The sequence below is a fragment of the Ruegeria sp. BG7 genome, from assembly GCF_056535685.1.
Window position 1 is genome coordinate 1 of record NZ_JBQFIU010000002.1, and the last position, 57,671, is coordinate 57,671.

General features: G+C 54.3%; 48 protein-coding genes and 1 pseudogene (1 of these 49 running past the window's edge). 22 read left to right on the plus strand and 27 right to left on the minus strand.

Annotated features, from left to right (window positions below; all coding sequences use genetic code 11):
• Positions 1 to 423: 423 nt before the first annotated feature.
• From ACR3EH_RS18030 to rfbA, 5 genes are all read left to right on the plus strand, one after another.
• Positions 424 to 2,625 (plus strand): M10 family metallopeptidase C-terminal domain-containing protein, encoded by a 2,202-nt coding sequence (locus tag ACR3EH_RS18030; RefSeq protein ID WP_480634867.1) that lies wholly within the window; start codon positions 424 to 426, stop codon positions 2,623 to 2,625.
• Positions 2,626 to 3,044: 419 nt separating this feature from the next.
• Entirely contained in the window at positions 3,045 to 3,614 is a 570-nt protein-coding gene (gene rfbC, locus ACR3EH_RS18035) for a dTDP-4-dehydrorhamnose 3,5-epimerase (RefSeq protein ID WP_171187862.1), read from the plus strand.
• Positions 3,611 to 4,651: a dTDP-glucose 4,6-dehydratase gene (gene rfbB / locus ACR3EH_RS18040; RefSeq protein ID WP_171187860.1), complete on the plus strand. Its 1,041-nt coding sequence runs from the start codon at positions 3,611 to 3,613 to the stop codon at positions 4,649 to 4,651. Before rfbC ends, rfbB begins: the two co-directional genes overlap by 4 nt.
• On the plus strand, positions 4,648 to 5,511 hold the full coding sequence (gene rfbD / locus ACR3EH_RS18045; protein ID WP_171187858.1) for a dTDP-4-dehydrorhamnose reductase: 864 nt from the start codon (positions 4,648 to 4,650) through the stop codon (positions 5,509 to 5,511). The genes rfbB and rfbD overlap by 4 nt, the downstream gene beginning before the upstream one ends.
• An 18-nt stretch (positions 5,512 to 5,529) precedes the next feature.
• Positions 5,530 to 6,396 (plus strand): glucose-1-phosphate thymidylyltransferase RfbA, encoded by an 867-nt coding sequence (gene rfbA, locus ACR3EH_RS18050; RefSeq protein WP_171187856.1) that lies wholly within the window; start codon positions 5,530 to 5,532, stop codon positions 6,394 to 6,396.
• Between the two features lie 142 nt (positions 6,397 to 6,538).
• Here rfbA and ACR3EH_RS18055 read toward each other — a convergent pair whose 3' ends face one another.
• Positions 6,539 to 7,402 carry a glycosyltransferase family 2 protein gene (locus ACR3EH_RS18055; RefSeq protein ID WP_174839936.1) on the minus strand — a complete coding sequence of 288 codons (864 nt, stop codon included), beginning with the start codon at positions 7,400 to 7,402 and terminating at the stop codon, positions 6,539 to 6,541.
• A 563-nt stretch (positions 7,403 to 7,965) separates the two neighbouring features.
• On the opposite strand from ACR3EH_RS18055, the gene ACR3EH_RS18060 reads away from it, so the two are divergent.
• From ACR3EH_RS18060 to ACR3EH_RS18070, 3 genes are all read left to right on the plus strand, one after another.
• Positions 7,966 to 8,874, plus strand: coding sequence for a class I SAM-dependent methyltransferase (locus ACR3EH_RS18060; RefSeq protein WP_171187854.1), 909 nt, complete (start codon positions 7,966 to 7,968; stop codon positions 8,872 to 8,874).
• Positions 8,874 to 10,139, plus strand: a complete 1,266-nt coding sequence (locus tag ACR3EH_RS18065) for a glycosyltransferase WbsX family protein (protein WP_480634847.1) — start codon at positions 8,874 to 8,876, stop codon at positions 10,137 to 10,139. The genes ACR3EH_RS18060 and ACR3EH_RS18065 overlap by 1 nt, the downstream gene beginning before the upstream one ends.
• Positions 10,140 to 10,267: 128 nt before the next feature.
• Positions 10,268 to 11,545 carry a glycosyltransferase WbsX family protein gene (locus tag ACR3EH_RS18070; RefSeq protein WP_216601668.1) on the plus strand — a complete coding sequence of 426 codons (1,278 nt, stop codon included), beginning with the start codon at positions 10,268 to 10,270 and terminating at the stop codon, positions 11,543 to 11,545.
• A gap of 54 nt (positions 11,546 to 11,599) precedes the next feature.
• Here ACR3EH_RS18070 and ACR3EH_RS18075 read toward each other — a convergent pair whose 3' ends face one another.
• From ACR3EH_RS18075 to ACR3EH_RS18090, 4 genes are all read right to left on the minus strand, one after another.
• A complete protein-coding gene (locus ACR3EH_RS18075) occupies positions 11,600 to 12,355 on the minus strand; it encodes a TylF/MycF/NovP-related O-methyltransferase (protein WP_171187848.1) in 756 nt (251 codons plus the stop codon).
• 488 nt (positions 12,356 to 12,843) lie between these two features.
• Positions 12,844 to 13,134, minus strand: a complete 291-nt coding sequence (locus ACR3EH_RS18080) for a dockerin type I domain-containing protein (RefSeq protein ID WP_171648131.1) — start codon at positions 13,132 to 13,134, stop codon at positions 12,844 to 12,846.
• A 418-nt stretch (positions 13,135 to 13,552) separates the two neighbouring features.
• Positions 13,553 to 13,771, minus strand: a complete 219-nt coding sequence (locus tag ACR3EH_RS18085; RefSeq protein ID WP_217352363.1) for a calcium-binding protein — start codon at positions 13,769 to 13,771, stop codon at positions 13,553 to 13,555.
• A gap of 159 nt (positions 13,772 to 13,930) precedes the next feature.
• Positions 13,931 to 14,158, minus strand: coding sequence for a hypothetical protein (locus tag ACR3EH_RS18090; RefSeq protein ID WP_480634848.1), 228 nt, complete (start codon positions 14,156 to 14,158; stop codon positions 13,931 to 13,933).
• 113 nt (positions 14,159 to 14,271) lie between these two features.
• Between ACR3EH_RS18090 and ACR3EH_RS18095 the strand changes: the two genes are divergently transcribed.
• Entirely contained in the window at positions 14,272 to 14,751 is a 480-nt protein-coding gene (locus ACR3EH_RS18095) for a hypothetical protein (RefSeq protein ID WP_480634849.1), read from the plus strand.
• A gap of 35 nt (positions 14,752 to 14,786) precedes the next feature.
• Positions 14,787 to 15,500 carry an HlyD family type I secretion periplasmic adaptor subunit gene (locus ACR3EH_RS18100; protein ID WP_480634850.1) on the plus strand — a complete coding sequence of 238 codons (714 nt, stop codon included), beginning with the start codon at positions 14,787 to 14,789 and terminating at the stop codon, positions 15,498 to 15,500.
• 96 nt (positions 15,501 to 15,596) lie between these two features.
• Here the strand turns inward: ACR3EH_RS18100 and ACR3EH_RS18105 are convergent, their stop codons facing one another.
• The 5 genes from ACR3EH_RS18105 to ACR3EH_RS18125 form a co-directional block, all read right to left on the minus strand.
• Positions 15,597 to 16,298 carry a response regulator transcription factor gene (locus ACR3EH_RS18105; RefSeq protein WP_171187842.1) on the minus strand — a complete coding sequence of 234 codons (702 nt, stop codon included), beginning with the start codon at positions 16,296 to 16,298 and terminating at the stop codon, positions 15,597 to 15,599.
• A complete protein-coding gene (locus ACR3EH_RS18110; protein WP_171187840.1) occupies positions 16,298 to 18,193 on the minus strand; it encodes a PAS-domain containing protein in 1,896 nt (631 codons plus the stop codon). Before ACR3EH_RS18110 ends, ACR3EH_RS18105 begins: the two co-directional genes overlap by 1 nt.
• An 82-nt stretch (positions 18,194 to 18,275) precedes the next feature.
• Positions 18,276 to 19,898 carry a bifunctional aspartate transaminase/aspartate 4-decarboxylase gene (locus ACR3EH_RS18115; protein ID WP_171676311.1) on the minus strand — a complete coding sequence of 541 codons (1,623 nt, stop codon included), beginning with the start codon at positions 19,896 to 19,898 and terminating at the stop codon, positions 18,276 to 18,278.
• Positions 19,899 to 19,916: 18 nt separating this feature from the next.
• Positions 19,917 to 21,602, minus strand: coding sequence for an aspartate-alanine antiporter (aspT, locus tag ACR3EH_RS18120; protein ID WP_171187837.1), 1,686 nt, complete (start codon positions 21,600 to 21,602; stop codon positions 19,917 to 19,919).
• Between the two features lie 221 nt (positions 21,603 to 21,823).
• Entirely contained in the window at positions 21,824 to 23,356 is a 1,533-nt protein-coding gene (locus tag ACR3EH_RS18125) for an alkaline phosphatase family protein (protein WP_171187835.1), read from the minus strand.
• A 230-nt stretch (positions 23,357 to 23,586) separates the two neighbouring features.
• Here ACR3EH_RS18125 and ACR3EH_RS18130 point away from each other — a divergent pair, with 230 nt between their 5' ends.
• The 4 genes and pseudogenes from ACR3EH_RS18130 (at position 23,587) to ACR3EH_RS18145 (ending at position 27,500) form a co-directional block, all read left to right on the plus strand.
• Positions 23,587 to 24,711, plus strand: a complete 1,125-nt coding sequence (locus ACR3EH_RS18130; protein ID WP_171187834.1) for an ABC transporter permease — start codon at positions 23,587 to 23,589, stop codon at positions 24,709 to 24,711.
• A 30-nt stretch (positions 24,712 to 24,741) separates the two neighbouring features.
• Positions 24,742 to 25,526 (plus strand): annotated as a pseudogene (locus tag ACR3EH_RS18135) (ABC transporter ATP-binding protein).
• A 79-nt stretch (positions 25,527 to 25,605) separates the two neighbouring features.
• Positions 25,606 to 26,847, plus strand: coding sequence for an MlaD family protein (locus tag ACR3EH_RS18140; protein ID WP_480634868.1), 1,242 nt, complete (start codon positions 25,606 to 25,608; stop codon positions 26,845 to 26,847).
• Positions 26,844 to 27,500 carry an ABC-type transport auxiliary lipoprotein family protein gene (locus tag ACR3EH_RS18145; protein WP_171187829.1) on the plus strand — a complete coding sequence of 219 codons (657 nt, stop codon included), beginning with the start codon at positions 26,844 to 26,846 and terminating at the stop codon, positions 27,498 to 27,500. The genes ACR3EH_RS18140 and ACR3EH_RS18145 overlap by 4 nt, the downstream gene beginning before the upstream one ends.
• A 119-nt stretch (positions 27,501 to 27,619) precedes the next feature.
• Here the strand turns inward: ACR3EH_RS18145 and ACR3EH_RS18150 are convergent, their stop codons facing one another.
• The 6 genes from ACR3EH_RS18150 to ACR3EH_RS18175 are packed head-to-tail and all read right to left on the minus strand — an operon-like array spanning position 27,620 to position 34,150.
• Entirely contained in the window at positions 27,620 to 29,143 is a 1,524-nt protein-coding gene (locus ACR3EH_RS18150) for a DHA2 family efflux MFS transporter permease subunit (RefSeq protein ID WP_171187827.1), read from the minus strand.
• The gene (locus ACR3EH_RS18155; protein WP_171187826.1) at positions 29,140 to 30,123 is read right to left on the minus strand and encodes an HlyD family secretion protein; all 984 of its coding nucleotides are present in this window, start codon (positions 30,121 to 30,123) and stop codon (positions 29,140 to 29,142) included. Before ACR3EH_RS18155 ends, ACR3EH_RS18150 begins: the two co-directional genes overlap by 4 nt.
• Before the next feature lie 32 nt (positions 30,124 to 30,155).
• Positions 30,156 to 30,482, minus strand: coding sequence for a cytochrome o ubiquinol oxidase subunit IV (locus ACR3EH_RS18160; RefSeq protein ID WP_253746687.1), 327 nt, complete (start codon positions 30,480 to 30,482; stop codon positions 30,156 to 30,158).
• The gene (locus tag ACR3EH_RS18165) at positions 30,475 to 31,107 is read right to left on the minus strand and encodes a cytochrome c oxidase subunit 3 (protein WP_171187824.1); all 633 of its coding nucleotides are present in this window, start codon (positions 31,105 to 31,107) and stop codon (positions 30,475 to 30,477) included. Before ACR3EH_RS18165 ends, ACR3EH_RS18160 begins: the two co-directional genes overlap by 8 nt.
• Complete coding sequence (locus tag ACR3EH_RS18170; protein WP_171187822.1) at positions 31,104 to 33,194, minus strand: cbb3-type cytochrome c oxidase subunit I; 2,091 nt, start codon at positions 33,192 to 33,194, stop codon at positions 31,104 to 31,106. The genes ACR3EH_RS18165 and ACR3EH_RS18170 overlap by 4 nt, the downstream gene beginning before the upstream one ends.
• A complete protein-coding gene (locus ACR3EH_RS18175; protein WP_171187820.1) occupies positions 33,191 to 34,150 on the minus strand; it encodes a cytochrome ubiquinol oxidase subunit II family protein in 960 nt (319 codons plus the stop codon). Before ACR3EH_RS18175 ends, ACR3EH_RS18170 begins: the two co-directional genes overlap by 4 nt.
• A gap of 159 nt (positions 34,151 to 34,309) precedes the next feature.
• On the opposite strand from ACR3EH_RS18175, the gene ACR3EH_RS18180 reads away from it, so the two are divergent.
• From ACR3EH_RS18180 to ACR3EH_RS18200, 5 genes are all read left to right on the plus strand, one after another.
• On the plus strand, positions 34,310 to 35,557 hold the full coding sequence (locus tag ACR3EH_RS18180; protein ID WP_253746685.1) for a lytic murein transglycosylase: 1,248 nt from the start codon (positions 34,310 to 34,312) through the stop codon (positions 35,555 to 35,557).
• Between the two features lie 685 nt (positions 35,558 to 36,242).
• Positions 36,243 to 37,136, plus strand: a complete 894-nt coding sequence (galU, locus tag ACR3EH_RS18185) for a UTP--glucose-1-phosphate uridylyltransferase GalU (RefSeq protein ID WP_171187818.1) — start codon at positions 36,243 to 36,245, stop codon at positions 37,134 to 37,136.
• Between the two features lie 68 nt (positions 37,137 to 37,204).
• Entirely contained in the window at positions 37,205 to 38,644 is a 1,440-nt protein-coding gene (locus tag ACR3EH_RS18190) for a mannose-1-phosphate guanylyltransferase/mannose-6-phosphate isomerase (RefSeq protein WP_171187816.1), read from the plus strand.
• A 165-nt stretch (positions 38,645 to 38,809) separates the two neighbouring features.
• Positions 38,810 to 39,880 (plus strand): DUF2793 domain-containing protein, encoded by a 1,071-nt coding sequence (locus ACR3EH_RS18195; RefSeq protein WP_171187814.1) that lies wholly within the window; start codon positions 38,810 to 38,812, stop codon positions 39,878 to 39,880.
• A gap of 565 nt (positions 39,881 to 40,445) precedes the next feature.
• A complete protein-coding gene (locus ACR3EH_RS18200; protein ID WP_171187812.1) occupies positions 40,446 to 41,750 on the plus strand; it encodes a UDP-glucose dehydrogenase family protein in 1,305 nt (434 codons plus the stop codon).
• A 152-nt stretch (positions 41,751 to 41,902) separates the two neighbouring features.
• On the opposite strand, the gene ACR3EH_RS18205 is transcribed toward ACR3EH_RS18200, so the two are convergent.
• The gene (locus tag ACR3EH_RS18205; RefSeq protein WP_171187810.1) at positions 41,903 to 42,904 is read right to left on the minus strand and encodes a sterol desaturase family protein; all 1,002 of its coding nucleotides are present in this window, start codon (positions 42,902 to 42,904) and stop codon (positions 41,903 to 41,905) included.
• 107 nt (positions 42,905 to 43,011) lie between these two features.
• Between ACR3EH_RS18205 and ACR3EH_RS18210 the strand changes: the two genes are divergently transcribed.
• Positions 43,012 to 43,902 carry a LysR family transcriptional regulator gene (locus ACR3EH_RS18210; RefSeq protein ID WP_171676309.1) on the plus strand — a complete coding sequence of 297 codons (891 nt, stop codon included), beginning with the start codon at positions 43,012 to 43,014 and terminating at the stop codon, positions 43,900 to 43,902.
• Here ACR3EH_RS18210 and ACR3EH_RS18215 read toward each other — a convergent pair.
• From ACR3EH_RS18215 to ACR3EH_RS18225, 3 genes are read right to left on the minus strand one after another with little or no spacing between them, the layout of a single operon-like run.
• On the minus strand, positions 43,875 to 44,951 hold the full coding sequence (locus ACR3EH_RS18215; RefSeq protein WP_171676307.1) for a helix-turn-helix domain-containing protein: 1,077 nt from the start codon (positions 44,949 to 44,951) through the stop codon (positions 43,875 to 43,877). The two genes, ACR3EH_RS18210 and ACR3EH_RS18215, sit on opposite strands and share 28 nt — an antisense overlap.
• Before the next feature lie 57 nt (positions 44,952 to 45,008).
• Entirely contained in the window at positions 45,009 to 45,746 is a 738-nt protein-coding gene (locus tag ACR3EH_RS18220; RefSeq protein WP_171676305.1) for an anti-sigma factor, read from the minus strand.
• Entirely contained in the window at positions 45,743 to 46,267 is a 525-nt protein-coding gene (locus tag ACR3EH_RS18225; protein ID WP_253284777.1) for an RNA polymerase sigma factor, read from the minus strand. Before ACR3EH_RS18225 ends, ACR3EH_RS18220 begins: the two co-directional genes overlap by 4 nt.
• A gap of 96 nt (positions 46,268 to 46,363) precedes the next feature.
• Here ACR3EH_RS18225 and ACR3EH_RS18230 point away from each other — a divergent pair, with 96 nt between their 5' ends.
• The gene (locus ACR3EH_RS18230) at positions 46,364 to 47,302 is read left to right on the plus strand and encodes a c-type cytochrome (RefSeq protein WP_171648113.1); all 939 of its coding nucleotides are present in this window, start codon (positions 46,364 to 46,366) and stop codon (positions 47,300 to 47,302) included.
• Between the two features lie 289 nt (positions 47,303 to 47,591).
• Positions 47,592 to 49,376, plus strand: a complete 1,785-nt coding sequence (locus tag ACR3EH_RS18235; RefSeq protein WP_171187803.1) for an ABC transporter ATP-binding protein — start codon at positions 47,592 to 47,594, stop codon at positions 49,374 to 49,376.
• Between the two features lie 54 nt (positions 49,377 to 49,430).
• Here the strand turns inward: ACR3EH_RS18235 and ACR3EH_RS18240 are convergent, their stop codons facing one another.
• The 7 genes in view from ACR3EH_RS18240 to ACR3EH_RS18270 are tightly spaced (at most 17 nt apart) and all read right to left on the minus strand, a layout consistent with a single transcriptional unit that may run on beyond the window.
• Positions 49,431 to 51,371: a vWA domain-containing protein gene (locus tag ACR3EH_RS18240; RefSeq protein ID WP_171187801.1), complete on the minus strand. Its 1,941-nt coding sequence runs from the start codon at positions 51,369 to 51,371 to the stop codon at positions 49,431 to 49,433.
• A gap of 13 nt (positions 51,372 to 51,384) precedes the next feature.
• Positions 51,385 to 52,716, minus strand: coding sequence for a serine/threonine-protein kinase (locus ACR3EH_RS18245; RefSeq protein ID WP_171187799.1), 1,332 nt, complete (start codon positions 52,714 to 52,716; stop codon positions 51,385 to 51,387).
• A gap of 8 nt (positions 52,717 to 52,724) precedes the next feature.
• On the minus strand, positions 52,725 to 52,985 hold the full coding sequence (locus ACR3EH_RS18250; protein WP_171187797.1) for a hypothetical protein: 261 nt from the start codon (positions 52,983 to 52,985) through the stop codon (positions 52,725 to 52,727).
• A gap of 17 nt (positions 52,986 to 53,002) precedes the next feature.
• The gene (locus tag ACR3EH_RS18255) at positions 53,003 to 54,634 is read right to left on the minus strand and encodes a formylglycine-generating enzyme family protein (RefSeq protein WP_171187795.1); all 1,632 of its coding nucleotides are present in this window, start codon (positions 54,632 to 54,634) and stop codon (positions 53,003 to 53,005) included.
• A complete protein-coding gene (locus tag ACR3EH_RS18260) occupies positions 54,627 to 55,817 on the minus strand; it encodes an ABC transporter permease (protein ID WP_253746684.1) in 1,191 nt (396 codons plus the stop codon). Before ACR3EH_RS18260 ends, ACR3EH_RS18255 begins: the two co-directional genes overlap by 8 nt.
• Positions 55,817 to 56,548: an ATP-binding cassette domain-containing protein gene (locus ACR3EH_RS18265; RefSeq protein ID WP_171187787.1), complete on the minus strand. Its 732-nt coding sequence runs from the start codon at positions 56,546 to 56,548 to the stop codon at positions 55,817 to 55,819. Before ACR3EH_RS18265 ends, ACR3EH_RS18260 begins: the two co-directional genes overlap by 1 nt.
• Positions 56,529 to 57,671, minus strand: the 3' portion of a protein-coding gene (locus ACR3EH_RS18270) for a trypsin-like peptidase domain-containing protein (RefSeq protein ID WP_171648111.1). It continues 114 nt past the right edge of the window; only the last 1,143 of its 1,257 coding nucleotides appear in the window; its start codon lies off the right edge, out of view; the stop codon is at positions 56,529 to 56,531. Before ACR3EH_RS18270 ends, ACR3EH_RS18265 begins: the two co-directional genes overlap by 20 nt.

The following is a 57,671-nucleotide window of genomic DNA, read 5'->3' on the forward strand; positions in this document are numbered from 1 at the left end:
GGCCCATCGCTGGGCGCTTACAACACCGCATTTTGGCAAGCCAATTCTGGCCTTGGCGGTAACGGTGATCCAGGTGGCTTCTTCTTTACTACCCTTATTCATGAATTGGGCCACGCACTGGGGTTAGGCCACCCATGATACCGGCCTGGGTACAACGATAATGAGCGGCGTGACCTCAGCGTTTAACTCTTTTGGGGTCGGAAACCTCAATCAGGGTGTCTACACCGTAATGTCATATAATGACGGCTGGACCTCTCAGAACGGTGGCCTGCGTTTAACGGCCACTTATGGAGGTTCTACCGGACTTGGAGCGTTTGATATTGCAGCGTTACAGGCGATGTATGGAGCGAACACAACGTACAACAGCGGGACAATACCTTTGTCCTGCCTTACGCCAACTTTGCGGGCACCGGGTACCAGGCAATTTGGGACACCGGTGGGAATGACACCATTCAGCATGTTGGCAGCTCGGATTCTTGGATCGACTTAAGGCCCGCCACGCTGGACTACAGCGACACCGGCGGCGGAGTCGTCTCTCACGCGACGGGAGTAAGGGGTGGTTTTACAATTGCGCACGGCGTTGTCATCGAGAATGCGTCGGGCGGATCAGGCGCAGATGTTATCGTAGGGAATACCGCTCAGAATACTCTGTGGGGGAATGCTGGACACGACAGAATATACTCGGTGTCAGATGGAACCAACAACAACACGATCTACGGTGGCTTAGGCAACGACACGATTTATCTTGCCATGGGGTCCGGGGCCGATCAGGTCTTTGGAAACGAAGGTAACGACACGGCCGTCGTGACTCGTAACGGCGGCACATTCACCGGAGGGACCGGAACGGATACCGTCAGGTTCGTCAGCGCCATCAGCACATATCTGTTTATCGACAACGGAAGCACTTATGAATTTCTCGATGTCGTATCGCGAGTTTCGTTCACAATCGCCAACGACGTAGAGTTAGTCCAGTTTTTGGATGGGGTACAGCAATACACCCGGGCGGGCATCCAAACCGCAATGCAGCTCACAGATATCGACAACCAGGGCACCACGCTAAAGCACGCAGCACAGGGCCTTTACGTTGTGGATTCGGGTGGTTCCAATCTGGGGCTGATTTATAATGGCCAAGCAGTAGGCGCGGCTTCGTTCGCTGGCTGGCAAGCTATTCAGGCCGAAGCATCCGGCGGAGATTACCGTGTGTTGTGGAAGAATAGTGACGGAACATATCTTGAATGGGTCGTCGACAGCAGCGGTCAATTCAAAGGCAGCAACTCTGTCGGCAATGTTGTAAGCTTGGAAACGTTCTACAACGCTGATCTGAATAATGACGGTACGATCGGGCACACATCGACCAATATCGAATCCAATGGATCTACCACCCTCGGGTCCACAACGCAAAACGTGTATCTCATAAATGGCACCATCGAGCTTGCTCTGGGTGATGGCACCACAGTTGGACCCAACAGCATTGCCGGGTGGCAAGCCATTCAGGCCGAAGCCGCATCGGGCGGAGGTTACACAGTTCTCTGGCAAAGCACCGGTGGTGTCTATGGTGAATGGATCGTCGATGCTTCTGGTCGACTGCAAAGCAGCAGTGTCATCGATGATGTCAGGGACGTAGAAGCAAATTATGGTGTCGACCTGAACTCCGACGGTCAAATCGGCCATTTCACGACCAACATTGAATCCAATGGCTCCACCACAATTGGGTATTCCACACGTGGTGTCTATGTGATCGGTGGAAGCATCGATTTGACCGATGCTGACGACGCTTTGGTCGGACCCAGCAGCATTGCCGGGTGGCAAGCCATTCAGGCCGAAGCAGCATCGGGCGGAGGCTACAGAGTTCTCTGGCAAAGCGCCGGTGGTGTCTATGGTGAATGGACCGTCGATGCTTCTGGTCGACTGCAAAGCAGCAGTGTCATCGATGATGTCAGGGACGTTGAAGCAAATTATGGTGTCGACCTGAACTCCGATGGTCAAATCGGCCATTTCACGACAAATATCGAATCCAATGGCTCCACCACACTTGGGTATTCCACACGTGGTGTCTATGTGATCGGTGGAAGCATCGATTTGACCGATGCTGACGACGCTTTGGTCGGACCCAACAGCATCGCCGGCTGGCAAGCCATTCAGGCCGAAGCAGCATCGGGCGGAGGCTACAGAGTTCTCTGGCAAAGTGCCGGTGGTGTCTATGGTGAATGGACCGTCGATGCTTCTGGCAAATTTCAGACAAGCGTTATTATCCCCGACGTCTCAAGTGTCGAAACCTTCTATGGCGCCGATATCGATGGCAGCGGTACAATCGGAAAGGCGCTGCCTAAGCTGGCAACGACAGCGTCCGTCGAGCCGAAACTGGCGTCTGTAGCTCAGGCTTTGGACCTGACGGATTGGGACGAGACCACCGAACTTTTGAAGTTTGCACCCGAAATGACTGCTGATGCAGACGCTGAGGATATTTATACACTGGTGGAAGCGCTCAGTGCTGGGGGCTCGATGCTGCCCGGCGTCGACGGTCAAGTCGACTTTAAATGGTTCAGTATTCCAGAGAACGCAGGAGATAGAGACGTCGAACCGTTGATTGCAACTTTGTTCGAGGAAGATGGTTTCCTTCTCTAGGGGCCTCACGGCCCCGGAAGTGACTGAACAAACACACGGTAATAGCGCGAAGTGTGGATATCCCTTAATGCGCGATAGCATCAGATGTGGGAATCGCTGAGTCAAAACGTCTTGGCGATCCTCACACCCGAATGCGCATCTCTTTGCTATGGCAAAATGCGCCGGATCAGATTGACGTCTCTAACTTGAAATGGCGGCATCGCATGCCACCACCAACACTCGCGCAATCGCGTTTTTGACCCCGCATTGGCCTAAGCAAACAACCGCGCCAACAAGGCAGACATAAACATAAGCCTTCTGGAACATGACTCTACAGCCAAATATTGCCTATTCTGGAACATGGGATGTGGTGAATCCAAACCATATATGACATAGCTTCTTGGAACTAAAAACCGCTTAAAGAGAAGAAATTAGCAACGATGGAAATAGTCGCGCTTTCCATTCCGGACGTGAAGTTGATTACCCCGAGGCGTTTTGGCGATCATCGCGGGTTCTTTGAAGAAACTTACAATGCAGACAGTTTTGCCGCTGCTGGCATAGTCACACCGTATGTTCAGGACAATCACTCGCTCTCCAGCGCAGTAAACACTGTACGAGGGCTGCATTTCCAGGCCCCACCCCGGGCGCAGGCCAAGCTGGTACGCTGCGGACGCGGCAGGCTGTTCGACGTTGCCGTGGACATACGAAAAGGGTCTCCAACCTATGGCAAATGGGTTGGCGAGGAGTTGAGCTTTGAGAACGGACGCATGCTGTTGGTGCCTGCGGGTTTTGCACATGGTTTCGTGACCCTGGAGCCGGATACCGAGATCGTTTACAAGTGTTCCGACACCTACGCGCCGGAAACGGAAGGTGCTCTTCTGTGGAATGATCCCGATGTCGGAATAGATTGGCCGAGCAGTAGCTCAGCTCCCCAACTCTCCGAAAAAGACAAGGTTGCCCCTTGCCTTCGTGATTTGGACTCCCCTTTTGTGTTTGAGGCCGGGCAATGAAAATACTTGTTACAGGTGGCGCCGGTTTTATTGGCTCTGCCGTTATTCGACGCGCTGTTTCAGATGGTCATTCCGTCATTAATGTCGATGCTCTGACATATGCTGCATGCCTGGATAATGTTGCCTCAGTTGCCGATTCTCCGGCCTATGCATTTGAGCACGCTGACATTCGGGACGCCGAGGCGATGTCTGCCATTATGGACAAGCACCGTCCCGATGCGATCATGCATTTGGCTGCAGAAAGCCATGTGGACCGTTCGATTGATGGTCCTGCGGCTTTTATCGACACAAATCTTACCGGCACATATGTTTTGCTGGAGGCCGCGCGCGCCTATTGGCAGAGCGCAGGGCGACCAGAAAGTTTCAGGTTCCACCACATTTCAACGGATGAAGTGTTCGGGTCATTGGGGGCGACCGGTTTTTTCACTGAGGACAGCCCATACCAGCCAAATTCGCCTTATTCTGCTTCGAAAGCAGGGTCAGATCATCTGGTCCGCGCTTGGCTGGAAACTTATGGGCTGCCGGTGGTTCTGACCAATTGCTCAAACAATTATGGGCCATTCCAGTTCCCGGAAAAGCTGATACCCGTGGTCATCCTGAACGCTTTGTCCGGGCAGCCGATCCCGATTTACGGGAAAGGTGACAACATTCGTGACTGGCTGCATGTCGAGGATCATGCCGAAGCGTTGTTGCTGGTGCTGGAAAAAGGCGAACTTGGTCGCAGCTATAATATCGGCGGCGAAAACGAGATGACCAATCTCGACCTTGTCAGGATGCTGTGCAAAATCCTGGATCGGCTGAAACCGGGCTCTGCGCCCTACAGCGATCTGATCACGTTTGTTACGGATCGCCCGGGTCATGATCGTCGTTATGCCATCGACCCGGCCCGTATCCGCGAGGAACTGAACTGGCGCCCGTCATACACCCCTGAAACCGGGCTTGAGCAAACCGTGCAATGGTATCTGGACAACACAGACTGGCTGAACGCTTTGCAAGCACGCAGCGGTGTAGGAAAACGCTTGGGGACTGGCAAATGAAAGCGCTGATATTCGGCCATAGTGGCCAAGTGGCGACCGAACTACGCCGCCGCGCAGACAGCCATGGTATAGAGGTTGAGGCGCTGGATCGCACCAAGGCGGACTTGTCGAACCCTCCGCAATGTGCGGAAGCTATCCAAGGCACTGATGCCGACGTCATTATCAATGCTGCGGCATACACAGCAGTGGACAAGGCCGAAGAAGACCTCGATCTTGCGCAACTTGTTAACGCAGACTCGCCCGGAGCAATGGCGCGCGCAGCCACGGAACGGGGCCTGCCCTTTCTGCATATCTCAACGGATTACGTATTCGAAGGATCTGGCACATCCCCTTGGACAACTGATCACCCAACAGCACCTTTAGGCGCTTACGGCAAAACTAAGTTGGACGGAGAACGCCAGATCGCTCAAGCGGGAGGATGGCACGCCATTCTGCGAACCAGTTGGGTTTTTTCGGCCCATGGGAATAATTTTGTCAAAACCATTCTCAGACTTGCTGAGACCCGCGACAGATTGACAATTGTTGCCGACCAGATCGGCGGACCAACACCCGCAGCTGATATTGCCGATGCTCTTCTTGTTATGGCGAAAAGCAACGCGGGTACTGAAGGCGGGCTATTTCATTTTTCCGGCGCTCCTGATGCCAGCTGGGCGGACTTCGCACGCGAAATCACTGTGCAGTCGGGCTTGACAACTCAGATCGAAGACATCCCCTCGACGGACTACCCTACCCCGGCCCCAAGACCACTGAATTCGCGTTTGAACTGTGATCGCCTGAACGCTGTGTTTGGAATTGGTAGACCGGAGTGGAAAACCGGTCTGAGCGACGTTTTGCGCGAGCTGAATTCAGCGACTGGCTGATCCCTGAAAGGAAAGAGCATGCAACGTAAAGGCATTATTCTTGCCGGAGGGTCCGGCACCCGGCTTTATCCGATCACCATGGCGGTTTCCAAGCAACTGCTGCCGATCTATGACAAGCCAATGATTTTCTACCCTCTGAGTGTTCTGATGCTCGCGCAAATCCGCGAGATTGCGATCATCACTACACCTCAGGATCAGGATCAGTTCCAACGCATGTTGGGCGACGGCAGTCAGTACGGGCTTTCGATCACCTGGATTGTTCAGCCGTCCCCTGACGGCCTTGCACAAGCTTACACTCTGACCGAAGACTTTCTGGCTGGCGCTCCATCCGCTCTGATTTTGGGCGACAATATTTTCTTTGGGCACGGACTGTCCGACCTTCTTCTGGAAGCGGACCAATTGAAACGCGGGGGGACTGTCTTTGCCTATCGCGTGGCCGATCCCGAACGTTATGGGGTCGTGGATTTCGAAGGTTCGAAAGCACGTGCGATCATCGAGAAACCCGAAGTTCCGCCATCGAACTATGCAGTAACTGGTCTTTATTTCTTGGACGGAGACGCTCCGGCGCGAGCACATGAAGTGCAACCTTCAGAGCGCGGAGAATTGGAAATTACATCGCTTCTAGAGATGTATTTGCAAGAAGGTTTGCTGGACGTACAGACCATGGGGCGTGGATTTGCGTGGCTGGATACCGGCACGCATGGCTCATTGTTGGACGCGGGCAATTTCGTACGGACCATCGAAGCGCGTCAAGGTATGCAGACCGGAAGCCTGGACGAGATCGCATGGGCAAACGGCTGGATTGACAATGAAGCGCTTGAAGAACGCGCGCGACTGTTTGCCAAGTCCACTTATGGTGTCTATCTGAAACAATTGATGGACTAGAAGCGAAATCCCCGACGTGACATCGGAGTGTTAACGCAGAAAGCCTCGGCATTCGCCAGTCGGACTGCGTTTGCGGTCCACAGCATTCTTTTGGGCTTCTTGAATTATCTTCAACAGACGAATGCGTTATTGGTGCCCGGTTTCACGCTGAGTGGGACTTGAAAGGAACCGGGCGAACGCTTCGGCTCTGCCAGACTCCGCGCAAAAATGAACGTTGTTTTGAACGCTTTCGGGCTGAAAACAACACGACCGGCGACAGCATCTGCAAAAGTGCGGTTGCAAGCGCTCGGGGGAAAGCAAATGGAACGTTGTGTTTCCGAGCCACGTACACTCGCGATTGCCCCATAAAGAACCCCTTCAATCCGGCAACTGCGGCGTTGCTGGGCGAAGAAGTGCCTTGAACATGCGTAACTTGCGCATCATGAAGATAGTACAACGGACCACAAACGGCCTTGAGCCTAAGGCTTATGTCATCGTCTTCGTGGTACAAAAAGATTTCCGGATCAAACCCCCCAACAGTTTCAAAAGCGGAACGACGAACCAACAGAGCCGCACCGAGAAGAACCGGGAGTTCCAGATCACCGTCAACCTTTTTAGTGCGCAGCGCTTCACTGCGTGGCGTAATAACACTGGAACGACGAAAACTCGGTTTTCCGGATTTGTTTAGGATCCTCGGATTAAACGCAGATGCGGTGGGGTAACGATCCGCACCTGCCTGCATGGCGTCCAATGCCCCTGCCAAGAGTATGGAATCAGGGTTCAAAAACAGAATCAGATCAGATTGCGCACGTTCAGCACCCAGGTTGCAGGCAATACCAAACCCCTTGTTTTCTTTGTTTCTAAGCAATGTAGCCCCGTGCGCATCGGCCAGCTCCTGTACTGCTTCGACATCGTCTGAGGCGTTGTCTACCAATATCGTGCTCACGCCGTCCGGGATGGAACCCAGCATGTCATGCAAAACACTGCTGCTGTTAAAGCAAACACTTATGATGGTGATCTGTGACAAATGCGCCTGCTAACTATTATCAAAACTGTGCGGTACGTGATCTTAAACACCAGTCGGGTCAACCCCATTTCTGAAACTTCACTTTTTTGTACGCGCTATTCTGAACACAAAATAACCGTGTTGATACAATAACGCCTTATACAAATTGTACTAAAGCGTCGTTCCAATTTGGTTTTTGTGGCGAAAAAGGACGCATCCATAAGCTAAACGCGAGCGCCAGTGTGAAGCGGTAAATGGCATCAAAAATGTGCGCCGAACCCGGTTTGAGCAATGTTGAGCACTACGACTGCTGCTACCGTTGCGGAAAGGTTGCGTGTGTCATACCATCTTGAGGTAATTGTTGGCAAAAATGCGCGCAGATCACCCCCGTGGCATTGGAATGCTGTAGCGCAGACATTGTCGTTCCTGAATATCTGTGCGAAGGTGTCGGAGGTTCTACAAAGACAATCTGGAGGTGCCACATCGAGACTGACACTTACTTGTAGAGTCTGGGATTGCCGAATAAACCCAAACGATATAGCAGCCATATTGTAAATCGATATCAGCGTCACGGAAGTAATATTGTGAGCGAAAAACACACCTACGAATACGACATTGACATGAACAGTGATGTGGCGCCGGCTCGTGTGCTACGAATGGTGAAACCAGGATCAAAGGTTCTCGAGATTGGCGCTGGACCGGGCTCGATCACACGGCATCTTTCCGGAACATTGGACTGTGACGTTGTAGCGCTTGAAATCGATCCCACTGCAATCGAAAAACTGAAGCCTTTTGCGCGTTCAGTGTACCCGATGGACTTAAACGATGCCGCATGGAGCGACGTGGTGCGTGAAAAAGACGGGTTGTTTGATTATGTTATAGCGGCAGATGTCTTGGAGCACGTTTACGATCCCTGGTCTGTCCTGTCAGGCATGAAATCTCTGTTGAACGACAGCGGATCTGTAATCCTTTCTTTGCCGCATGTTGGCCACGCCGCTGTCGCTGGATGTTTAGTTGACGAAGACTTTGAGTACCGCGATTGGGGCCTGCTGGACCGAACGCATATTCGGTTCTTCGGCATAAAAAACGTACAGCAACTGCTTGCTTCGCAAGGAATGAGCATCGAACAGGCCGAGTTTGTTGTGCGAAGCCCGGAAATGACGGAGTTTTGCCACCGTTGGAGCCGTCTGCCAAATGACGTGCAAAGCGCCTTGCAGCGGAACCGCTTTTCCCACGTTTTTCAGGTGATCAGCCGATCCGTTCCGAAAGAGCGCGCCGAGAACGACCTCTACTTGATGAATCTCCCCGTTGAGCGACCCGATCAAGAGACAGTAGACTTGTGGACGAACATGATGGCGGGTCTGCCTGTGTCTGAAGACTCAGACCTTCAGTCTACAATCGGTGCAGCAAACTCTAACGAGATCATCAAACCCGGCCCTTTGGCCAAAAAGAAAAAGAAGTCACTTGCACGGCGTTTGGGGTTGAAGAAGTAATGGCCTCTAAAAATGCCAATCGTGAATTCGAAAATATCCGTACGATTGCTTACTACCTACCTCAGTTTCATCCAATTCCGGAGAACGACGAATGGTGGGGTAAAGGCTTTACCGAGTGGACAAATGTAACCAAGGCAAAGCCGCTTTTTACCGGACATTACCAGCCGCACTTCCCGAGCGATCTTGGCTATTATGATCTGCGGGTTCGAGAAACCCGGCTTGAACAAATCGAAATGGCCAAGGCAAGCGGTATTGATGGGTTCTGCTACCATTACTATTGGTTTTCAGGCAAACGCCTGCTTGAACGCCCAGTCGATGAAATGCTTGCGGACCCAGACAGCGACATGCCCTTTTGCCTGTGCTGGGCAAACGAAAACTGGACGCGCCGCTGGGATGCTGCTGAACATGAGATATTGATCGCACAAAAGTATGCGCCCGAGGATGATCTGGAGTTCATCAAATCGATCGAACCGTTCTTTCGCGACCCACGCTACATCACCATAGACGGTGCGCCCATTCTGATCGTGTACCGCCCTCAGCATCTGAAAAATGCTCTCAAGTCCGTGCAAGTTTGGCGTGACTATTGCGCGTCTGTCGGGATTCCAAAAATTCACCTCACCTGTGCGCTGACACATCGAAACTGGGATTACGCCTCGTTCGGGTTTGATTCCGGTGTTGAGTTCCCACCGCATGGGATCAACGTGCCGAATTTATCAGCAGAGGTGGACCTGCACGGAGACTTCGAAGGGTTGTGCGTCGGCTTCTCAACGATCGCGGAACAGTATCTTGGCCACAAGTATGGGCCGGAAAACAACGTTTACCGCTCGGTTTTTCCGTCATGGGATAATACAGCCCGGCGCAAGGAAAACGCGATGGTTGTGTTGAACGGAACCCCTGAAAATTACGAATACTGGTTGTCGAGCGCATTGCGGCAAACAGCTCAGGACTTTCCGGGTCAAGAGAGATTGGTCTTCGTAAACGCCTGGAACGAGTGGGCAGAAGGATGCCATCTGGAGCCTGATCGAGAGTTTGGGCACGCGTTCTTGGACGCGACTCAATCCGCTCTTCTGGGGTCCAAGCTGACGGGTTGGACACATGTTGGTGTTCCAAAAGAATCGCAGCGGAGTGACAGCACCAAAGGTGCTGCAAAACCAGTACCGTATGGTGCGAACAAGTCGCTGCCCAAACGAGCATTTCGACTTTTACGTGATACGGTCAGCGGTCGGCTGCTTAAAGAATGGCTGGCAAAGTCTCACACAAAATAAATACAGAGAGTGGGTCGTTTGCATGTTAAGTGTTGATGCATCTAAGTGAGCTTAAGTTGGTTTAGTCCAAAGCTTAGAAAGACATCTGTTGACCGGAAGCACCGAAGCGCTTGAGTATGAGAATATCTATGCCTATCAAAGATACCCTGCTTTTCTATGTGCTTTCGGCAGCTTCGAAACTCAGCCCCCCTCTTTCATCACGTACCGCTCGGAGGTTTCGAAACTCTGCCAAAAAAAGAGACCCCAGACGAGCAACCACACACAATCAGCATCTGGGTCGGCAAGGCTTTGAGAGTGCCGTTCGAGGTGATGAGTTTGTCCCATTCGATCCGCAACCAAAAGCTGAACCAGCGGTGCGGGCAATTGCACATTACTTGCCGCAGTTTCACCCGTTCAAGGAAAATGATGAATGGTGGGGCAAGGGTTTCACGGAATGGACCAATGTTGGCAAGGCGATCCCGAACTTTCCGGGCCACTACCAACCGCATTGCCCTATCCACTTGGGCTATTACGACTTGCGAGTGCCTGAAATCATGGTCGAACAAGCCCGGATAGCAAAAGCATACGGGATCGGCGGCTTTTCCTATTACTATTACTGGTTTGCTGGAAAAACTCTGATGGAGGATCCGTTAGAGAAAATGCTGAACACCCCTGATGTTGACATACCCTTCTGCCTGACTTGGGCAAACGAAAACTGGACACGCCGCTGGGACGGGCGCGAGCACGATGTACTGATTTCGCAGAACCACTCAATAGAAGATTCATTAAACCTTCTGCGTCACATCCGTAAGTATTTTGACGACCCGCGATACATCCGGATAGACGGTAGACCTGTGTTCATCGTTTATCGAGCGAATATTATTCCTGACATTCAGGAGACAACAAAGGCTTGGCGTCAAGAGGCGCAACGCTGGGGCGAGACTGATCTTTATCTCGTAGCAGCCCAGACCTTTGACATCGGGGACCCTCAGGAACTTGGCTTTGATGCCGCGATGGAGTTTCCGCCCCATCAGGTGAAGCGCACCGACATCACCGATGAGATGGGCGTTTACAACCCCGAGTTCACCGGGGCTATTTTGGACTATGACGCCGTGGTTGACGCAGAACTTGGCAAGAGTGAACCGGATTATAAGCTGTTCCGGTCATCAACGCTTTCCTGGGACAATACAGCCCGCAATCAGGATGCGCCGCGCATTATGGGCAGGTTTTCGATTGAAGCTTACAAACGCTGGACAGCTCATTTGGGCAATCAGGTCCTAACGCAGGAAAAATACAGCGCTGACGAAAAAATCGTCTTCATCAACGCATGGAATGAATGGGCAGAAGGAACACATCTTGAACCGGATCAACGGTATGGGTTTGCCTATCTTCAGGCAACCTACGATGCGTTACCCAAGAAACAGTAAGTTCGTTGGGTTCTTTGCGTTTTACCAAAGAACCCATCACATTTTGTTTTTGTACTATCGAGTTTTTTGGAAAAACACGCCAACGCCGTCGATTTCATGAATTGCTGGGGGTGTGTATCCGATTTCGTCGAAATAGTCATGCACGGCCGCCTTGGCGGCGGGAACGACGTGATAATCATCCACAATGATCCAACCACCTTTCGAGATTTTTCCAAAAAGGTGCTTTAAGGGATCTATCGTCGATTCATACATGTCACCATCAAGTCTAAGAACCGCGATTTGCTTGCTTGGGACCAAAGGCATCGTGTCTTTGAAAAAGCCTTCGATGAAAACAACTTGATCGTCCAGAAGATCAAATTTTTCAAAATTGGAACGGACCGCATCTGCAGAAACTGCCAAAGCATCGTATTTGTGAAAATCCGACCCCTTGTCGTGGGGATACAAATCTTCATTCGGCTCAGGAAGACCCTGGAAGGAGTCGCACAAAACTACGCGACGATCATTTATGCCGTATGCGAAGAGTACAGCTTTGGCAAAAATGCTCGCACCGCCGCGCCAAACCCCGGTTTCCACAAAATCTCCCGGAACTTTGTTTCCAATAACCGACTCGACCAAAGTGCGTACGTTAGCCAGACGCTTGCTGCCAACCATTGTGAACGCCACAGATGGCCAATCCCATCCATGTTCACGGTTCACCGGGTTGTAGTCCGGTTTGGTATCACCAATCAAAATTGGCGGGTCCTCGTAGATCGTACCGTCCAGAGTACGAGCGACCGTGGTCAAGTATTTTTCGCGGAGATCGTGGAACATTTTAGGGACTACCTTGATTTGATGGCCCTGGGGCCCGAGCTTGTTTTTCTGAGGGTACTATGAATATTTCCAGCGCTGAACCACGCTTGACGTTCTTTCGAACGCTACACCTCCTGCTCGTAGTTGGTTTCGACTTTGCCGAATTGTTCAAAACATAGCCAGTCGATACGAATCACAGATACCAACTCGGCTTTTCTTGATCAAGGCGCGGAATTACAACCGGCAAAGTGCGGACAATAACGCCAGACAATTCTACCCTTTTGCTTTGTTGCAACAGTGATCGTCCGACGACGTACTTGCAATACCAGCCTCCCATCAAGAGTATTAGAACTTATCTTCTGGGGTGTTTCATGACGCGGTAACTTGCGCACCTGAAACCGGTTGCTGTTGCCAAAGCCTGCTTGTCTGACACCAGCGCAGCAGGCTTGAGCATGGGACAAAGCCAGGAGATGCCAGGATCAAGACGTTATCAACGACCGTTGCACAGTTCATGCGGCTTCCAAATAGCCCAGCAAAATAGATGTCATATCCGCATCAATTACCCCATTTACAGCAACCACGTGAGCACCCGCCTCATAGTCGACATTGTCTGTACTGACCCCCGACAAGTCTGAATTTTCATCCAGGAAAACCCATTGCAGATCGGGTGCCGAGGGTTCTCCGACTACAACCTGAAGGATCGCAAGCGCATCTAATGCGTTGACGGACCCGTCCTGGTTAACGTCGGCGGCAATCAGGTTTTCAGTCGTTGCTGAACCCCATGTTGGGTCCAGACCCACGGAAATGCGCAGGACCTTCTATGCGTCCAGAGCATCGGTTTCGTTGCTGGCCGTGGAGTAATATTGATGACGTCCAACCTACCAGGGTATGTTCCGTCTGGGAGGTCCACATGGAACATACCTTGCTCATCAGCCGTGGGAGAGACTGTACCACCACCGTCAGGCGTAAACCTGATCTCTGCATCTGAAAGACCTGAATTAGCTGTTTCGCTGTTTACAGAAACGGGCCCAGCTAAACCATCGGAGCTATCAGGTGTCAAACCACCGAAATTCCCGAAATCGACTGGAATGTGATCGGGCCCTTCAAACCCAGTGCCAAAAACATCGCTAGCCGACAGCGGCCCACCAGTGGCCGAGTGGACGTCAACCACTTCATCACGGTATTCGATCCGAGCACCTTGCGCGGTGCTAGTTACAGTCAATTGTTGAGGTGACCGTAAAAGCAGATAGTCGAACATGTCCAACCGATCCACACCTGGTTGAAATCTGAGATCGTGGTCAGCCCACTTCCCGACTGTATCACAAAAATGTCGGAACCTGCACCTCCTGACATTGTTGTTGCACCTGCCCCAGCGATCAAAATGTCGTCCCCTTGCCCTCCAATCAGAGTTGTATCCAGAATACTATCGCTGAGCATGCCGCCTGATGCCGTCCCGGACACGGTAGCAAAATCTGTCTTCACTGAGCCCAGATCGTCTTTTGGAACTGTATGAACCGTGACGCCGGCTTCTTGTTGCGATGAGACCAGAATTTGCAGCTCATTCCCAAAATGCGCAGCGCTGAGTGATTCGACGTTCTACAGACCGCTTGCCAATGTGTCCTCAGAACTGTCGAGGTGAACCAACTGGCCGTGAGTTGTCAGCGTAAAGAGGCTCACCCCGTCATCACCCCCTCCAGCAACAACAAATACGCGTCCGTTGACTTCCACCACCGCCAGGTCCTGAACCGCTGCAAAACGAGTATCGAGCGTATCCAGCACATGGTTCGTGGCAGTCAGGCCCCCGTCCTGGTCCAATTGCAACACGCTAACAGAGTTGCTACCTGCACCTGCGACTACCACCCAGGATTTTCCATAAGCCTCTATCGATTCAACAGCGTTTGGCGTCGAAATTCCAAGCGTTTCCAAGGTGTCACTGTGTGATCCTGTCTTGCCTAATCTCTGCCGCGGTTTGGGCACATCTGACCGAGCTTGACGATGTAACGCGCGTAGACGGTCGAATTGTCCCGTCCGGTGATATCCAAGTAATCGATGCAAGCGAACCCGGAATTCTGCGCGCGCTCCATGTGCGCGAAGGTCAACTGGTGGACAAAAACACAATGCTTATGGAGCTTGATGCCACGCAAATCGATAGCAAGCTCAGTCAGGAACAACAACGCGCATTCGGGTTGATGGCACGCGCGAGGCGGCTTCAGGCGGAGATAGACGGAACACAGCTGAATTTCGACGCGAAACTGATTTCTGGAGCACCAAGCGTCGTACGCTCGGAAACAGCGCTGTATCAGGGCCGGCAAGCCGAGTTGGCGGCAGAAATTGCAATTTTGGAACGTCAGCGGCAACAGAAACACCGTGAGTACGAAGAAGGCTTGGTTGATCAGTCACAGCCGTTGAGACGCTAACGGTTCTTGAGGAAGAACGTGCGATTATAGCCCCCTTGGTCGAAAGCCAGATGGAGCCGGCGACAACCTTACTGGCCTTGCGCCGAAGCGAGGCAGAGTGGCAGGGGCGCAAGGTGCGAGCCGAAGCAGTGACCAACAGGCTAAAGACGGGCCTGGAAGAAATCGATCATCGCATCCAGGCGGCCCGTAGCCGGTTTCGAAGTGCCGCGCTGACCGACCTTGCGATTGCCACGGCTGAATTGGCGGCCTTGCAGCCGGCACTGCCTGCTTTGCGCGACAGGGCTATGCGAGCGCAAGTCCGCTCTCCGGTGCGGGGCATCGTTAACCGCATTCACCAGACAACCATCGGAGGGCATACAAGAAGTGGCGAAGAGCTTGTCGAAATCGTGCCTCTGGACGACACGTTGCTTGTTGAGGCATACGTGAAACCCGAGGACATCGCATTTATGCGCGCCGGGCAGCCTGTGAAAGTCAAGATCACAGCCTATGACTTTGCCCGATATGGCGCCTTAGATGGTGAAATCATACGCTTTGGTGCCGATACAATCACGCGATCGGAACGCAATGAAGAAGAAGTATTCGTCGTAGAAATCCGAACGAATAACACCATGTTGGACGGGAATGGCATTGCGGTCGAGATTATTCCAGGCATGATCGCAGAAGTGGACATTCTGTCCGGTCGCAAATCTGTTCTGGACTACATTCTGCAGCCTGTCGTGAAGATCAAGGATCAGGCGCTAAGAGAGTAAACCGATCAAGCAAGGCGGCTATATGCCTGATTTTGGCATGAAAGTATGACCGGCGTAGGGGCTGAGTGCCTCAACCTCAGTTGATCAATACTGCTTTTACTTCCAATTAACATCGCCCAGAAAGATGTATCCAGCACCATAAATCGTTTTGATAAGGCGCGGGTTCTTGGGGTCTTCACCAAGTTTGGTTCGCAGCCTGGAAATCCGAACATCCATGGCCCGGTCAAAGCTGTCACCTGCTGCACCGCCCAGCGATTCCTGCATTTGCCCCCGACTGATCAGGCGCTTGGGGCTCTCCAGAAACAACCTCAGAACTTCGCCTTCCGCATGGCTGAACGGGGTTTCTGTACCCGCCCCGTCCTCAAGTACATAGCGGTCAAAATGCGCTGTCCAACCATTGAACACAGCCGTATCCGAGTTTGACGTTGGGCCGCGTGGGGTACGCAACCTGGCCCTTATCCGAGCCACAACTTCTGCCGGATCAAACGGTTTCGTTATGTAGTCATCAGCACCAAGCTCTAAACCCGTCACGCGATCTTGCACTTGTGCACGACCGGATATGATAATCACCGCCGCGCCTTGTTCCAAGGCAAGGCGGTGAACCAGAGCCAACCCATCTGTGTCCGGCAAGGAAAGATCGACCAGACAAACATCTGGCGTCACGCGGTTCAGCGCCGCCTCAAATTCCCGCGCGCGAGAGAAACTTTGCGTTCGGAACCCTGCGTCTTCCAACGCATCCGTCAGGATGCGGCGTATCTCGGGCTCATCATCGAGAATAGTCACCAGCGGTTGCGTCATCAGACTGCCTCGGTTTGGATCAATGCAGACAATTGCGCTTGCGAAAACGGTTTTTGCAACACCGGTGCTAAAGCGAGTGCCTGTTGGTGCAATTGATCTGAATTGGGTAGGGACGTCATTAGGATGCACGGAAACCCTGGCTTAATCTTTTCCATTAGCTCCAGCCCCGTTGCCCCTCCTTCAAGGCGGATATCGGACAGGACCATCGAGATGTCTTCGACGCTGGAAAGCAGCGCCACCGCTTCATCGACAGAGTTGGCTTCAATTACGGACAAACCCAGCTCCACCAACATATCGCGAAACTGACCACGCAAATCATCACTATCTTCCACCAACAGTACAAGGCCGCCTCGGGCCGGTGGAGCCGGTCGGTAGGGTAACCGCAGGACGACGGATGCTCCGGACGGGGTATTCTTTAGGTTCAGATCGCCCCCTGTCAGTTTTACGGTGTCATAAACCATAGGCAGGCCCAGCCCGGACCCATCACTGCCCTTGGTTGTAAAGAAAGGATTTAGCGCTTTCTCCAACGCCTCCGCTGAAAATCCCGGACCGGTGTCAGACACGGTAATCTCGACCCAAATGTTACCGATGGCGTGTGCGCTTATGGTAATCTGTCCCGAGCTTCCACATGCATCCCGTGCATTCAAAATCAAGTTCAGCAGCGCGTCCTGCACCATTCCCGGATCAAGCATCAAAGCCTGATCCGGTAGTGTGTTGACAACAGAAAGCCCCATGCCACGCGGCAGGGACGGGGTGGCCAGTATCCGCAGATCTTCCAGCAAACCGCGCATATCCGTGGCCTGAGGCTGAGGCGTTCTGTTCCCGGTCATGTCCGCAATCCGGTTCAGCAATTGCCCACCCCTGCGCGCCGTTTGTTGAGTGGCAACGACAAGTTCTTGCGCTTCATCTGGCAAGTGCATCTTGTCTAGCCGGGACTGCATACCAAGGATAATCGTGAGCAAGTTGGAAAAGTCATGCGCAAGGCCACTTGTCATTTGCGCCGCCATCGCTCTGCGACGTGTCTGCTGCAAGGCAACCCGCGCTTGTGTTTCTTCGGTAATGTCCACAGACATGACATAGACACCCCCTGCCCCATCCGGTGTGAATGAAACACGGATGCGGCGAGAATCCTGATCTTCGGTGAACTCAAAAACAGATTGCTCACCGTCGTAAGCCTTTTGCAGATGGCTTTCGACACGTGCAAAAGCCACAGCACCAAGGGCCTCGGAGATATGGAGCCCCAGAATATCAGAAGGACGGCCAGGCATAACCGCGCTCAGACGTCGGTTGGAATAGTCGTAGAGCCCGTCACTGTCCAAATGCGCGATATGGGCCGGCATCATCTCGGTCACCAGGCGTGTTCGAGCCTCAATTTCGGTCAGTTCCCGTTTGGCTTCTTCTAACGCGGCGATCGTGGCCGCAAGCTTGCGGTTGGTGGCCGACAGTTCTTCGGCATGACCCAGCAACTGTTCCGACAGTTCCTCGGACCGCGCCCGTAGCAGGTTCTCGGCCCGCCGCGTACCCGTGATGTCAGTATAGACTGCAACCCACCCCCCTTGCGGCAAGGGCGCACCTTCGATTGAAACAACTTGCCCGTTCGGACGCACCCGTTCCATGTAATGCGGCTCAAATGCCAAAGCCTGCTCGACGCGCAAGTTGACCATGTCCTCCACACTCTCGTCGTGGCCATATTCTCCTCGACTGGCAAGAAAGTGTATGGTGTCTCGAAACAAGGCCCCACGCTGGACCAGTTCGTCCGGTAACCCGAACATTTCCTGAAAACGGCGATTGCTGAGCACCAACTGCAACTTGCTGTCATAGATGGAAAGAGCCTGACCAATCAGGTTCAGCCCTGCGGTGGTCATAGCTTTGATGCGCTTTTCTGTTATGTTCAAGCTTGCCGTCTCCACAGCCTCTGCCTAGCACCAGTTACCAGGCGCGGATAGTGGAATCATGTTTGATGCCTCGCGCGTTGGGTCAGGACCCGCCGTGTAAGGGCATAGCATTTGCAGCGCGGTATGCCTCGACATATCCTCTGGCGACAGACCTTACAGCGCGACCTATCTGGGCATAGGCTTCGTCCGGCAGGTTGGCAAAGGACACGCGCGCAGACCAACCCGGCGCATCGAACCCGCTGCCATTCAACAGAACAATCCCGTGATCCTCGGCAAGTTTGAAGGCAATATCGAGTGGATGCACGTTCTTCTTGATCCAAGCCACAACGTCGTCGCCAACATATTTGCGCAACCAATATTCGAAGTCGATGATCCCATAATAGGCGTCGTAGTTTTCGCCTGCATTGACCTCGATCCCCATCGCTTCGGTCAATAGTTTGAACCGCCGATGTACAAGTTCCATACAGGCGGTTTGATAGTCTTTCTTGGTGTCAACCAGCTCAACAAGTGAAAACAGGGTCATCATGACTTGTTGAGGTAAGGACAGACCAGCGGTGTGGTTCAAGGCAACGTCCCGGCTGTCTGCAACCAGGCGATCAACGAAGCGGATATCCCGAGGCGTAAGGCTTAGTGTGCCATACCGTTTGTCCAGCGTCTGCTTTATCTCTTCGCTGTGTTCTGCCAGTTTGAGGTCAAAGATATTGTCTTGTGCAACGGCAATGACACCCAAACGCCAGCCCGTGCAGCCAAAATATTTGGAATAGGAATAAACGCCAATTGTGTTGCTTGGCATGTACCCCATGACCGATGTGAAATCATGCACGAAGGTTCCATAGACATCATCTGTCAGAACGATGAGGTCGGGACGATGGTTCTCGACCACATCTGCCAGCTTCTCCAAAGATGCCTTGTTCAGCGCAACTGACGAAGGATTGCCCGGATTGACCAAAAAGAAGGCTTTTACTTTGGGGTCTTTCAACGTCTCGACCGCTGCATCGGTCAGTTGGAAACCGTCTTCTTCATCCGTTTCCACATGAACGGATTCGAGGCTGTAATCCTCCAACTCGGGCATTTCGAGATACGGAGTGAAGATCGGGGTACTCAGCGCAATCGTGTCCCCTGCGTTCAGCAAACGGTTGGCCTTGAGTGACTTGAAGATGTAACACATCGCCGCCGTGCCGCCTTCGACTGCAAACAGGTCGAATCGTGTCTCGGGCCGTCGGCCCGCACACATGGCCCACATCAGATATTCATGCGCGATAATTTCATTGTGGTGCAGGATGCGGTCCGGCACCGGGTAGTTGTCTCCAATAATCGAATCCGTCAGCTCATGGACAAACGCATCAGCATCAAAGTCGAAAGCAAAAATGGCGTGTTTGACCACAGTCAACAAGGTGTCGGTACCCGGCATATCGGCATTGGCCTCAGCCCAACGCAAAAAGCGATCATGGCACCCTTTGATGGCTGGCATCCCACCCAAACCCGCCGGATGGTCCATAACGCGTTTGGCTTCGGTTATGGCAAACTGACCGAGCGCAAAGAACGCTTCACGCGGGCGTGTCGCGATCCAGTTGGGGTTGCCGCGCCCTGCGTTCAGAAACGCACTGTTGGACTTTCGTGCCTCATCTGAGGCCAGTTTGATCAGCTCATCCTTGATCTGAAAAGGGCTAAGCGCTTCGTAATCGTGCAGTTTCAGACGGTCCATACCACATACCTTTCCAAATCAACTGAGGATCAAAACAACGACCATGCCAAAGATGGTCAGTAACGTATTCCCGATCGCATAGGGCATCCCATACCCCAACGCTGGTATTCGGCTTTGAGCGGCTTCCTGGATCATCCCCAGCGCAGCTGTTGTGGTTCGCGCACCCGCGCAGGCCCCGAACAATATGGCCGGATGAAACTTGAAAACGTAGTGGCCAACATAGACAGAAAAGATCATGGGCAATGAGGTGGCGACAATGCCCCAAAGCAGCAATGCAACACCGGCCTGCTGAAGCCCTGCAACGAAACCAGGGCCCGCACTGATCCCAATCACAGCAATAAATACGTTCAGGCCAAGGGTATTCATCAACCACAACGACGGGCCGGGTATACGTCCGAAAGTTGGATGAACCGTTCGCAACCAGCCAAGCAACAAGCCCGACAATAGGGCCCCACCTGTTGTCGAAAGGCTGATTGGGAAACCCCCCATGGTAATCGCAAGGGTCCCGACCAAACCGCCAAGAAAGATCCCCCATCCGACAAACGCAAGATCCGTCGTGTCCACCGGACGATCTGCATACCCAATCTGGGCGATTGCGGCTTCGACATGGCGCTTTGACCCAAGAACCGTCAGGATGTCACCGCGATGCACGACAGTTCCCGGCAACAGCGGCAGTTCGACCATGTTTCGCATCAGCTTTGAGACATAGACGCCACGGGCCAGCGAGAGCTTGCTTAGGTCCTCCAGCGTTTTTCCGTGAACCTCTTTGCTGGTGATAAGAACATCCAGCTTCTCAGTTGGCGTGTTTAGCAATTCTGGAGCGTCAGCCTCTTTCATACGCCCTTCAAGAAGGCCGACCAAGTCCGCGCGCCGCCCGGAAAACATAACGATGTCGCCCGCCTGTAGTTCCGTGCTGTCCTCAACCTCGATAATTTCATCGCCACGCTTGATCCGTTCCGCGTAGATCCGCACTCCGGGCATCAAGTCCTTGACCGGTTGGCCTATCAAGTCACTGTCGTGTGGTATTTCAAACGCCCGTGCTTCGATCATGCGATAGGCTGATACGATACCGTCACCGGCCTCAACCGCCGCGCCGCCACCCAGTTGGGCTTCGTATTCCTTACAGGCAGCAACCAAATCCACACCAATCAGACGCGGGCCTATCTTGGCCAGAATGATGGCAGAGCCGATTGTGCCGTAAATATAGGTCACAGCGTAGGCGATCGGGATTTGATTGGCGTAGGTCTGCGCCTGCTCTGTCGACAGGCCCAATTGATTAATCTGATCTGTTGCGACGCCAATTGCGGCCGAAATGGTCTGCGACCCCGCGTACAGGCCCGCCGCAAACCCAAGCTCTAGGCCCGCGACCATTGCGGATATGACCGGCACAATCAGGCACAAGGCCAGAACACTGAGCGCAAAGAAGACTTCACGCGCACCGTCTGCTTTGAGGCCGCGAATGAACTGTGGACCGACCCCATACCCAACCGCAAAGATGAACATGATGAAAAAGGTCGATTTGACCGCCGAGTCGATTTGGATATGCGTCTGCCCAATGATCACAGCCGCAAGCAGTGTCGCCGTGACCGTTCCCAGACTGAACCCAAAAAGCTTTTTGGGACCGATCCAGAACCCCACCCCTATCGACAGAAAAACCGCCAGTTCGGGATAGCTGCGCAGCACATTCACAAACCAATCGCCCATCACCATCCTCCTCAGAGCACCCTGCAAGCGCAAAGGTGTGTTTGGAACATTGAAATCGCTGACAGGCCGATCCGAACAATTCAATCAGTAACAAAAAACGAAAGCACCGACACTGTAGGCCGTCAGAGCGAAATTAGAAGCGTATTTCTCAAGGACGATACCGTAAGATATGAATTTGTCTATAAATTTTCGCCAACAGGCTCCAACCACCAAAGAGATGTCTAGTAGCGAGAGCGGGATTTTGCACCTTCCGTTGTAATGGAATGCAATGACAACGTATGGTCCATGTTTCGCATGCGATGCCGCAACATCTGGCGGCCCATCCGGGCTAGATCAGGCGCAAACTCGGGCTTGTTTGCCACATTCTCGAACTCGCCTTTGCCTTGGTGGTCAAACAGAATGGGCGGCAGATCGGCGGCAAATTCGATCAGGGTAAATCGATCATCTCGCAAAATCCCCAGACAAGAGTCGCTGTTGTTCGTTCCCAGTCGCTGTTGCCAAAGGGTCGGGTTTTCAGGTTCCGAGAAGTCCAGTTCACTGAAAGAATAATTGCGCCAGTTTTTGGGAACCTTGCCATGCAACAACGGCATCAAGGACCAACCATCCATCGCGTTCGGAGCCGTTTGCCCGATCCAGTCAAGGATTGTCGGCGTTACATCTACTGACTCTGTCGGCACCGTAATTTGACTACCCGCGTGGCCTTCGTTCCCCGGCAAACGGATCATCAACGGTGTATGATAGGCTGCATCGTATACCGTCATTTTGCCCCAGCTGTGGCGATCCCCCAGCATTTCGCCATGGTCTGCGGTTATAACCACCATCGTATCGTCATATTGCTCGCTGTCCTTCAGGTATTGCACCACGCGACCGATATGGTGGTCTACTTCTGTCGCCAATCCCAAATAAACTGCGCGCAATGTACGAATGTTGGCGTCTGTTGGTTCAACTTCGTCGAAGCCGTGAACGAATTCTTTTGCTGTATAGACATCCAGTTTCGGGCCAAAGAACGGGTGCAACTCTTTCTCGGCTTCCGCGCTTTGCAACCGTTGCGGCAGGGGAATATCTGCCGGGTTGTACATGTCATTGTACGGCGCAGGTGCGACCAGAGGCGGATGTGGACGGATATAGGTTAGATGGGCAAACCAGCCCTTTCCTCGATGGGGCGCGATACCGTCAAGGAATGCATCGGTGAGAAACGCCGTATCGCTGTCTTCCGCCCGATACAGTGCCGGATCGTTCAATTTAGGGGGCTGACCGTCCATTGAGACGGGTTTGTAGACATCCCAATACTGATCAAACTCATATCCTTTCTTCATCAGATGCGCTTGCCAGGGATACGATTCTTCAAGGCGCATTTCGACGACTTCCAGAAATCCGTTCATGGATTCCTCGTAAGACTTAAGCACCGGGTCGTTTGCGTCATGAACCCGTGGGTCAGCAGAGGTGTCTGTGTACCCAAACAGCATCGGCGTATATCCCGCCTTGCGCATTTCTGTGGCTATGTTCGGGGTGTCGTGACGCAACGGGGTTCCATTCCTGACAGACCGATGGTTCATCGCATATTGACCGGTCAGCAACGAAGCACGCGAAGGGCCGCAAGGATTGGTAACCGAGAAGTGCCGTGTGAAAGTCACGGCGTCATCCATGAACGCCCTGAGGTGAGGCAGATCCACGTAATCCGCCAATGCACCGTTCAGGCAATCAGCCCGAAGCTGATCGATGATGATGAACAATACGTTTTTGGCCCCAGGCATACGAACTCTCCGGCTCTGAACTTGATTCCCACGCGAAATGTGTCTGGCTTCTTGTGCTCAAGCAACTGATAAAATGAAGACATCGCCGCTTGCTAAAGCCGTCAGAGATTACAAAACGTGACTCTACCAAATAAGGTCAGGCGTGACGCGCGCGCCATCCTGCTCCACAAAAACCCTGCCTTTCGAAACAAAGGCTTGCGGGCCAAAGGGGTTTTACTTCACATGACGATATGACGAAGCCAGCGATATCAGCCGAGCGCGACACCGACGGTACTCATGTCCGTATATCGGGTGAATTGCTGACCCAATTGCTGCATTCGGTAGAACAGGACTTTGCGGCTATCCAACCTGCACCTGACAGGGTCGTTTTTGATTTGTCCCACATTGAAGCGCTGGACACTGGCGGTGCGTGGCTGATCGCTGACCTTGGTCGGCGGTGCACCTCGAACGGTGCGACGATAGAAATCCAAGGGGCAAAGCCTGCGCACGCCAAGCTGATCGATACTGTAACGCATAGTATACCGGACAACCCGGGCAAACTCGAAGACCCCCGCAGCTTTACGGACTGGGTTGCCGATGTTGGCCGCAGCACGTTCGGGGCCTGGAAGGATACGCTGTCTATGCTGGAGTTTCTGGGGCTTACGTTGCACCGGCTGTTTAGAACCGCTGTGATGCCCTGGCGGCTGCGCAAAGCAGCGTTGGTCACGCATATGGAGGAGACTGGCGTCAAAGCCCTGCCAATTGTGGCCTTGATGGGGTTTCTGATCGGCGTTGTTCTGGCCTTTCAGGGCGCAACGCAGCTCAAGCAGTTTGGCGCAGAGATCTTTGTGGTCGAATTGATCTCAATCTCGGTTCTGCGCGAATTGGGAATTTTGCTGACCGCCATCATTGTTGCAGGCCGCTCGGGTTCGGCGTTCACAGCATCTATTGGTTCGATGAAAGTCCAGGAAGAGATCGATGCCATGCGGACCCTTGGACTGGATCCGATTGAGGTGCTGGTCATTCCCCGTGTCCTCGCTCTTTTGATCATGCTGCCCATTCTGGGTTTTGTGGCAGACATAGCCGGTTTGTTCGGTGGCGCCTTGATGAGCTGGATTGACCTTGGCGTGAGCCCAGGGATGTTTCTGACACGGCTGAAGGAAAACACGGATGTCTGGCAATTGGCGGTGGGTTTGATCAAAGCACCCTTTTTCGCTTTGGTCATTGGCGTGATCTCTTGCTGGCAAGCCATGCAGGTCAGAGGGTCCGCTCAAAGCGTGGGTCAGCGCACGACGGCTTCCGTTGTGCAGTCCATCTTCATGGTCATTGTGATTGACGCCCTGTTCTCGATTTTCTTCTCAGAGGTCGGAATTTGACATGATCAGCGAAACACAAGAGGCACCGGCTTGACAGAAACGCAGCGAGAGCCCGTGATCCGTGTGCGCGGCCTTCGAAACCAGTTCGGAACGCAGGTTGTGCATGACAACCTTGACCTTGATGTCTGGCGTGGTGAGGTTCTGGGAATTGTCGGCGGGTCCGGGACAGGCAAGTCCGTTTTGCTCAGAACAATTGTTGGACTGAACAAACCCGCTGCAGGAAGTATCGAGGTTCTGGGTGTCGATGTCTTGAACGGTCCCGAGGAAGATCGGCGCCGCATCGAACGCCATTGGGGTGTGGCATTTCAGGATGGCGCGCTGTTTTCCTCTTTGACCGTGTTGCAGAATGTAATGGCCCCGCTGCGCGAGCACACTGACCTCAGCGAGAAATTGATGGAGTCCCTCGGCGCGCTGAAAATCAGCTTGGTGGGTTTGCCGCAACTGAGCTGCGGCAAGTTTCCATCCGAGCTGTCTGGCGGTATGCGCAAGCGTGCGGCGCTGGCACGGGCATTGGCGCTGGACCCTGAGATCGTTTTTCTGGATGAGCCAACCGCCGGATTGGACCCGATCGGTGCGGCGGCTTATGATGAGTTGATTGGCGAATTGCAGCGGGCCCTTGGGTTGACGGTGTTCATGGTTACCCATGATCTGGACAGCCTTTATGCCATCTGCGACCGGATTGCCGTACTTGCAGAACAGCGCGTACTGGTTGAAGGTCCGATAGAAGACATGACCAAGGTCGATCATCCTTGGGTGCAGGAATACTTTACAGGCCCCGCGCCCGCGCAGCACAACAGAAGGGCCAAAACAGGTAGAGGCAATGGAAACCCGAGCGAATTATATCCTGATTGGCGCGTTTACCCTTGCAGGGCTTTTAGGCGCGTTCGGTTTTTCCTGTGGCTTGCGAAATTTGAGGTCTCGCGCCAATACGCTTACTATGACGTCTTATTCGACAATGTCTCAGGTCTTTCCGCCGCGGGAGGTGTAAGCTTTAACGGCCTTCCCGTGGGGCAGGTCATTTCGTTGAATCTGGATGACGACGACCCCTCGAAAGTCAGGGTGCGCATCGAAGTAGATGCAGACATTCCAATCACTGACGAAACCGTGGCGCAGTTGCAATCACTGGGTGTGACCGGTGTCGGTTATGTAGAGCTGACGGGTGGGTCGCCAGATTCACAGCGATTGGCACAGGACAGCGTGATCAAAAGCAAGCGGAGCACGATTCAGTCCTTGTTCGAAGGCGCGCCTAAGGTTCTGGACGAGGCTGTCACGCTTTTGGAAAGTCTGAACAAAGTCGTTGACGACAAGAACCGCGAGGCCGTGAGCAACATACTGGACAACCTTGCGTCAGCCACAGGGCGGCTGGACAAAACACTGACCAGCTTTGAGTCTGTCGCTAGCGACATCGGCAGTGCGGCCAAGGATATTGGCGAGTTTTCCAAACGCCTGGATCCTTTGGTCGAAACAGCGGAAACAACACTTAATGCCGGTACAGATACACTGAATTCAGTCAAATCCGCGTCCGAATCCGCAAAAGCCGCGCTGGACGAGGCAAAAACCACGATCCAGACGGCAGACCGCATCCTACAGCAGGATATTCAACCCTTCATTGAACGCGGCTCGCGACTGGCTGAACGGTTAACCCTGTTGTCGGACGAAGGCAGCGTCACGCTTGGAATTGTCAACGAAACCGTCCTGAACGCAAATACAACGCTGGGCTCGATCACTTCAGCGATGGACACAGCAAAAGGGGCATTGTCCTCGGCAGAGACAGCGTTCAATTCCGCCAACCGCGTTATGGAAGAAGAAGTCGCGCCAGTTGCGGCCGACATCCGCAAGGCCGCCAACCAAGTGACCGAAACAGTATCAAACATCACTGAGAAGATCGACCAAATCTCGGACGATGTACTCAGCGCGTCCAACTCGGCGTCCGAATTACTGGGCACAATCGACGGCATCGTTCAGTCCAACCGCCGCCAAGTGTCGGACTTCCTGCGCGTTGGTCTTCCGCAATTTGTCCGTTTCGTCGAAGAAGCCCAACGCCTTGTCATCAGTGTAGACCGCCTTGTGGACAAGGTTGAACGAGACCCTGCGCGTTTCCTTTTAGGCACCCAAGCATCGGAGTTCCGTCAATGATCAAGCCTGCTCTCGCTATGCTGGTGGTTGCCCTGATCGGCGGCTGTGCCGGTCTGGGAACGTTGCAACAAGCGGCCAGACCCAATGATCTGTACCTTTTGACGCCCAAAAGCACATTCTCGTCCGCGTTGCCCAGAATACAGAAGCAGATCGTTGTACAGGAACCCACGGCCACTGCAGCGGTGAATACCGATCAAATCGCCATTCAGCCAACACCCTATCAGGTGCAGTACCTGCCACGGGCTCGTTGGGTAGATCGCGCGCCATTGATCGTTCAGACCCTGTTGGTGGAAAGCTACGAAAACTCGGGGAAAGTTGCCGCGGTTGGACGTTCCACAGTTGGCCTGAGAGCTGATTATGTAATCGCACCGGACCTGCGCGAGTTTCAGGGCATCGTGGTCCAAGAAACAGAAACCGGTAAATCGGTCCGTATTGAAGTGCGTATGAACATAAAGGTCATTGACGAATACGAAGACAAGATTATCGCGTCCAGTTCGTTTCAGGAAAACGTTGTAGCTGCCAGCGATCAAACGCCGGATTTGGTCAAAGCATTTGATCTTGCCTTGGGTCGTGCCATGCGAGATGCCGTTGAGTGGAGTATTCGCAGGATCAACACACATGTGGCAAACAACCCAAGGTCTACCCCTAGCTAGGCCTTGAAGCTTAGACTACGGCGAACTGGACCGGCGTATTCGCTGTTTATTGCGAAAATCCGTTTACTCAGGTGGTCGGCACAGCTCTCATCGCCTGCGTCTAAGCACACGTGCCTAGGTTAGTGCACATGGGCTGTCGATTGGGTTCCCGGCTTAGGGGCGCGGCAAAAGAACAACAGCGGAATTGTCGCCAAGGCCAGCAAGCCGAGATTGTTGAAAACGGTCAGGTATGAGATCATTTCCGCTTGTCGCGCAATTTCCTGCCCCAGAATCACAGCACCCTCAGCACTGTCAGGTGTCAGACCAAGCGGGCTCAGATAAGCCTGTGCTGCCGGGTTGTACGGTGTAACATTCTGGCTGAGCACTGCAGTATTGGTCTGAAGCCCGCGTACGATCCATGTGCCGACCAGCGAGATTCCAACCGATGACCCCAGTTGCCGGGTCACGTTGAACAAGCCAGATGCTTCATCTTGCCGGTTTTTACTGATGCTTTCAAACGCAAGGATAGACATTGGAACGAAGACCAATCCCATCCCTAACCCACTGATGGCTCCGGGCCACGCCAGTTCCCAAAATCCGGCGTTGAGGTTGAGCGCCCCCATCATGAAATTGCCAATCGCAGTCAGCAACAGTCCGGCACCTGTCAACACACGTGGATCGAAATGATGAACCAGCACCGCACCTGTTAAAACCATCGATAACCCGGCAGTTATGCCGCGCGGGATAAACAGGTGGCCCGAAGCGATCACCGGGAAATCGAGCAGATTTTGGACAAGCGTTGGCAATATTGCGATACCGCCAAACAGTGAAACCGCGAAACCTGCGATGATCAGGTTGCACAGGGCAAAATTCCGGTCCGCAAAAAGACGCAGGTCTACGACTGCATCTCTGGAAACCAGCGCGTGAACAACAAATCCAATCGCTCCCAGAATTGACGCTACAACAGCCACCTGGATTATGCGGGACGACATCCAATCCATGGTTTCGCCCTGGTCCAGAACAAACTGCAGGCACCCGATACCAAGCGCCAACAAGGCCAAACCTTTCCAATCGATCTTCACATCTTCGGTTTTATCTTCGGGCAATTCTCCGGCTAGCAAAAGAAGGGCAAGAGCCGCCACAGGCAAATTAACAAAGAACACCATACGCCACGAGAAATACTCGGTCAGGATCGCGCCAACCGTTGGCCCAAGGACCGGCGCTACTACGACACCCAACCCGAAGATCGCCATCGCCTTCCCACGGTCTTCCCTGGGGAAGGCATCGAACAGGATCGATTGTGACAGTGGGATCAAAAACGCCCCAAACATACCTTGGGCCAATCGAAAGGCAACAATGACCTCTAAGCTCCAAGACAGGCCACACATCACCGACATCAGGGCAAATCCGCTGACCGCCGTCAGGATCAGCCGCCGCCGACCCACACGGCGCGCTACGAAACCAGTCAGCGGCATAATGACCACGGCTGACACGATATAGCTGGTCAAGATCCAAGTCGCTTGATCAGTGGTCGCCCCAAACGCCGCCTGAATGTGGGGCAACGCGACGTTGACGATCGTGCTGTCCAACACTTCCAGTATGGCGCTGAGGACAACAGCGACCACGATCACCCGGTTTACATGACCGGACGTCGCCGAAGTCATTTACCGTCCGCCGGACCTGTTGTGTCTACAACAACTTTACTGCTGCCACCGACACGCAAAGGGGCATCGGTCGGATCCAATTCGATCCTAACCGGAAAACGACGCGTGACCTTAACCCAGTTACCGCTGGCATTCTCGGAAGGCAGCAATGAAAACGTGTCTCCTGATCCGCGCCCAATGGAAGCCACTTTTCCGCTCAGTTTCACACCGGGCAGCATGTCGACCTGAACCGTGACCGATTGGCCGGGTCGGATGCGTGGCAATGACGTTTCTTTGAAGTTCGCATCCACCCACCAGTCCGATGACTCGACAATCGAAAACTGCGGAGCGTTGGCCGAGACCGATGACCCCGGCCGCAAAGTCAGATTTGCGACCCAGCCGTCCGCCGCAGCAAAAACCTTGGTCCAGGCAAGATTTGTTTCGGCGATCTCAAGCTGTGCTTGCGATGACAGGATGTCGTCCTGCTTTGCCTCCAACCCGCTTTGCAGTGCCAACAGGCTGGATTGGCTGGTCGTCAGTCGCGCTGAGGCTTGTGCGAATTCCGATGTGGTCTGATCCAGTGAAGCTTGTGCCACATCCCCCGAGGCAAACAGCGCCTTCGCTCTTTCGAGGCTTTTGTTCGCCGTGTCATAAGCGGATTGGGCACTTTCAACAGCTGCTTCGGCTGCGGTTATCTGAGTGGAGTAAGACTTGGCCTGTTGCACTGCACTGTCCAAATCGGCCTTTGCCGCATCGACCGACGCTTTGAACTGGGTTTCGTCAATTGAAAACAGAAGGTCGCCAGTCTTGACCGGTTGATTGTCCGAAATATGAACCTCGGCGACCTGGCCAGTTACCTGAGCCGCCACATAGATAATATTGGCTCCGATATATGCATCCTTGGTGGATGGATACCTTTCTTCATGCCGCCAGAACAGTAACAATCCAACCCCAATGGCTACCAACATTACGGCGATTGCTGTGGTTTTGAGAGGTTTCATCGTCACTTCCCCTGGTTCGCAGTCTGAGCCACTTACATTGCGTGCATATGCATGCGTATCGCCAGATTGCCCAGGACCCAAACAGTACCAAGGATCATGATCAGCAGAACCATGGTGGAAAACAGGACCAGATGAAGGTCTTCCCGGCTGCTGCGTCGGCGGTCGATATGCAGGAAATACACAAGTTGCAAAACAAGTTGGGCCAGACCCAGCAAGCCGATCGTCAGATAGACGCCGACCGTTTCGATGCCGAACACATACGCCACTCCGAACATGGCGAGTGTAAGGATCAGCGAGCCGCCATAACCGATGACATAGCGCCGTCTTTCGCGCCGGTGCATTTCGGACCTGTTATCCATAGGTCAGCCCTCCAAAATACACGATGGTGATAATGCCGATCCAGATCAGGTCGAGAAAGTGCCAGAACAACGCCAAGCGAACGACCCGAGAGATGATTACATCCGTCATTCCTTTGACCCTCAGTTGGATACCCAGAACGATCAGCCACAAACACCCTGCTGCAACGTGCAAACCGTGCAACGGAACCAAACCAAAGAATGCCGAAAGGAACCCACTGCGTTGCGGGACACCGCCCTTTTCCGCCATAGCCATGAAATCGCGCAGTTCGAGCACCAAAAAGCTGATTCCCAACAACAGTGTGACACCAAACCACAAAATGATGCGCCCGCGCGGTAAATTGTATTTCAGCGCCAGCATGGCAAGACCAACCGTTAGGCTGCTGGTCAATAGGATCAGGGTCTGAGCAAAGACGCTTTTCAGGTCGAACAACTCGTGGGGACCGGGGCCGCCCGCCTGTGCATCGATCATGGTTATGTAGATCGCGAACATCAGCCCAAAATAGACCAGATCGCTCATCAGGAAGACCCAGAACCCAAAAGTAACAACTTCGGCTGCTTTGTGGGCGCTTGCGTGGCGCTCTCCAAGGTTGATGCCGGGGTAACTATGTGTTGGTGCGCGCTTCACGTGACCGCCTCCAGATCAGGGCGGGCAAGGCCGCGGTTTTCCGGCGAGGTCTCATAGTCACGATCTACCGCCTTTTCGTTGTAAACCAACGAAAGCCACGCTTCGTGATCTCTGCGCACTTCTTCTGCGGGGATGGTAAATTCGGTGCTGTCGTCGAACGTCCAAATGATCACCGCCAGGATTATCAACACGGTCATAAGGACCGCCAGCCACCAGATCCACCACACCAGCGCAAACATCCAAATGCCACTAAACACACACAGGATAAAGCCAATCCCGGTGTTGCGAGGCAGCTCGATATCCTCATAAGCGTCCGGCGTTGGGTACGCGGCACCCCTTTCTTTGGCCGCCGCAAAGTCATCCCGGTCAGTCACTTGTGGAATGATCGCGAAGTTGTAGGGCGGCGGGGGCGACGGGATTGACCATTCCAACGTGCGGCCATCCCATGGATCCCCTACCGGAACGCGTGTTTTTTCGCGGTCGCGGATGCTGACCCACAATTGGATAAGGACCGAGAACAAAGCGCACGTGATCACCAGCGCCCCAACGATGGCGACGATCATGAAAGGGTGGAATGACGGATCGTCGTAACTGAACGAGCGTCGCGGCATTCCCATTAACCCAACAAAATAGAGCGGCATGAAGGTCAGCAGAAACCCTATGGTCCAGAGAGCGACTGTTATCCGGCCCCAGAACTCGTTCAGGCGGAAACCGAACGCCTTGGGGAACCAATAGTTATAAGCCGCCAAAAGGCCGAACAGCACGCCCGGCAACAGAACGTTGTGGAAATGCGCCACCAGAAACAGCGTGTTGTGCACCTGATAGTCTACCGTTGGATTGGCCAGGATCACCCCGCTGAGGCCACCAATCACAAATAACATCAGAAATGCCAGCCCATACAACATCGGCACCGAAAACCGGATACGTCCTCGCCACAAGGTTGCCATCCAGTCATAGACTTTCACACCGGTCGGAATCGCGATCAGCATAGTTGCAATACCAAACACGGCGTTGATCAACGCGCTTTGACCCATGGTGAAAAAGTGATGCAACCAGACCGTGAAGGACAGCACCGCAATCGACATTGTCGCAATAACAAGCGAGTTGTAGCCATAAAGCCGCTTGGCCGAGAAGGTCGCGAAAACTTCGGAATAGATGCCATACGCAGGCAGCACCAGCAGGTAAACCTCGGGATGACCGAACAGCCAGAACAGGTTGGCGTAGTTCATCATATTGCCGCCGAGATCGTTGGTGAAGAAGTGGAAGTCCAGATAACGGTCAGCTGCCAGCATCAGCGCCGCAACACCCAGGGGCGGCATCGCAAAGACGATGAGGATCGAACTGCAGATAATCGTCCAGCAATACATAGGCAGACGCATAAAGGTCATACCCGGCGCACGCATCTTGTAGATCGTTACTGCAAAGTTGATGCCTGTGAGCGTGGTCCCAATACCCGACACGACGATGGCCCAAATCCAGTAGTCTGGACCGACGCCCGGATTAAACGCGGCACCGGTATATGGTGGATAGGCCGTCCAACCACCGGTTGAGAACCGCCCGACCACCAGCGACACCATCAACATCATGCCTGACGACACCGTCAGGCCCAGACTAATCTGGTTCAGCCGCGGAAAGGCAACGTCGCGCGCGCCAATCATCAGCGGAATGACATAATTTGCGATGCCAAAGACAAAGGGAACAGCCACAAAGAAAATCATGATTGTGCCATGGGTGCTAAACAGCTCGGCAAAGTGTTCAGCCTCCAGAAAACCGTCACCTGGCCCAGCCGCCTGCTGCGCGCGCATGACGACGCCTTCCAATACGCCGCGCGCCAACATCACGATGGCAAATACGACATACATGATGCCAATCTTTTTGTGATCAACGCTGGTCAACCAATCGCGCCACAGCGGCGTCCACAGTCGAAACCAGCTGAGCAACCCGACCACAGCAATGACACCAACAATCACGACGCCCGCAGCCGCATTTGCCACGATCTCATTGGCGTTGGGATCTTGAAGCAACCCAGCAATTGGCAGCGCATCCCAGCTGAGTCGGCCAAAAAATCCTGTCTCTGGAGATGTCATTCTTGCGCCTCCTGCCCGAAGGATGCCGTGCCCGGTTGTTGATCGGCAGGCAAAGCCTCGCCGCTGTGATACCGGTGCAGAATGCTGTGGAACACATCCTCTTCCAGCGTGAAATACAGCGCATCATCAGGCATCTGTGCCGTCCCCAAAGCCGCCTGGACCTCGTCCCTGTCGGTCCGCATCGCAAGCGTCTGATAGGTGGCCGCGTTCAGCGGGATGCCGCCGGTGCGCACTTTGTCGACCCACGTATCAAAGGCGTCTTGCTCCATCGAAACTGTGCGGAACTTCTGTTTGGTAAAACCGCGTCCGTTATACTGCGTGTTTTCGCCCTGCATGACCTCTGGGGTATCCGCGACCAGATGCAATTGCGTTGTCATACCGGGCATCGCGTAAATCTGACCGGCAAGAGCGGGGATCATGAAAGACTGCATCACCGTGTCGGTGGTCAACGTCACGGCCACCTGTCGTTTGGTTGGGATTCCAAACTCGCCCACGCTGGCAATGCCCAGATCGGGATAAAGAAACAGCCATTTCCAATCCAATCCCACCACCTGAACCCGCACAGCAGGCTCCTCACCAAAAGCAGCCGAATATGGATCAAGCCTGTGTGTTGCCTTCCAAAGATAGAATGACAGGAGTGCCACGATTAAAACAGGCACGCCCCACATCACAAATTCCAGCTTTGCTGAAAAATCCCAGTCGGGACGATAAGCTGCCGCACCACCCTTTCGGCGTCGATACCGAAACGCAATCAACGGCACCAAAACCAAAACGGGAATAACGGCCACCATTATCAGCGCAGTGGCTCGCAAAAGATGGGTTTTCTGAATTGCTGCAATCGGACCTTGCGGGTCCATGAAGCTGTCGCTGGCAAAGGCCATCGGTGGTGTCACCGTCAAAAGGATCAAAGCAGCCATCACAAGCGAGGACGGGTTGGACAATCTGCCTTTGGCCATAACGCACAGCCCTCTCATGATCCAAATTCCGCTCAACTATCGGCAAATGCAAAAGATTTCTCAAGACCTTTCCAAACCCCAGATTGCCGGGGTACAACTTCTTTCAACCTTGGGTCACAACGGGCGTTACGCGTTGAGACCCCAACGGAGCAGAGACGCATGTTTTCTTTGATGCGCAAAATACTTGTCGCCACTGGTCTGATCCTACTCTCACACGCCGCTGTGGCGCAGGATCATGCTGAAGTTGAACGTCAGTTCCACGCTTGGCTACAGGACGAGGTTTGGCCAAAGGCACGAGCCAAAGGGGTTTCAAAGCAAACCATGGATCAGGCGTTGTCTGGTGTTACTTTGAACTGGAAACTGCCTGATCTGGTTCCTCCCGGGCAAAAAAACAAAATACCGCAAACACAAAAACAGGCCGAGTTCGGTTCGCCCGGACGCTATTTCAACGCTGGATCAGTTCAGGGCGCCACGTCCGTCGGGCGCAAAATGGCACAGCGTCACGCGAAGACGCTCGCCGTGGTCGAAAATGAAACAGGCGTTCCCGCACGGATTATCCTCGCAATCTGGGGCCGAGAAAGCGGTTACGGGCAGGTGCCGATCCGCCATGACGCATTCCAGGTTCTGTCCACCAAAGCCTTCATGAGTACCAGAACTGAGTATTTCACGGGCGAGTTGATCGCTGCTCTGCAAATCGCGGAAAACGGACATTTGTCCGCGCGAAAAATGAAAAGCAGTTGGGCGGGCGCATTAGGCCAGCCGCAATTCATGCCGTCTAACTATTTAACCTATGCAAAAGACGGCGATGGGGATGGGCATGCTGACATCTGGGGCTCGCCCGCCGATACTATCGCATCGATCGGCCACTACCTCGACCAGCATGGCTGGGTTAACAATCGGGACTGGGGTTTTGAGGTGTCTGTTCCTGAAACCGTGCCGTGTTCTCTGGAAGGGCCCGATCAGGGTCGCCCCATTCACAAATGGGAAGAGATGGGGATAGCTCGTGTCTCGGGCAGGCCCTTCCCAGCCCATGAGCGGGATGGTGAAGGATATCTGATGATGCCAGCCGGACGGCATGGGCCAGCCTTTATTGTCACGCCGAACTTCTACGTGCTCAAGGAATACAACAAAAGTGATCTTTATGCTTTGTTTGTTGGTCACGTCGGAGATCGCATTCAATTTGGCGTCGGGGATTTTTTAGAACGGTGGGGAAAGGTCGATGGGCTGTACCGGTCCGATATTGCAGCGATGCAGCGTGCTCTTGAACAGATGGGCCATGACGTTGGCGGAGCGGACGGGTTGCCTGGGTTCAAAACGCGCCGCTCGATTGGACGTTGGCAACAGACCGTGGGCTTTGCGTCAACTTGCTTTCCGGAACCCACCATGAAAGCCCAACTCGTACCCTGAAGGAGGTCGAAGGACCGAGCCCATAATCTGGATGGAGGCCCAAAACACGCTCGCCCGATTGACCATACGGCGGCGAAACACGCTAAGCTCCGCCGTATTCGCGTCCATTTTGGGGAATTTTACGCAATTGTCGCCAATTTCGGAACAGAGCAGCGGGTTCAGAAACCCAGTATTCACGTTGTGGTTATCGACAGACGAGCTTCTATCAGCAGAGCGTTTTCTCAGTTGTAGCTCCTCGGATAAAGGTGAAATCCAAGCCCCTGTACAACGCTAAAATTACCACAATGCAAGGTCACTGAAGCCGAAAACGCCTGCTCAAAAAGCGCCGTATTTTGAACAGGATACGTGCTGATAAGCTGATATTTCTTCCGCCCCTTCAGCGAAAACCCAAATGCTGTGAGAGGACGATAAATCGGTTTCAAATTGTGTGGCATTCGCGCGCAATCGGTTCGCGGAATAAAAGCAGCGAACAATCTCATAGGGCTGCGCAAGACGTCGCTTTTTCGGTTCCTCTTGGTATTACCTAAAAAGAGCTCTCTTTTGACACCGGCCCGACAAGGTGGCACGATTTGACCAGTTGCCGCCCGCAACATCGGGCATCATTGATTGATCAGGTTCAGCAGCCTATGAGAACGTGTCGGACAAACCCCGCTTTTCCGGCTGAATATTGAAATTGAGAGGCGTCATGACACGCAAGGTCACCAAAGCAATATTTCCTGTTGCAGGGATGGGAACACGGTTTTTGCCGGCCACCAAATCGGTTCCAAAAGAAATCATGACCTTGGTTGACCGGCCTTTGGTGCAGTATGCTATCGACGAAGCCCGCGCGGCGGGTATCAAGGAATTTATTTTTGTCACCTCACGCGGGAAATCCGCGCTCGAGGACTATTTCGACCACAACCTTGTACTTGAACAGGAATTGAAGGCGAAAAAGAAAGACAAACTGCTTGAAATCCTGAATGAAACGAACATGGAAAGCGGCGCGATTGCCTATATTCGTCAGCACAAAGCTCTGGGTCTTGGACACGCCGTTTGGTGCGCCCGCCGCCTGATTGGGGACGAACCCTTCGCCGTCATGCTGCCGGACGACGTCATCGCAGCAGACAAACCCTGCCTTCAACAAATGATCGAAGCCTATGAAGAGACCGGAGGCAACATGGTCGCGGCCATGGAAGTCTCCTTAGAAAAAACAAGCTCTTACGGGGTATTGGATGTTGGGGACAGCATTGGTCCGGTCGTGCCGGCTCGCGGCATGGTCGAAAAGCCCGAGCCGACCGAAGCCCCATCAAATCTAGCAGTTATTGGCCGCTATGTTCTACGCCCGTCTGTGCTGAATAACCTGAACGCTATGAAAGCCGGAAGCGGTGGTGAAATCCAGCTGACCGATGCCATCGCCGAAGACATCGCTGATGGTGTTCCCGTATTTGGTTATAAATTTGACGGCCAGCGTTTTGATTGCGGGTCAAAATCGGGGTTCCTGCAAGCCACAGTCGCTTTTGCGCTTGCCCGTGACGACCTGCGCGAGGATCTGAGCCAATACCTCAACGATATTGTAGCAACCGGGAAAGCCGCCCAGTAGTTATAAGCCATTTCATTGAGTACGATTAAAGAAATACCTTCTGTGATTACCAGTTCAAGGGCATACGCATGACGAATACAGTTCATCCCGTCATTCTTTGCGGAGGATCAGGGACACGTTTATGGCCTCTGTCTCGCAAAAGTTACCCCAAGCAATTTGTTCCTTTGGTGGGTGACGCCACCCTCTTGCAGGATTGCGCTGACCGAATGCTTGGACCGTCAGATATGCCTTACGCAAAGCCGCTGGTTCTGACAAATGAAGCGTTTCGTTTTATCGTGCCCGAACAATTGGCCGAGGTCGGCATCGACCCCGGCCCCATCCTGATTGAACCAGAAGGGCGCAACACCGCTCCTGCTGTTCTGGCAGCAGCACTTTACCTGGCATCCCGAAACCCTGACGCCATCATGCTTGTGGCCCCTTCAGATCACGTGATTCCAAACAAGTCCGCCTTCCATTCAGCCGTAGCCGAAGGCGCGCGCGCGATAAGAGAACGTGGTGATCTGGTGACCTTTGGTATCACGCCTACACGACCAGAAACCGGGTATGGGTACCTCAAACTCAGCCACGCGCCGGACTCAACGGAACGTGCCGTCCCGCTGGATCGCTTTGTCGAAAAACCGGATGAAGAAACGGCGCAATCCATGTTGGCTGATGGTAGCTATCTGTGGAATTCGGGCATCTTCCTTTTCGCGGTGCGCGACGTCATAGCTGCATTCGAACAATATGCGGGAAATTTGATCGCACCCGTCCAAAAGGCAGTTAATGAGGCAAAAACTGACTTGGGCTTCCTACGACTGGATCCTGCCGCTTGGGCAGACGCTGCTGACATTTCAATAGACTATGCGGTCATGGAAAAGGCATCGAACCTAAGCGTGGTTCCGTATTCCGCAGGTTGGTCCGACGTCGGAAGCTGGACAGCCGTACAAGAACTGTCAGACATGAACGAAGACGGCGTTGCGACAGATGGCGACGTCACTGCAATCGAATGCCGTAATGTTCTGATACGATCAGAATCGCCGACTCAGGAAGTGGTGGCAATGGGGCTGGAGAATGTGATCGCAGTTGCGATGCCCGATGCGGTTCTGGTGGCCAGCATGGACAAGGCCCAGGATGTGAAACAGGCCGTCACTGCGCTGAAGGAAAAAGGGGCTAAGCAAGCAGAGGCCCTGCCGGTTGATCACCGTCCGTGGGGTTGGTTCGAAAGTCTGGTGATCGGTGACAGGTTTCAGGTCAAACGGATTCATGTTCACCCGGGCGCGGCACTGAGCTTGCAATCTCATCACCATCGATCCGAGCATTGGATCGTCGTTAAAGGCACTGCCAAAGTCACAATCGACGACAAAGAGCAACTGGTGAGTGAGAACCAATCGGTCTACATTCCGCTGGGTGCCACGCACCGGATGGAAAACCCGGGCAAGGTTCCGATGGTTCTGATCGAAGTTCAAACCGGAGCTTACTTGGGCGAGGATGACATTATTCGCTACGAAGACATCTATGCCCGCGAATAATTTCCGAAAGCCTTTTACCTAACCCCGAAAGCTGAGCCCGTTTTGCGGTTCAATGGTTAGCAGAAGATTTCCTGGGCGGTCGGCCCGGTCACAGAGGATTGACGCGCTATGCTGCACTGTGGCGCGCAACCGATGTTTCGGGCCGACAGCCACAGGAGGACCCTCGTGTCACAAACCTCACCCCGATTGAACCTTCCGTTTTTGCAACCCTCACAGGCGCAAAAGCACGTCACACATAACGAAGCACTGCGGCAACTTGATCTGATCGTGCAACTGACGGTCCGCTCAACCCACACCGACACGCCACCCGTGGTCCCTGAACAGGGAGAAGTTCACGCGGTTGGATCCTCTCCCACAGGGGATTGGGCCGGGCATTCCGGGGACCTCGCCGCTTGGCTGGACAACGCCTGGCATTTCGTGGTGCCCTCTCCTGGTTGGCGCGCTTGGGATGAAACCGCTGGGGATCTCAGAATCTGGGACGGCACAGCATGGGTTCCACTGCCCATCGACACGCAAAACCTGGATAGCGTCGGTATTGCGGCAACCGCCGACGCAACCAACCGCCTGACTGTTCGAAGCCCAGCGACGCTGCTGACCCACGACGGCGGCGGGCATCAGCTTAAAATCAACAAAGCCAGCGCAGGTGATACCGCGTCGCTCTTGTTCCAGTCGAACTGGACGGGCCATGCCGAGATGGGATTGTCTGGCAGCTCAGGTTTTTCAATCAAAGTGTCCCCCGATGGCGCAAACTGGACCCAAGCGCTGAGCTTTGACCCGACCACCGGCGCAGCAACAGGAGCAGCTGTGCAAAGCGATGCGTCCGACACCAGCACTGGTCGACTCATGCGGGCGGATTATGGCTATGGGCCAGGCAATCTATTGGGATCCGTTTCAGAAAGCGCGGGCACTCCAACCGGTGCCGTCATAGAACGTGGCCAAAACTCAAACGGAGAGTTTGTGCGGTTTGCCGACGGGACGCAGATTTGCACCGCTACCTTGCCCGCAGTTGATTGTTCTGGCGCTGAGGGTGCTTTTTTTTCGAGCTCCACATTCACTTGGGACTTTCCCACGCCTTTTGCCGCGACGCCAAGCGTCACTGGCAGCGGAGGCGCTGTCGGCCGGTTTGTTGGCTTGGACACGCCCGGCACAACGCGGGTTGACGGCAAAGTGCTGTCGGCGCTGTCGGATTCCTCCGCGTTATCACCGTCCGTAACCGCAATCGGGCGCTGGTTCTAAGCCAATAGGCCGTCCGGCTTTTGCACCGGGCGGCTATTTGTGCCCCAAGCTTTAGGGAACCGTTCCGGCGAGTCCGCTGAGAGATTGTGAAAACAACCTCATATAACACGCCCTCGTCCTTTCAACAAAGCGCTATATTTGGGCTGATTGGTTCGGAAATTCTCACCTCAGAAAACAAGTCCTGAACACCCATCTTGGCAAAGTAACTGGCTGTCGCTTGGCTTTAGTCGGTTTGCAATGTGGCGGCAAACTCTGAACGTCAAACAGTGCGCTTCGTTGATGCGCTGGAAAGGGTAAAACGGAGCAACATGTTTGTTCCAATGGACATTCTGGTCCATATCCAGAAAAAATTGGTGACGTAAACTCCGTTCAAACTGGGTGTAAATTGGACAAACCTGTGTTGCACGCTGAGAGACGTTGCAAAAGTTTACGCACCCTTATTGCTTCAAAAACAGGTAGAACCTATGGGGTACAGTTTACGGGCGCAGTGAACCATTGAATTTACCGCTGGTTTCTTTGATTGTTCGCGCGTTGTCGGCAGGTATTGGTAAGAAGGACTTTTGAGATGCGTATTGCGATGATCGGCACCGGTTACGTCGGCCTTGTGTCTGGCGTGTGCTTTTCGGATTTCGGTCATGATGTGATTTGCGTCGACAAGGCGGACCAGAAGATCGACATGCTCAAAGCCGGAAAGGTTCCAATTTACGAACCCGGCCTCGACGTGTTGATGGCCAAAAACGTGGCTGCCGGTCGCCTGAGCTTTACCACCGATTTGGACGCGGCCGTGGACGGAGCAGACGCGGTCTTTATTGCAGTGGGAACCCCGACCCGACGCGGTGATGGCCATGCAGACCTGACCTATGTGATGGCGGCTGCAGAAGAAATCGCACAGGCCGTCACCGGGTATACCGTGATCGTCACAAAATCGACTGTGCCTGTAGGCACCAACAGGCAAGTGCAGGCAGTGGTCGCGGCCGCCAACCCCAACGCAGAATTCGATGTCGCTTCGAATCCTGAATTTCTGCGCGAAGGGGCTGCGATTGATGATTTCATGCGCCCTGACCGCGTTGTGGTTGGGGTGGAAAACGACCGCGCTGCTGAAGTGATGGCCGAGATTTACCGCCCACTCTACCTGCGCGATTTTCCGATCCTGACCACCGATCTGGAAAGTGCCGAGATGATCAAATATGCCGCCAACGCGTTTCTGGCGACCAAGATCACGTTCATCAACGAAATCGCTGGCCTGTGCGAGAAGGTCGGCGCAGATGTAAAAGAGGTGTCTCGCGGCATGGGGCTGGACGGACGGATCGGCAACAAATTCCTGCACGCAGGGCCCGGCTATGGCGGTTCGTGTTTCCCCAAGGACACTGCGGCACTGGCGCGGATTGGCCAGGATCACGCGCATCCGATGCAGATCACCGAAACAGTAATTCGCGTGAATGACGAAGTCAAAAAGCGTATGATCGAAAAGATCCGCGAGGCCTGTGACGATCACTTCAACGGCAAAACCGTTGCGGTTCTGGGGGTTACTTTCAAACCCAATACAGATGACATGCGCGATGCGCCTTCTTTGTCCATTGTCCCGGCCCTGATCGGCGGAGGCGCGAAAGTGCGCGTTGTGGATCCACAAGGAAAATCCGAAGGCGAAACTTTACTGCCGGGCGTCGAATGGTGCGATGATCCTTATGTTGCCGCGCAAGGGGCTGACGTTCTGGTGCTGCTGACGGAATGGAACGAGTTCCGAGCGCTGAACCTTGGCGACTTGGCCCAGGCCATGAGCACACCCAGAATGGTCGATCTCCGCAATGTCTATTCAGAGAGCAAGACCCTGAAGGCTGGCTTTGATACCTATGTCGGAGTGGGGCGCTGAGCTTTTCCGGTCTGGTTGTCAGGCGTTGCCCGCAACATTCCAGCTTTGCCACCTTACCCTGAAGCTTCGTAGCAGAGTGAGAAGCTAGGTCTGGATGTAAATCCCAGTCCTTTGCAGGGTCGTTTCAGGCTCGACAAAGGAATAGTGCGGCTTTACTCGCCCGCCCAGATTTTGCGCCTGCGTTCTTTGACCATTTCGTTGCCCTCGTCTGTGCCGTCGTGGAACGTGTTGAACCACTCATCCCAAGGCGTTTCCCACGTGCCGTAGTTGCAATCAAAGAACCTGTGGTGCAGTTGATGGAAAAAGTCCCCGACCTGAAACTTGGCCTTGTTGCCGAATTTAACGTGTTCGAAACCGGCATGAGAGGTCGGCGCACCAATTCCGTGATGAAACAACAGAAAGAGCGCGTGGATTGGATGGGACGGCAGAAGAAAGAAAATCATCGTGTCGAACATCAAAAAGAAGCTTTCGACAGGGTGCATGGCTAGGCCAGACCATGGACCGGTGTTGATGTTGCGATGATGCCAAGCGTGCACTTTGGTATAGAACGGGCCGACATGCAGCAGACGGTGTAGCCAGTAGAAGTGAAAACCCGCCCAGATCGGAACAAAAACCACAACCGAGATGAACCAGATTGGATTGCTGTCGAAGGTGATCATGGTGATCCAACCATTGGCATAGGAATACAGGATCAGGCATTCCCAAAAAGTCCAGAAGGTCAGCGCCGGGCCTAAGGTCCAGAACATGTTGTCCCAGACCTGGTTCTTGAAGGTGAAAACCTTTGCGCCCTTCATCATCGGGCGCATGTCATAGCGGTATTCATCCTGTTGTGTGCGGAATTTCCACAGTGCCAGATGCAAGCCACCTGCAACCACCATCAGAATACAGAAATTCCGAAACCAGATCTCGGCCACCCAATCCCAGCTGAACGTCTGGATCCGGACGAGTGACGGGGTCAGGTAATTCCAGGTGATGATGGCAAAAACCAGCAGCAGCGCGCGCAGCGCCAACGGGTTCCAGCTTTGCAGAAGGTAACGCAGCGCAGCCAACGGTTTCATCGGCCAATCCCAGTACGGAGACGTCTGAATTGGCAATTGCGGTGTAAAGTTCCAGATTTTGCGTTTGGGTCGCGGAGGCAGAGCTGGATCGGTCATGGCTGGGCTCATTCATTTTGTTCGCTGCCAATACGCTAACGCGTCTTGAGCAAGGCTCAGCATGGTTTGTCTTGCAGGTCAGGATAAGTTTTGCTTAGCCTGTTAAAATGTCATCCCGCATCCCCTCTCTCAACTGGTTACGTGTGTTCGAAGCGGCCGCGCGAACCGAAAGCTTTGCCCGTGCGGCGGTGCAGCTGAACATGTCCGCCGCGGCCGTCAGCCAACAGGTTAAAGCGCTGGAAACCCGGCTGGGCACCCCTCTGTTCCACCGCCATGCCCATGCCGTTACTCTGACCGAGGCAGGGCGGGCGTATTTGCCATCGGTGCAACAATCCCTGTTGATGCTGGAAACTGCCACCACAGGCCTGTTTGGCGAAACGCGAGAGCAGCGTCTCTACGTGCAGTCTGTATTGCTTTTCGCCCATGGAATCCTGGCCAAGGGCCTTTCAGCATTTCAAGCCCGGCACCCTGATATCAACCTGTCACTGTCCACCGGAAACATCGTTTCGGATTTTGCCAATCGATTTACCGACTTGCAGATTGTTTTTGGTAACCCTGCCCTGTTTGGCACCGAAGGTGATGAGTTAATTCGAGAAGTTCTTTATCCTGTTGCACCGCCCGCTATCGCTGCACAGATCAAAACCCCGCAAGACTTGCTTAGTTACACTCTGATCGAGGTCTCAACACATCGCGCAAGTTGGCCGCATTGGTTCGAAACCCTGCGCTTGCCTGCAGGACAGGCTCAGTACTTCTTCGCGGACAACTCAATCATGGCTGCAGAATTGTCAGCAAGCGGGTTGGGTATCGCCCTTGCCCGCGCGCCTGCTTCGGATCGGATCATGGGAATGTCGGGTCTCGTCCCATGTCTGCCGGAGGCTAAAGTTGCCGGACAAGAAGCATACCACCTGATCTACCCATCGCTGACGACCATGCGCACACCCGCCCGCATGTTTCGTGACTGGCTGCTGGACTACAGCACAGCAGTCCAGACGCGATAACGCCCTTGCCCTGTGACCTCTCGCACCAAACCTCGACGGCTGAACAAGTCGAAATTGCGCTGAACTGCCGCGCGGGACGCTTCGGTCAAATCTTCGGCCAAAGGGGCTGACACCATGGGCCACGAAGTCAGCGCCTCAATCAGGCGCGGTGGCGTGCGCCCGCTCAGATCTTGCGTGACGTCCCGGGCTTTGGCCTCCCAGGCGCTGACCCGGTCGAGATGCAACAAACCCGCAAGGGCCGCCTGCCCGGCCCCTCGTATCCAGGCCCCGAGTTTTTCGGTCGGCTCACCTGCACCGCGCAACGCGCCCGGACCAGACAATGCAAGCGGCATAAATACGGCACCACCACGCCCCATGGTCGCTGCATGCCGCGCGGCAATCACTGCAGCTTCTGTATCCTGACCAACACCCTGCGCAATCGCGCGCCAAGCATGAAACGCGATGGCGGATTGCGTGACCGGATGCAAACCTTCTACGCCTCGCATAACTTCTGCCAGATCCACAATTGCATCCGGGGCTGCATCGGACCCTTGCGCCAGACGGTCCAGAAATGCAGTCAGTCCGGTTTCCCATCCCCCTTCTGCAGGAGCAGCCCCCGAGCTCAGTCGGCGCACGGCCCATCCGGCGCGGAACAATGCCTGCACGTCATCATGGGTTGCTCCGATGCGCAGACCGGTCCACAAAGCCAATCGGTCAACACTGACGCGATCGCCAGTCCACCAGCCCAAGTCAGACGTCTCCATCAGGGCCAAACGATGCGTCCACCCCTTGGGGCCTGCGCGCAACCGTTCGTCCAGCGCACCGAAGGTCAAGGCAAGATCTGCAAGCTCCGACGACAACTCAGACTGCGCCGCCCGCCAATCGCGTGGGTCAAACAGCAAACGTTGATCCGATCGCGGACCGGGAAGGAAGTAATCCTTTTCTTCGACCTCATCGGGGGGCAGAAACCAAAGATCTTCTTCCTCAGACGGATCGCCATCAAAAATACTGGCCGGGCCGAGATCATCGACCTCTTCCTCAGGAAGGGGTAAGGGTTTCTTCGATTTCATGCCGGTATTCTTCGGGCATTTGCCACTGTTCACAAGAGGCTTTGCAAGAGTTTCTGATCAACCTGCAAAAGTACGGGTCAGAACGTCCAGCTCACTTTGTAAGTCTGTCTGCGGAGAACTTCCCAACAACATGTACCCATAGCCGTCCTGAGCCCAGGTGGCCGTCGCCAAACCGCTCAGCACCGCTTGCTTGATCTCAGCAGGCGGCGCGTCAGGTCCCTGACGAATTATGCAGAACGCAAATGGCTGACCCTGTTCATCTGCAAAGACAACCTGGATCAAAGGCTTGCCTTTGAAAGACAGAACCTGCGCCCGCTTAAGCTCCAGACCTGGCAAGGATTCCAGCGTTTCACGGTTCAAAGACCGTCCAAGCTCGGCCTCGGCCATTTCAAATTGCTTGTTCAGTGACGCTTCGGAACTGTCCAGAGAGGCAATCGTCTCGGGCACATAAAGCGACTGATAGATCGCCGCTTGCTGCGCCCAGCCCAAATCTGCCGGACGTGTGGCCCAAAACGTCAGGGCAACGGCCGCAGCTCCGACGCTCGCAGCCACAGAAAAAAGGCGCAATACCCCACCGCCTGGGGCTTGCTCCACGGGTTCGGGTAATTCTATCTTCGGCGCTTCGGCAGGCAGTGTTTCGAAAACTTTCTGAATCACTGGCGCGAACGGGTCCAGCGCCATTAGGCGGCGTTCAAATTCAGAATCTTCTTCAACCGCGGCCTCGATGGCGCGGCTCTGAGTCTCGTCCAGTGTGCCTTCCAGATACGCCAACAGCGTCTCGTCGGAAAACTTCATTTGCCACTCCGTCGCGCGGCGTCAGCCGCATCAAGCTGCATTACGGTTTTCAGTTTCTGCCGGGCGTTCGATAGCCGGCTCATAATCGTACCGATGGGAACCTCCAGCATGGCAGCGGCTTCGCGGTAGCTGTACCCTTCAACGAATACAAGCATAACCGTTTCCCGCTGCGCTTCTGGCAGCTGCATCACTTGTGTAAACACTTCAGTCGCGAAAATATTCGTTTCTGAATCCGGTCCGCTGGCCACAAGGTCAGCTTCTGGCGTCACCGACAAGGCCTGTGCCCGCCGAACCGAGCGCGACCGAACCTCGTTCAACCAGATTGAGCGGCAAATCGTCATCAACCAGCTGTCCAGACGGTTGTGCGAGGTGACCTGATGATGGCGTTCCAGCGCGCGCAGGCACGTGGCCTGCAGAAGATCGTCCGCCACGTCCGATGCCCCTGACAAAGCCAGCGCAAACCGCCAGACGCGTTTCGAATGCGTCTGCACCGCGTCGCGGACGGCCTGTTCAGAAGTCATTTCGGCACTCATCGAATAAATCGCGACCTGTGTGTGTTTGTCTCTCACGGACCACGCCCGCCGGGGCAAAAGTGTCACAAACCTTGGAGGATTGAAATGAAACTTCTGTTGAAAGCAGTCACGATTGCGTCGACGATTGTTGCAACGCCTGTTCTGGCAGACAATTGGACGCTGGACAGCGACAACTCTTATCTGGCTTACGGAACCATCAAGAAAAACTCTGTTGGCGAGGTTAACAGCTTCACCAAACTCAGCGGGCATGTGACCCAAAACGGCCGTGCAGAAATCGAAATCGACCTGTCAACGGTCGAGACAAATATCGACATTCGAAATGAACGGATGATTGAATTTGTCTTTCGCAAAGCAGGCACCGCAATCCTGAAGGCAGATTTTGACATGGCCGAGGTGTCTGGGCTGGCCGTCGGAGAAACAACAACGGTGGATACCGCATCAGTCCTAACGCTGGCCGGAACAGAGGTCGCCTTTGACACCGAGATGTTTGTCGCCCGGTTGTCTGAAACATCTGTATTGGTCTCGACCAATGACATGGTTTTCCTCAACACTGAGGACGCCGGTGTCAATGCGGGCGTCGACAAACTGATGGACCTGGCCAACCTTCCTGGCATCACCCGAACGGTACCCATCACGGCGCGGCTGGTGTTTCATTCAGACGGCAAACAGGCCGCAGCACAGACCACGACACCAACAGCGGTTAGCGCAACATCAGTGTCAGGGGACGCCAAAGCCGGAAAAAAGGTTTTTCGCAAATGCAGCGCTTGTCACAAGCTAGACGAAGGCCGTAATGGCGTCGGTCCGTCCCTGCACGCCGTTTTCGGAAAGTCCGCAGGTCAGGTGGAAGGATTCAGGTATTCCAAAGCGCTGCAGAACGCCGACATTGTGTGGACGCCGGAGAGTTTGACTGCGTTTCTTGCCGATCCCAAGGCATTTCTGCCCGGCAATCGGATGCAGTTTCCCGGTTTGAAAAAAGAAGACGATATATTGAACCTGATGGCGTACTTGCAGCAAGAGGGCTGAGTCCTTCTAGGTGCCGGTTTCGTGACAACCACGTGGCACCGTCGCGCGACAACGGTTCAGTTTCCATTTCGTTTTTCGCAACGAGTCCAACTCGTTCTGCTCTAAAATAGGGAAATCGGCGTAAATTGGCGCATTGCACTTGTTTGATACCATTGCAATCCCCATCTACGGCTGCGCACGAAAGGCAGTTAACATGGGCCGCACTGACGCAGCCCGGTATCTGCCCTTTTGGCCCGACAAAATTTAGGGTATCTGAACGTGCGCACCGTTTCACGATTTGGAGAACGCAATGATAACGCGCGCCTGGAAAAAATGGCGATCAGGTCATATGGGCCGCCTTGTAGGCGAAAGCTTTTATGCACAAGGCCCATTATATGGCATTGCTATTTTAGCGATGATCGTGGTCGCCGTAACCACGGCCGGGTCGGCCTACATGATGGAATACATCGTCGATGCCATGACAAGCCCGGATCTGCGAGGATGGGCGCAGGTGATTGCGTTGGCGGTGGTGCTGCTGTTCCTCACAAAGGCGATTGCCTCGTATATTCAGGCCACCTTTCTCGCTCGGGCGGGCAACCGGATCGTAGCTCAGCAACAGGAAAAGGTGTACCGCAAACTGCTTCGGCATGGCGTATCCTTTTTTAGCGCAAATGAGTCGTCAGATCTGCTGATGCGCACCACCAACGGTGCGCAAGCGGCGCGAAGTTTGATCGATGTATTGGTGACCGGCTTTGTCCGCGACGCCCTGACTCTGGTCGGATTGGTGGCTGTTATGGTCTATCAGCAGCCCGTTCTGTCAGTGATGTTCTTTATTGTCGGCCCCATTGCCTTGCTGGGGGTTCGCTATTTGCTGAAAAGCGTTCGCTCGATTATGCAGGCCGAATTCAAATCGCTGGCCGAAATTATCCGCGTTCTGCAAGAAACCTCGGCGGGTATCAAAGTCATCAAGGTCTTTTCGCTTGAAGACAGAATGATTGACCGGATGGAAACCGCCATCCGCAAAGTCGAGCAACGTTCGAACGACATTGCCAGGCTTCAGGCAATCGCCAGTCCGCTGATGGAGTTCTTGGCGGGTCTTGCCGTTGCGGGTGTGCTGATTGTCAGCACGATGGGCATAGCAGGGTCTGAGCAACCGTCCGCCGGTCAGCTTATGTCCTTTATCACAGCTTTGCTGATGGCTTACGAGCCAGCAAAGCGCCTGTCACGTATGCGCGTCCAGATCGAAACCAACATGATGGGTGTTGGGTTGTTGTTCAGCTTGCTGGATTCGCAAGACACGATGGTGGAAAGCCCCAAAGCCCACGACTTGAACGCCGGACCGGGCCACATTGCCCTGCGCAATGTGACCTTTGGCTATCAAGGTGCGGTGCCTGTGATCGAAGATATGAACGTTTCGTTCGAAGCAGGTAAGACAACGGCCCTTGTTGGCCAGTCCGGCGGCGGCAAATCCACCTTGTTCGGATTGATCATGCGGTTTTACGATCCTGATAAGGGCGTTGTTGAGATCGACGGACAAGATCTGAGGGAAGTTAGCTTTGCCTCCTTGCGCCGAAAGATCTCATACGTAGGCCAGGACACATTCCTGTTTTCGGCATCAATCATGGACAATCTGCGTTGTTCGGCTCCCGAAGCGTCCGATGAAGAAGTGTTTGAAGCCGCCAAAGCAGCCCATGCGCATGATTTCATTATGGATTTGCCTGACGGATACGACACTCAGGTCGGTGAAAATGGAACCTTCCTGTCAGGGGGCCAAAAACAGAGGATCGCCATTGCGCGTGCCATATTGCGCAACGCCGAGATCCTTCTGCTGGACGAAGCCACCAGTGCGTTGGATGCAGAGTCGGAATCGCTCGTCAAGAAGGCTTTGGATGCCTTGACGCAGAACGTCACTGTCATTGTCATCGCACACCGTCTGTCGACAGTGCTTGAGGCAGACAAAATCATCGTGATTCAGGATGGTGCAATCGTAGAGCAGGGCAATCTGGATCAGTTGATGAAGAAAAGCGGTAGTTTCCGAACACTGTTTGATCAACAGTTCAAAAAACATACTCCCGCTCCAGAAGTCGCGGAATAACCGCGACTTCAACCGTTTATTCTAAACTCATGTCCCGGGACTAAGTGCCCGGGGCTATGGCAGATCATCCAACAGCATCGGGTAAAGCAGATTGCCTGCCTGCGGGCCTGCGCCAAGATAATCAACCCATTGATCGGTGGCTTCATTGTATCGGCGGTACCGCTCAATCTTGTCATAAAGCCCGTTGACGATGGTCTGTTGTTCAGAAATCGGAAGGCGAACCCAATCGTCTTCGGTGATGGCCATAATCTGAGATTTATAAGGCAAGTCCGCAAGGTATTCATCCAAAGCCACAGCTTCCGCAAGGCTAGGGTCCGACTGCCGCGACACCTGATCAGGTCTGCGGCTCATATCCGCAGCCACGCCCAGAACCTGCGCAAAAAACTGATCGGGATTGACCACGTTGCGTTCCGCCTGATCTACGATGATCCGAAGCGCTTCTTCCAGGTTGCTCAGATCGGCTTTGGAAATCAGCAACCGGATCGACAACGGTTTTAAGCCGGTGCGGTCAAAGTCGCGATCCGCCACATAAGCTTCGAACAAATCCGGTGCACGCGCGCCTTCTGTTTTGCCCAGATACGCCAGCTGCATAGTGCGACCTGCCGTGCTGAGACCCGAAAATCGACCGTCGCCCTCATCGCTGATGGCATCTTCGTCTAAAATCTCATCACCGCCGCTCTGTCGATAGGACGAGGTTTGCTGAGCAACGATTGCACCCAACGTACGGGCAGTTTCCCGGTAAACCTCAGGATCACCGTTTTGGATGGGGAAGTATAACGGTGCCGAATTCGGAAACGCCGTCAGCTGTTTGTAAGCCGCTTCCGCCGATGGATGGTCTTTCGCCCCACGGTCAGTACGCAGATGCATAACCGCCATCGCGCCGCCGATCCGTTCACGGATAATCCTGTTCAGACTTTCCGCGCTGAGACCTGTAGACGAGTATTGATCATCGAACTCACGGGGGCCAGCATCCGTCACCAACACGATGAAACGCGCTCCGAAGCCGCTCCAATCCATGTCTTCCAGAGCATGCTCGATCCCGCGATAGCTGTCTTCGCGAAAGTTCTTACTGCTGGAATCCGCTTCTTGCATCTGGTCGATACCATTCAGGAAATTGTCAACGTTCAGCCCTTCCTGAAGGTCGACAAAAGTCCGAACGTCATAGCCAAGACCCGGCGCGGCCTCGAGGCTATCGCGATAACCCACCAGCCCAAAGCTGACGGCGTCTGCCGCTGCGGATCCGGCAGCTTCACGATAAACCTCTTGCAGGGCATCGCGGGTTGCCCGGATGTAGGGCTCCATCGAAATCGTGGTGTCCACAACAAAAACCACTGCCGTTTTCAAGTCACCCGCACCCGCATCATCTGAAGGCAAGGGCGTGTTCGGCGCGTTGGCGCTGGCTACAGCGACTTGCAACAGATTGACAAAAGGGCCGATGTCAAACACAGCCTCTTCGGTGGAAAGGATCGGCATGACGTAAAGGTTCTGCCGCTGATCAATCGTTTCTCGCGGACCAAGCGCGATAACGGTTTCCGACGGTTCCCCGCCTTGTTCCGCAGCTAAGGCTTCATCCCTTGCATCCTTGGCCAAACCAGCCGGATTTTCACTTTCGATGATGTCGTAAATCGGGTCGATGTCATTGAAGAACAAAACCCTCCCGACATTGTCGCTGCCCTCCAGCGTGGCGACAATATTCTGGTTCCAGGGGATGGATACCGCTGCCGGGATCCACATCAGGTCGTCGCCCTGATCGCTGGCCCCGATCTGCATCCAGTCACCGTCGCGGTCGTATACAAAAAATACCTGTAGCGGAGACAACGCAGCAGCGGTGCCGTCACTGTCAGGCGCAGGTTTAGCTTCGATCCGCTCGCGGATCAGCACCCTTTGGAACAGGCTTGTTTTGCCTTCGATCGGTAGCGGAGATTTAGACTGTGCCAATGCTGGCACAGCCAACGCAGCCAGCAGGGCTGTCAAGGGTAGTATCCGTCTCAACATCTTAACCGTCTCCTCACTCACCCAATCGATCCAAAGCGTCCCGTGCCGGGTCTGAACCCAGGTCAGCGGCCCGCTGATAATAGCGTCGCGCAGCAGACGTATCGGGACGCGGGAAAGGCGACGTCACTGTGCTGTGCGTCTTTGGATCATACATTTCCGCAATAAGAATATTGGCCGAGGCGCGATCCTGTTGCGAAATCTCCTGATCGTTGCTGATTGCAATTAACGCCCCAAGAGCCGCATCCAGATTCTGAGCGCCGCCAGCGGCCAGTAGATCACGCGCCGCGGTCAAAGGATTGTCCGCTGCAACCGCCTCTTGCGCGATCTCGACAGACTCATTGACCTTTGCAGATGATGCACCCGCACCCGACAGAAAATACCATGCCCCGCCTGCAATCGCGATCAATCCGACGACCCCGGCTGCGATCAAAGGAAGCTTGTTACCACCAGATGCTTCTTCCGCCGCCGCTGGTTTGCGCGCGGCAGCAGCAGGTGCAGGTGCCGGGGTATTTCCACTGAGCGCGGCATGGAACAATCCCGGCAGGTCAGTTGGGCGATCCTTGGGATCGGCTTTCAGCAGATGCTCCAGAACCGATTTTAGGGCAGGAGCAACTTTTGGGTCAGTGATTTTCACATCCACTTTGCGGTCTTCAACCGCTGCGAACCCTTTGCCTTCGCCCGGCAATTCCAACCCGGCTGTTCGCATCAGGACCAAACCCAGGGCATAAGCATCTGTGGCCGCCGAGACCTTGTTTCCAAACAACCCCAATTGTTCAGGCGCGCAATAGCGCAGCTTTCCTGCAAAACTGTCACCAATAATCGACTTGTCCGTACCAACACTGTCCGAGGCAAGGCCGAAGTCGATGAATTTTGCCTGATTGATATCCTCATGCGAAATCATGACGTTATCGGGGGCTACGTCACGGTGCACGATACCCAGTTTGTGAATCGCTTCCAAACCTTCGGCCAATCGCAAACCCAGTTTCAAAACATCGTCAGATGACAACCGGGCGCCTTTCTTGAGGTAATGTGCCAGCGGGTGCCCCGGAACAAATTCCATCACCAGAAACAGGCGGCCATCTTTGTCCAGCATCGAGGTTTCAAACCGAACCACCGCATCGCTGCGAACGGTCCGCAACAGGTTCGCCTCGCGCCGGAACAGGTCCACCGCCTTTTGGTTCTTGGCGAAGCTGGGTGTCATCACCTTGATCGCCACCTCATGCCCGCTGGCCCGGTTCAGCCCTCGGAAAGTGGCGCCCATGCCGCCTTCGCCCAAAAGCGATCTGATCTCATAGGTGTCTTGCAGGACGCTGCCGGGTTTCAGACCCAGTACCGAGTGTTCCATGACCCCCCTTACCTCCGATTCTTCAGGCTAATGGCGCTGTGTTTGGTGAAGGTGCGAATGTCCATGATCTGAAAACAGATGCCAGCAAACACCAAAGACGAGGTGATCCCAAAAACAACAGTCAAAAATGCTGCAATAATAGTCGCCGTATCTGGACCAAACGGTGACAGGCGCAGCATCGCTATGGCCGTAAAACAGAAAAACACAATGGACAGTCCGGCTGTAATCCAGACCAACACTTCAAGCGATTTGCTTAATACATCCCGCATCGTTCAACCTTTCCAATTCATTCTTCGACAAACGACAGGGCCACCGCCTGAAAGTCGTCTGCAATCTGATCCAAGTCCGAATACCCAGCGACCGAGCGCGCACCGATATGGTCCTGCACCATCGCCAGACAGGTCGCACGCTCGCGGCCCCGTTCGGCTTCGGTCGGGTAGATAAAATCAATCTGCTTACGCAGCAAAACAGGCGAATATTGATCGACCAGACCTTCAATCAGGTTGGCGTACTCAACAATATCGGCTTTTGCCTTGGCTTCCAGCTCGGCCAGTTTTGCAGCGGCTTCTTCTTTCGCGATCAACACTTCTTCCAGAAACGCCTGGTCGCCGCTTTGACGGGCTTCGTTTTCAAGCGCGTCCAATTCGGGCTGAATGGTCAGCGATGAGATCAACGCATTCAGATACCGCCGGATACCTTGCCCACACACCAACACGCCCGAGGTCAGGATCAGGCGGATCGACTGATCTCGTTGCGCGTTGCGTTCCACGCGCCCGCGGTTCAGAGTGTCCTTGATCACGGCTAACTGGGTTTTGGTCCGATCCGAGAGTGTCTCACTCGAAATTTCGTCCAGCAGGTCCATTGCCTCCTGCTCACTTGCGGCCACTGCCAAACCTTCATCAGGGCGCGCCAACTGGTCCAGACCGTCCTTGAGCGCCTGATCCTGATCGGCAGAGGTAATCGCCAAGCCTTGCAACACCAGACGCGTGCCTGTGAACCTGTCGGCAGAGGCCGTGTTGGACAAGATATCAAACGGGGGCACCTCGAACCGGGTCGATGAGGTAATGTCCGCCAACGGTGTCCGGGCATCCCCTCCTCGCTTCACAAACCCGCCTGCCTGACCGTGCAAACGCCCATGCCGCACCAGAGCAAACGGATCACCGACAATCTCGGCGGCATTGCCCAACATGTCGTGCAAACCTAACGGATTTGGGCGCAGCGATCCCATCACCTGCAATTTACCGCCAGCCGAGGCGGTACCTCCGTGCGCAATGAACTCATCCTGCGGCGTACCATCGGGGACGGGCGGCAGCGGCGCGCGAAACAGCGCCTGATCCACGGCCAAACCGCCGCGCGCCGAATACTCCCATTCTTCTTCGGTCGGAAGCCGCAGATAGGCGCGCGTCTCACCAACGCGGGGCAAACTGTCCGGCGCATTCTGCATCAGCCAAAGCGTGTAGATTTCGGCAAACCGCTGATAGTCCAACTTGGTTTGACCAACGGCAGGCACAAAGGCACGACGGCGGGGTTCTTTGTCGGGGCAACCGACCATGACAACGTCCCACTGCGCTTGCGCAAGCTCGTACTTGGCAATGTAGAAATAGCCTTTGGCCACCCCATCGTCATCCGCAAACGCACCCGAAACAAAAGCGCGGCGCAGACCGTTCAAATAGGGCTGATCGCTTCCCTCCTGCCCAAGCACAACTGACACGTCACCAATCACCCCATCCGTGTTTGGTGTCGCTACCTTGCGAAACGTCATAGCGCCCCCGCAGGGCATAGGCAGGGTCAGGTCCCCTTCGGCAGGCTGCGGGTTAAAGTACTTTTCCTTCCAGGTGATGTCCTGCGCCTGTGCTGCGGCTGAAAAACCCAGCAGGCAAGTCAACGCAGCCACTTTGGAAAAACACGGTTTAAGCATGGGTCAGAACCTCCTGTGGTTCGACATTGCGAACGGCAAACACGGCCCAGATCGCTGCAGTCACAGCGGTCACAGCACCCAAAACCAGCGTTGCCAGAATGTCGCCGGGATACAGGCGCGCAACGGATTCTCCGGGCGCGGTTTCGAACGTGGCGTTGATGGCCAAAAGAAACGGAAGGATAAGGACCAGGGTCGCGACAACACCCCCCAGAACCAGTGTCAAACTTTGGACAACCGGAACAACACAGCGTTGACGGTCTGGCATGGTCAGCATTGAGAACAGACTGAAAATCACCCGTTGACGTTCGACCATACCACGAAGGTTGGCCGACATTGCGGCCCAGAACCCAAACATCGCCAAGGCGGCAATTGCCGTGAAGAGGAGGTTCAAATTCCGGCGGAACGACAACAAAAGTGCCGCGTTTTCGGCCCGCGGACGCGTTTGTAAGCCAAGATCGGTAAGATGCGCTGACAAAGTCCCGATGTCCTCTAACGTTCGGGCATAAAGGCGATAACTCGCATAGCTGTCAGGATCTGACACCGGATCCGTCCAGTTCCCCGGTGTCACCGATAGGTCGTCCCGGAACCTTTCAACGGCCAACAGATCGGGCACAGACAGAAAAATCGCTGAACGAGGCCAGATTTCTGCCGGAACGACACCGATGACCGTCAGATCCCGCCGCGCATTCTCGCGTTGCCCGTCAACTTCGCGACCAATGATCATGTCCAAAGTGTCCCCTGCCGTCACCGACAGGTCCTGGGCCAGCTTGTCGGAAACCCAGACAGTGCCCGGCGAAACAGCTTCACCGTCAATCAAAGGATCCCCGGCAGCTGTCGGGATCAGAGGAACTGCCCGTTCCAATTTTCGCTGCGCTTCATTTCGCACAGCATTGGCAGACGTGTTGATCGAGCGGGTCGCAGGCACAATAAACCCAACGTCTTGACGCGCCCCCAAGGCGGCAAAGAAAGCTGCATCATGCTGCCCTGCCCCGATCGCCAGGATTTCACGATTTGAAGGATCCTCGATCAAGCGCCCGACCATGGTGCCAATGACACCGTTCTTCAGGGCCAGAATGATCAACAACGGGCCAAGCACACCTGCCAAGGCGGCCACGAAGCACAGGGCCGACTGCCAATCATGCCGCAGTTCCCGTAGAGCCAGTTTCGCAGGAATCTTCAGCATCACGCCACCCGCGCCGCGACGCGGCCTGCCGTAGAAAAGATGGAATAGGATTGGCCCTGATGGTCAATCAGCCGGTGGTCCGCGCGGGGTGCGTTTGCGAAGTCCCCGGTCTGGGCCTGATGGCTGGCCAAAACAACGGCTGATCCAGCCTCGGCCGCCAGATGTACGATCAGCCCCTCGACCTCGGCCACATTAGCTGGGTCCAGCGCTGAGACCGGTTCATCCAACAACAATAGCGCGGGTCGACCCAGCAAAGCCCGCGCAACCGACACGCGCTGTCGCTGACCAACCGATAACTGACCGGGTTTGCGTGCTTTGTAATCGCCCAGCCCCAGTGCCCGGATCAGGTGATCCTGCCACTCGGCATCCGGTGCCTGCCCGGCCACCCGTACGGGAAGTTCGATGTTTTCCAGCAAGTTCAGATATGGAACCAAGGTATTGGTTTGCAAAACAAAGCCAAGCCGGTCCGGTCCGGCAAATGCAGCACGCGGCGTGTCAGGCGCGACCTGCACACCGGCGATTTCATGCCGCATGTCCGGCAAATCCACCAACGGTAACGCCCCGGCGATCAAACCCAAGGCCGTGCTTTTGCCGGCACCACTGACTGCATCCAAGACGATGGTCTCGCCCGCTTTCAAATCCAGCTCTTCGATCACAACAAAGAACCCCGGCGCCCGTTCGATGCCAAGGTTTCGGATCGACAAAACGGTGTCAGGGTCGTTTGAGGACAAGAGCGATCCCTCCCAATTCGACCTTGGACTTCGTGTTAATTTGCACCGGCTCATTTGGTTTCAGCCGACGCCCATCGACCTTGGTGCCGTTGGACGATCCCAGATCCGTCAGCATCATCTTGCGCCCCTGCAACGAAAGACTTGCATGACGACGGCTTAGGTTGCGGTCGGTGACTGTCAGCGTGTTTTCACTCGCCCGACCTATGGTCACACTGGATTGCAGTTGTCCCGCACTGAACTGCGCGGATTGTCCGGCCATTGTGACTGCCAGAATGGAACGCCCGCTTGGCTTGACGACAGCGGCACCACGGTTGGGCGTGTCTTCGGCATCGTCCCGCTTTCTCGAAGCTACCAAATACATTCCGCCGATCACCAAAGCGCCGCCGCCGCACAGCACCGAGAGAATGATTAAAAGAGTGCTGTCCGATCCCCCGCCGCCCGACACAATAGTCGGATTGTCAGGATCACAGCCAGCCTTATGGCGCGTGAAAGGTACGTTACTGTCTTGCAAAAACCCAACGATGGAGTTGGCAGACGGCGCAAAGAAGGTACCGTTGGCTGGTGTCTCACCATCGGAATTCAACACCACTCCAGCCGTGTTGATCCCCAGAACCGAGCCACAGAAATCGATCATCGGCCCGCCCGAGTTGCCGGGGTTGATCGCCGCGGTATGCTGCACAATCTCTTGCGTGCCACGATTGCGCTGCGTTTTGCCTGGCGACACTTTACTGACAGCTCCTTGCGTCAGCGTGGTTTCGAAAAACGCCAATTCGTTGCCGCTGTCATTCGACACGTCCGACGTGCCCGGAAACCCAACGGCAGCGACCTGTTCGCCTTTGTTGATGGTGCCGACACGCACTGCCAGAATGTTTGGCGTGTGCCCAAAGCTTTCCTGCGGCGTGATTTTCAAGATCGCCATGTCCTTTTCGAACGATGCATAGGCTACCTGAACGTCGTATTTGTAGATCCGGTTTCCTTCTTTGAACCCAACAAAGGCCCCCGTGCCGCCGTCGATGACATGGTGGTTGGTTAAAAAGAAATACCCGTCTTCGCCTTGCAATGGCGCAAGAACAAACCCCGAGCCGGTGCCCCATCCGCCGTCATATTGGACAACCACACGACC

Excerpts from the sequence above, each read along its gene's own strand:
- rfbC (WP_171187862.1), top strand. The coding sequence starts at position 3,045 with ATGGAAATAGTCGCGCTTTCCATTCCGGACGTGAAGTTGATTACCCCG.
- rfbB (WP_171187860.1), top strand. The coding sequence starts at position 3,611 with ATGAAAATACTTGTTACAGGTGGCGCCGGTTTTATTGGCTCTGCCGTT.
- rfbD (WP_171187858.1), top strand. The coding sequence starts at position 4,648 with ATGAAAGCGCTGATATTCGGCCATAGTGGCCAAGTGGCGACCGAACTA.
- rfbA (WP_171187856.1), top strand. The coding sequence starts at position 5,530 with ATGCAACGTAAAGGCATTATTCTTGCCGGAGGGTCCGGCACCCGGCTT.
- ACR3EH_RS18065 (WP_480634847.1), top strand. The coding sequence starts at position 8,874 with ATGGCCTCTAAAAATGCCAATCGTGAATTCGAAAATATCCGTACGATT.
- ACR3EH_RS18070 (WP_216601668.1), top strand. The coding sequence starts at position 10,268 with ATGCCTATCAAAGATACCCTGCTTTTCTATGTGCTTTCGGCAGCTTCG.
- ACR3EH_RS18075 (WP_171187848.1), bottom strand. The coding sequence starts at position 12,355 with ATGTTCCACGATCTCCGCGAAAAATACTTGACCACGGTCGCTCGTACT.
- ACR3EH_RS18085 (WP_217352363.1), bottom strand. The coding sequence starts at position 13,771 with ATGCTCAGCGATAGTATTCTGGATACAACTCTGATTGGAGGGCAAGGG.
- ACR3EH_RS18105 (WP_171187842.1), bottom strand. The coding sequence starts at position 16,298 with ATGACGCAACCGCTGGTGACTATTCTCGATGATGAGCCCGAGATACGC.
- ACR3EH_RS18115 (WP_171676311.1), bottom strand. The coding sequence starts at position 19,898 with ATGGACCGTCTGAAACTGCACGATTACGAAGCGCTTAGCCCTTTTCAG.
- aspT (WP_171187837.1), bottom strand. The coding sequence starts at position 21,602 with ATGGGCGATTGGTTTGTGAATGTGCTGCGCAGCTATCCCGAACTGGCG.
- ACR3EH_RS18125 (WP_171187835.1), bottom strand. The coding sequence starts at position 23,356 with ATGCCTGGGGCCAAAAACGTATTGTTCATCATCATCGATCAGCTTCGG.
- ACR3EH_RS18130 (WP_171187834.1), top strand. The coding sequence starts at position 23,587 with ATGACGAAGCCAGCGATATCAGCCGAGCGCGACACCGACGGTACTCAT.
- ACR3EH_RS18145 (WP_171187829.1), top strand. The coding sequence starts at position 26,844 with ATGATCAAGCCTGCTCTCGCTATGCTGGTGGTTGCCCTGATCGGCGGC.
- ACR3EH_RS18150 (WP_171187827.1), bottom strand. The coding sequence starts at position 29,143 with ATGACTTCGGCGACGTCCGGTCATGTAAACCGGGTGATCGTGGTCGCT.
- ACR3EH_RS18155 (WP_171187826.1), bottom strand. The coding sequence starts at position 30,123 with ATGAAACCTCTCAAAACCACAGCAATCGCCGTAATGTTGGTAGCCATT.
- ACR3EH_RS18160 (WP_253746687.1), bottom strand. The coding sequence starts at position 30,482 with ATGGATAACAGGTCCGAAATGCACCGGCGCGAAAGACGGCGCTATGTC.
- ACR3EH_RS18170 (WP_171187822.1), bottom strand. The coding sequence starts at position 33,194 with ATGACATCTCCAGAGACAGGATTTTTTGGCCGACTCAGCTGGGATGCG.
- ACR3EH_RS18175 (WP_171187820.1), bottom strand. The coding sequence starts at position 34,150 with ATGGCCAAAGGCAGATTGTCCAACCCGTCCTCGCTTGTGATGGCTGCT.
- ACR3EH_RS18180 (WP_253746685.1), top strand. The coding sequence starts at position 34,310 with ATGTTTTCTTTGATGCGCAAAATACTTGTCGCCACTGGTCTGATCCTA.
- galU (WP_171187818.1), top strand. The coding sequence starts at position 36,243 with ATGACACGCAAGGTCACCAAAGCAATATTTCCTGTTGCAGGGATGGGA.
- ACR3EH_RS18190 (WP_171187816.1), top strand. The coding sequence starts at position 37,205 with ATGACGAATACAGTTCATCCCGTCATTCTTTGCGGAGGATCAGGGACA.
- ACR3EH_RS18200 (WP_171187812.1), top strand. The coding sequence starts at position 40,446 with ATGCGTATTGCGATGATCGGCACCGGTTACGTCGGCCTTGTGTCTGGC.
- ACR3EH_RS18205 (WP_171187810.1), bottom strand. The coding sequence starts at position 42,904 with ATGACCGATCCAGCTCTGCCTCCGCGACCCAAACGCAAAATCTGGAAC.
- ACR3EH_RS18210 (WP_171676309.1), top strand. The coding sequence starts at position 43,012 with ATGTCATCCCGCATCCCCTCTCTCAACTGGTTACGTGTGTTCGAAGCG.
- ACR3EH_RS18215 (WP_171676307.1), bottom strand. The coding sequence starts at position 44,951 with ATGAAATCGAAGAAACCCTTACCCCTTCCTGAGGAAGAGGTCGATGAT.
- ACR3EH_RS18220 (WP_171676305.1), bottom strand. The coding sequence starts at position 45,746 with ATGAAGTTTTCCGACGAGACGCTGTTGGCGTATCTGGAAGGCACACTG.
- ACR3EH_RS18225 (WP_253284777.1), bottom strand. The coding sequence starts at position 46,267 with ATGACTTCTGAACAGGCCGTCCGCGACGCGGTGCAGACGCATTCGAAA.
- ACR3EH_RS18230 (WP_171648113.1), top strand. The coding sequence starts at position 46,364 with ATGAAACTTCTGTTGAAAGCAGTCACGATTGCGTCGACGATTGTTGCA.
- ACR3EH_RS18235 (WP_171187803.1), top strand. The coding sequence starts at position 47,592 with ATGATAACGCGCGCCTGGAAAAAATGGCGATCAGGTCATATGGGCCGC.
- ACR3EH_RS18240 (WP_171187801.1), bottom strand. The coding sequence starts at position 51,371 with ATGTTGAGACGGATACTACCCTTGACAGCCCTGCTGGCTGCGTTGGCT.
- ACR3EH_RS18245 (WP_171187799.1), bottom strand. The coding sequence starts at position 52,716 with ATGGAACACTCGGTACTGGGTCTGAAACCCGGCAGCGTCCTGCAAGAC.
- ACR3EH_RS18250 (WP_171187797.1), bottom strand. The coding sequence starts at position 52,985 with ATGCGGGATGTATTAAGCAAATCGCTTGAAGTGTTGGTCTGGATTACA.
- ACR3EH_RS18255 (WP_171187795.1), bottom strand. The coding sequence starts at position 54,634 with ATGCTTAAACCGTGTTTTTCCAAAGTGGCTGCGTTGACTTGCCTGCTG.
- ACR3EH_RS18260 (WP_253746684.1), bottom strand. The coding sequence starts at position 55,817 with ATGCTGAAGATTCCTGCGAAACTGGCTCTACGGGAACTGCGGCATGAT.